This is a genomic window from Phenylobacterium montanum (genome assembly GCF_018135625.1).
Classification (GTDB): domain Bacteria; phylum Pseudomonadota; class Alphaproteobacteria; order Caulobacterales; family Caulobacteraceae; genus Poindextera; species Poindextera montana.
Map to the genome: position 1 here is coordinate 333,945 of NZ_CP073078.1, position 56,222 is coordinate 390,166.

The 56,222-nt window shown below is 67.2% G+C and carries 50 protein-coding genes and 2 tRNA genes (2 of these 52 cut by a window edge); 30 read left to right on the plus strand and 22 right to left on the minus strand.

Going from position 1 to position 56,222, the window contains the following annotated elements:
* On the minus strand, positions 1 to 631 hold the 5' portion of the coding sequence (locus KCG34_RS01635; RefSeq protein ID WP_211938667.1) for a carbohydrate kinase family protein. It extends 317 nt beyond the left edge of the window; the window shows 631 of its 948 coding nt (coding positions 1–631); its start codon is at positions 629 to 631; its stop codon lies beyond the left edge, outside the window.
* A gap of 834 nt (positions 632 to 1,465) precedes the next feature.
* Positions 1,466 to 1,891, minus strand: a complete 426-nt coding sequence (locus tag KCG34_RS01640) for an Lrp/AsnC family transcriptional regulator (protein WP_211938668.1) — start codon at positions 1,889 to 1,891, stop codon at positions 1,466 to 1,468.
* Between the two features lie 122 nt (positions 1,892 to 2,013).
* Between KCG34_RS01640 and KCG34_RS01645 the strand changes: the two genes are divergently transcribed.
* Both KCG34_RS01645 and amaB read left to right on the plus strand, forming a co-directional pair.
* Positions 2,014 to 3,114 carry a saccharopine dehydrogenase family protein gene (locus tag KCG34_RS01645; protein ID WP_211938669.1) on the plus strand — a complete coding sequence of 367 codons (1,101 nt, stop codon included), beginning with the start codon at positions 2,014 to 2,016 and terminating at the stop codon, positions 3,112 to 3,114.
* A 3-nt stretch (positions 3,115 to 3,117) separates the two neighbouring features.
* Complete coding sequence (gene amaB, locus KCG34_RS01650; RefSeq protein WP_211938670.1) at positions 3,118 to 4,656, plus strand: L-piperidine-6-carboxylate dehydrogenase; 1,539 nt, start codon at positions 3,118 to 3,120, stop codon at positions 4,654 to 4,656.
* A gap of 277 nt (positions 4,657 to 4,933) precedes the next feature.
* Here amaB and KCG34_RS01655 read toward each other — a convergent pair whose 3' ends face one another.
* Positions 4,934 to 5,449 carry a hypothetical protein gene (locus KCG34_RS01655; protein WP_211938671.1) on the minus strand — a complete coding sequence of 172 codons (516 nt, stop codon included), beginning with the start codon at positions 5,447 to 5,449 and terminating at the stop codon, positions 4,934 to 4,936.
* Between the two features lie 64 nt (positions 5,450 to 5,513).
* Positions 5,514 to 6,008: a peptide-methionine (R)-S-oxide reductase MsrB gene (gene msrB / locus KCG34_RS01660; protein WP_211938672.1), complete on the minus strand. Its 495-nt coding sequence runs from the start codon at positions 6,006 to 6,008 to the stop codon at positions 5,514 to 5,516.
* Positions 6,009 to 6,139: 131 nt separating this feature from the next.
* Between msrB and KCG34_RS01665 the strand changes: the two genes are divergently transcribed.
* Positions 6,140 to 6,556, plus strand: coding sequence for a DUF805 domain-containing protein (locus tag KCG34_RS01665; protein ID WP_211938673.1), 417 nt, complete (start codon positions 6,140 to 6,142; stop codon positions 6,554 to 6,556).
* A gap of 7 nt (positions 6,557 to 6,563) precedes the next feature.
* Here KCG34_RS01665 and lipB read toward each other — a convergent pair whose 3' ends face one another.
* Positions 6,564 to 7,289, minus strand: coding sequence for a lipoyl(octanoyl) transferase LipB (gene lipB / locus KCG34_RS01670; RefSeq protein WP_211938674.1), 726 nt, complete (start codon positions 7,287 to 7,289; stop codon positions 6,564 to 6,566).
* 46 nt (positions 7,290 to 7,335) lie between these two features.
* On the opposite strand from lipB, the gene KCG34_RS01675 reads away from it, so the two are divergent.
* The gene (locus KCG34_RS01675; protein WP_249138375.1) at positions 7,336 to 7,611 is read left to right on the plus strand and encodes a FliM/FliN family flagellar motor switch protein; all 276 of its coding nucleotides are present in this window, start codon (positions 7,336 to 7,338) and stop codon (positions 7,609 to 7,611) included.
* Here the strand turns inward: KCG34_RS01675 and KCG34_RS01680 are convergent.
* Positions 7,608 to 9,137 carry a carboxylesterase/lipase family protein gene (locus tag KCG34_RS01680; RefSeq protein WP_211938676.1) on the minus strand — a complete coding sequence of 510 codons (1,530 nt, stop codon included), beginning with the start codon at positions 9,135 to 9,137 and terminating at the stop codon, positions 7,608 to 7,610. The two genes, KCG34_RS01675 and KCG34_RS01680, sit on opposite strands and share 4 nt — an antisense overlap.
* A gap of 123 nt (positions 9,138 to 9,260) precedes the next feature.
* Here KCG34_RS01680 and KCG34_RS01685 point away from each other — a divergent pair.
* From KCG34_RS01685 to KCG34_RS01705, 5 genes are all read left to right on the plus strand, one after another.
* Positions 9,261 to 9,345 (plus strand) — tRNA-Leu (locus KCG34_RS01685).
* A 54-nt stretch (positions 9,346 to 9,399) separates the two neighbouring features.
* Complete coding sequence (gene mgtE, locus KCG34_RS01690; protein ID WP_211938677.1) at positions 9,400 to 10,833, plus strand: magnesium transporter; 1,434 nt, start codon at positions 9,400 to 9,402, stop codon at positions 10,831 to 10,833.
* A 79-nt stretch (positions 10,834 to 10,912) separates the two neighbouring features.
* The gene (locus tag KCG34_RS26040) at positions 10,913 to 11,998 is read left to right on the plus strand and encodes a lysozyme (protein WP_249138175.1); all 1,086 of its coding nucleotides are present in this window, start codon (positions 10,913 to 10,915) and stop codon (positions 11,996 to 11,998) included.
* A 45-nt stretch (positions 11,999 to 12,043) separates the two neighbouring features.
* Positions 12,044 to 13,210 (plus strand): isovaleryl-CoA dehydrogenase, encoded by a 1,167-nt coding sequence (locus KCG34_RS01700; protein WP_211938679.1) that lies wholly within the window; start codon positions 12,044 to 12,046, stop codon positions 13,208 to 13,210.
* 108 nt (positions 13,211 to 13,318) lie between these two features.
* Positions 13,319 to 13,627: a DUF3574 domain-containing protein gene (locus tag KCG34_RS01705; protein ID WP_211938680.1), complete on the plus strand. Its 309-nt coding sequence runs from the start codon at positions 13,319 to 13,321 to the stop codon at positions 13,625 to 13,627.
* A 2-nt stretch (positions 13,628 to 13,629) separates the two neighbouring features.
* On the opposite strand, the gene hfsH is transcribed toward KCG34_RS01705, so the two are convergent.
* From hfsH to KCG34_RS01725, 4 genes are read right to left on the minus strand one after another with little or no spacing between them, the layout of a single operon-like run.
* Positions 13,630 to 14,388: an oligosaccharide deacetylase HfsH gene (hfsH, locus tag KCG34_RS01710; protein WP_211938681.1), complete on the minus strand. Its 759-nt coding sequence runs from the start codon at positions 14,386 to 14,388 to the stop codon at positions 13,630 to 13,632.
* Positions 14,388 to 15,320 (minus strand): polysaccharide biosynthesis protein HfsG, encoded by a 933-nt coding sequence (gene hfsG / locus KCG34_RS01715; protein ID WP_211938682.1) that lies wholly within the window; start codon positions 15,318 to 15,320, stop codon positions 14,388 to 14,390. The genes hfsH and hfsG overlap by 1 nt, the downstream gene beginning before the upstream one ends.
* Positions 15,317 to 16,768 (minus strand): polysaccharide biosynthesis protein HfsF, encoded by a 1,452-nt coding sequence (gene hfsF, locus KCG34_RS01720; RefSeq protein WP_211938683.1) that lies wholly within the window; start codon positions 16,766 to 16,768, stop codon positions 15,317 to 15,319. Before hfsF ends, hfsG begins: the two co-directional genes overlap by 4 nt.
* 14 nt (positions 16,769 to 16,782) lie before the next feature.
* Positions 16,783 to 18,318 carry an undecaprenyl-phosphate glucose phosphotransferase gene (locus KCG34_RS01725; RefSeq protein ID WP_211938684.1) on the minus strand — a complete coding sequence of 512 codons (1,536 nt, stop codon included), beginning with the start codon at positions 18,316 to 18,318 and terminating at the stop codon, positions 16,783 to 16,785.
* A 241-nt stretch (positions 18,319 to 18,559) separates the two neighbouring features.
* On the opposite strand from KCG34_RS01725, the gene KCG34_RS01730 reads away from it, so the two are divergent.
* Positions 18,560 to 18,652 (plus strand) — tRNA-Ser (locus tag KCG34_RS01730).
* Positions 18,653 to 18,659: 7 nt separating this feature from the next.
* On the opposite strand, the gene KCG34_RS01735 is transcribed toward KCG34_RS01730, so the two are convergent.
* Positions 18,660 to 19,088, minus strand: coding sequence for a site-specific integrase (locus KCG34_RS01735; RefSeq protein WP_249138176.1), 429 nt, complete (start codon positions 19,086 to 19,088; stop codon positions 18,660 to 18,662).
* A 163-nt stretch (positions 19,089 to 19,251) separates the two neighbouring features.
* Between KCG34_RS01735 and KCG34_RS01740 the strand changes: the two genes are divergently transcribed.
* Positions 19,252 to 19,710: an aldehyde dehydrogenase family protein gene (locus KCG34_RS01740; RefSeq protein WP_211938685.1), complete on the plus strand. Its 459-nt coding sequence runs from the start codon at positions 19,252 to 19,254 to the stop codon at positions 19,708 to 19,710.
* A gap of 251 nt (positions 19,711 to 19,961) precedes the next feature.
* Here the strand turns inward: KCG34_RS01740 and KCG34_RS01745 are convergent, their stop codons facing one another.
* Positions 19,962 to 20,819 (minus strand): helix-turn-helix domain-containing protein, encoded by an 858-nt coding sequence (locus KCG34_RS01745; protein WP_211938686.1) that lies wholly within the window; start codon positions 20,817 to 20,819, stop codon positions 19,962 to 19,964.
* 24 nt (positions 20,820 to 20,843) lie between these two features.
* Positions 20,844 to 20,975, minus strand: coding sequence for a hypothetical protein (locus KCG34_RS25985; protein ID WP_256440743.1), 132 nt, complete (start codon positions 20,973 to 20,975; stop codon positions 20,844 to 20,846).
* 378 nt (positions 20,976 to 21,353) lie between these two features.
* On the opposite strand from KCG34_RS25985, the gene KCG34_RS01750 reads away from it, so the two are divergent.
* Together KCG34_RS01750 and KCG34_RS01755 are read left to right on the plus strand one after the other, a co-directional pair.
* A complete protein-coding gene (locus KCG34_RS01750) occupies positions 21,354 to 21,635 on the plus strand; it encodes a hypothetical protein (protein ID WP_211938687.1) in 282 nt (93 codons plus the stop codon).
* A gap of 28 nt (positions 21,636 to 21,663) precedes the next feature.
* Entirely contained in the window at positions 21,664 to 23,136 is a 1,473-nt protein-coding gene (locus KCG34_RS01755) for an amidase (protein WP_211938688.1), read from the plus strand.
* 300 nt (positions 23,137 to 23,436) lie between these two features.
* Here KCG34_RS01755 and KCG34_RS01760 read toward each other — a convergent pair whose 3' ends face one another.
* The 3 genes from KCG34_RS01760 to KCG34_RS01770 form a co-directional block, all read right to left on the minus strand.
* Positions 23,437 to 23,730 (minus strand): hypothetical protein, encoded by a 294-nt coding sequence (locus KCG34_RS01760; protein WP_211938689.1) that lies wholly within the window; start codon positions 23,728 to 23,730, stop codon positions 23,437 to 23,439.
* A 19-nt stretch (positions 23,731 to 23,749) separates the two neighbouring features.
* Positions 23,750 to 24,070 (minus strand): 2Fe-2S iron-sulfur cluster-binding protein, encoded by a 321-nt coding sequence (locus tag KCG34_RS01765; RefSeq protein WP_211940685.1) that lies wholly within the window; start codon positions 24,068 to 24,070, stop codon positions 23,750 to 23,752.
* A 149-nt stretch (positions 24,071 to 24,219) separates the two neighbouring features.
* Positions 24,220 to 25,395, minus strand: a complete 1,176-nt coding sequence (locus KCG34_RS01770) for an MFS transporter (protein WP_211938690.1) — start codon at positions 25,393 to 25,395, stop codon at positions 24,220 to 24,222.
* Between the two features lie 196 nt (positions 25,396 to 25,591).
* Between KCG34_RS01770 and qhpR the strand changes: the two genes are divergently transcribed.
* The gene (gene qhpR / locus KCG34_RS01775; RefSeq protein ID WP_211938691.1) at positions 25,592 to 26,620 is read left to right on the plus strand and encodes an AraC-like transcriptional regulator QhpR; all 1,029 of its coding nucleotides are present in this window, start codon (positions 25,592 to 25,594) and stop codon (positions 26,618 to 26,620) included.
* Between the two features lie 10 nt (positions 26,621 to 26,630).
* Here qhpR and KCG34_RS01780 read toward each other — a convergent pair whose 3' ends face one another.
* A complete protein-coding gene (locus KCG34_RS01780) occupies positions 26,631 to 27,512 on the minus strand; it encodes a DODA-type extradiol aromatic ring-opening family dioxygenase (RefSeq protein ID WP_211938692.1) in 882 nt (293 codons plus the stop codon).
* A 152-nt stretch (positions 27,513 to 27,664) separates the two neighbouring features.
* Here KCG34_RS01780 and KCG34_RS01785 point away from each other — a divergent pair, with 152 nt between their 5' ends.
* From KCG34_RS01785 to KCG34_RS01795, 3 genes are read left to right on the plus strand one after another with little or no spacing between them, the layout of a single operon-like run.
* Complete coding sequence (locus KCG34_RS01785) at positions 27,665 to 28,927, plus strand: cytochrome P450 (RefSeq protein WP_211938693.1); 1,263 nt, start codon at positions 27,665 to 27,667, stop codon at positions 28,925 to 28,927.
* A gap of 9 nt (positions 28,928 to 28,936) precedes the next feature.
* Positions 28,937 to 30,253 carry a type I glutamate--ammonia ligase gene (locus KCG34_RS01790; RefSeq protein ID WP_211938694.1) on the plus strand — a complete coding sequence of 439 codons (1,317 nt, stop codon included), beginning with the start codon at positions 28,937 to 28,939 and terminating at the stop codon, positions 30,251 to 30,253.
* Positions 30,237 to 31,706: an aldehyde dehydrogenase family protein gene (locus KCG34_RS01795; RefSeq protein ID WP_211938695.1), complete on the plus strand. Its 1,470-nt coding sequence runs from the start codon at positions 30,237 to 30,239 to the stop codon at positions 31,704 to 31,706. The genes KCG34_RS01790 and KCG34_RS01795 overlap by 17 nt, the downstream gene beginning before the upstream one ends.
* A gap of 42 nt (positions 31,707 to 31,748) precedes the next feature.
* Here the strand turns inward: KCG34_RS01795 and KCG34_RS01800 are convergent, their stop codons facing one another.
* The gene (locus KCG34_RS01800; protein WP_211938696.1) at positions 31,749 to 32,543 is read right to left on the minus strand and encodes an acetoacetate decarboxylase family protein; all 795 of its coding nucleotides are present in this window, start codon (positions 32,541 to 32,543) and stop codon (positions 31,749 to 31,751) included.
* A 145-nt stretch (positions 32,544 to 32,688) separates the two neighbouring features.
* Between KCG34_RS01800 and KCG34_RS01805 the strand changes: the two genes are divergently transcribed.
* Together KCG34_RS01805 and KCG34_RS01810 are read left to right on the plus strand one after the other, a co-directional pair.
* The gene (locus KCG34_RS01805; RefSeq protein WP_211938697.1) at positions 32,689 to 33,573 is read left to right on the plus strand and encodes a fumarylacetoacetate hydrolase family protein; all 885 of its coding nucleotides are present in this window, start codon (positions 32,689 to 32,691) and stop codon (positions 33,571 to 33,573) included.
* A gap of 12 nt (positions 33,574 to 33,585) precedes the next feature.
* Entirely contained in the window at positions 33,586 to 34,599 is a 1,014-nt protein-coding gene (locus KCG34_RS01810; RefSeq protein ID WP_211938698.1) for an AraC family transcriptional regulator, read from the plus strand.
* Here the strand turns inward: KCG34_RS01810 and KCG34_RS01815 are convergent.
* A complete protein-coding gene (locus KCG34_RS01815; RefSeq protein ID WP_211938699.1) occupies positions 34,596 to 36,803 on the minus strand; it encodes a TonB-dependent receptor in 2,208 nt (735 codons plus the stop codon). The genes KCG34_RS01810 and KCG34_RS01815 overlap by 4 nt on opposite strands.
* 486 nt (positions 36,804 to 37,289) lie before the next feature.
* On the opposite strand from KCG34_RS01815, the gene KCG34_RS01820 reads away from it, so the two are divergent.
* Entirely contained in the window at positions 37,290 to 37,646 is a 357-nt protein-coding gene (locus KCG34_RS01820) for a YciI family protein (protein WP_211938700.1), read from the plus strand.
* Positions 37,646 to 38,890, plus strand: coding sequence for an RNA polymerase sigma factor (locus KCG34_RS01825; RefSeq protein WP_211938701.1), 1,245 nt, complete (start codon positions 37,646 to 37,648; stop codon positions 38,888 to 38,890). The genes KCG34_RS01820 and KCG34_RS01825 overlap by 1 nt, the downstream gene beginning before the upstream one ends.
* A 256-nt stretch (positions 38,891 to 39,146) precedes the next feature.
* Here KCG34_RS01825 and KCG34_RS01830 read toward each other — a convergent pair whose 3' ends face one another.
* Entirely contained in the window at positions 39,147 to 41,744 is a 2,598-nt protein-coding gene (locus KCG34_RS01830; protein ID WP_211938702.1) for an ATP-binding protein, read from the minus strand.
* Positions 41,745 to 42,063: 319 nt separating this feature from the next.
* Here KCG34_RS01830 and KCG34_RS01835 point away from each other — a divergent pair, with 319 nt between their 5' ends.
* The 6 genes from KCG34_RS01835 to KCG34_RS01860 all read left to right on the plus strand — a co-directional run bounded on the left by KCG34_RS01835 (position 42,064) and on the right by KCG34_RS01860 (position 47,571).
* Positions 42,064 to 43,428, plus strand: coding sequence for an alpha/beta fold hydrolase (locus tag KCG34_RS01835; protein ID WP_249138177.1), 1,365 nt, complete (start codon positions 42,064 to 42,066; stop codon positions 43,426 to 43,428).
* A 29-nt stretch (positions 43,429 to 43,457) separates the two neighbouring features.
* Positions 43,458 to 44,069, plus strand: coding sequence for a hydrolase (locus KCG34_RS01840; RefSeq protein WP_211938703.1), 612 nt, complete (start codon positions 43,458 to 43,460; stop codon positions 44,067 to 44,069).
* A gap of 2 nt (positions 44,070 to 44,071) precedes the next feature.
* Entirely contained in the window at positions 44,072 to 44,884 is an 813-nt protein-coding gene (locus KCG34_RS01845; protein WP_211938704.1) for an alpha/beta hydrolase, read from the plus strand.
* A gap of 58 nt (positions 44,885 to 44,942) precedes the next feature.
* Positions 44,943 to 45,722, plus strand: coding sequence for an alpha/beta fold hydrolase (locus KCG34_RS01850; protein ID WP_211938705.1), 780 nt, complete (start codon positions 44,943 to 44,945; stop codon positions 45,720 to 45,722).
* A gap of 107 nt (positions 45,723 to 45,829) precedes the next feature.
* Complete coding sequence (locus tag KCG34_RS01855) at positions 45,830 to 46,621, plus strand: SDR family NAD(P)-dependent oxidoreductase (protein WP_211938706.1); 792 nt, start codon at positions 45,830 to 45,832, stop codon at positions 46,619 to 46,621.
* A gap of 113 nt (positions 46,622 to 46,734) precedes the next feature.
* Entirely contained in the window at positions 46,735 to 47,571 is an 837-nt protein-coding gene (locus KCG34_RS01860) for an alpha/beta fold hydrolase (protein WP_211938707.1), read from the plus strand.
* A gap of 1,372 nt (positions 47,572 to 48,943) precedes the next feature.
* Here KCG34_RS01860 and KCG34_RS01865 read toward each other — a convergent pair.
* Together KCG34_RS01865 and KCG34_RS01870 are read right to left on the minus strand one after the other, a co-directional pair.
* Complete coding sequence (locus tag KCG34_RS01865; protein WP_249138178.1) at positions 48,944 to 49,351, minus strand: DUF1398 family protein; 408 nt, start codon at positions 49,349 to 49,351, stop codon at positions 48,944 to 48,946.
* Between the two features lie 48 nt (positions 49,352 to 49,399).
* Positions 49,400 to 49,861 carry a MarR family winged helix-turn-helix transcriptional regulator gene (locus KCG34_RS01870; protein WP_211938708.1) on the minus strand — a complete coding sequence of 154 codons (462 nt, stop codon included), beginning with the start codon at positions 49,859 to 49,861 and terminating at the stop codon, positions 49,400 to 49,402.
* A 651-nt stretch (positions 49,862 to 50,512) separates the two neighbouring features.
* On the opposite strand from KCG34_RS01870, the gene KCG34_RS01875 reads away from it, so the two are divergent.
* The 3 genes from KCG34_RS01875 to KCG34_RS01885 all read left to right on the plus strand — a co-directional run.
* Positions 50,513 to 54,097, plus strand: a complete 3,585-nt coding sequence (locus tag KCG34_RS01875) for a PAS domain S-box protein (RefSeq protein ID WP_211938709.1) — start codon at positions 50,513 to 50,515, stop codon at positions 54,095 to 54,097.
* Positions 54,098 to 54,208: 111 nt separating this feature from the next.
* The gene (locus KCG34_RS01880) at positions 54,209 to 55,717 is read left to right on the plus strand and encodes a flavin-containing monooxygenase (RefSeq protein ID WP_211938710.1); all 1,509 of its coding nucleotides are present in this window, start codon (positions 54,209 to 54,211) and stop codon (positions 55,715 to 55,717) included.
* A 299-nt stretch (positions 55,718 to 56,016) separates the two neighbouring features.
* On the plus strand, positions 56,017 to 56,222 hold the 5' portion of the coding sequence (locus tag KCG34_RS01885) for a hypothetical protein (protein ID WP_211938711.1). 64 nt of this gene lie beyond the right edge of the window; 206 of the gene's 270 nt are visible here — the first part of the coding sequence; it begins with the start codon at positions 56,017 to 56,019; its stop codon lies beyond the right edge, outside the window.

Sequence of the window (56,222 nt, forward strand, 5' to 3'; positions counted from 1 at the left end):
CGGCCGCGGCTTCGGCCAGGTCATCCTGGCCGGTCAGCTGGCGGGCCTCGACCGCGCTCGGCATGAACCAGTCGACGTGGGGCAAGAGCAGGGCCAGTTCCTCCATCACCTTGCCGCGGGGCGAGATCAGGTCGCAGGTGACCACAGCCCCGGCCGCCTTGGCCGCCGCGACCAGGCTCGCGCCCGGCCCCCCGTTCAGCTTGGGCCCGCCGACGCCGGCATAGTGGACGAAGCGCGCCTCTTGGGCCGCCTCTGCGACCGCCGGGGTGATCTCAGCCTCCATGCTGGCCCCCAGGGCGTGGAAGTTCGGCCGCCGCCCCTGGCTGTCCACCGCCAGGACGGTGGTCGATGTGGTGCGGCCGGGGAGGGCGGGGAGCAGGGCGGTGTCGACGCCGTACTCCTCCAGCACCATGCGCACCAGCCGCCCGGCCGGATCGTCCCCGACCGCCGAGGCCAGCCTGGTCGCTACGCCCAAGGTCCCTGCGACAAGCGCCGCCCCAGCAGCCGTGCCGGCGGGCGACAGGGCGATCCTATCGACCAGAACGGTGGTCTCCTGCTCAGGCAAGGCGTCGATCGGCCGGGCGGTGACGTCGAGCGTGGTGAGGCCGATGCAGAGCAGGCCGTGGGGCATGGGGCGGGTCCTGGGCGGCTATTAAACCCAGTTAGCGCGATTGCGGAGTGATAGTCAAAGCTATCATTTTCATCGGCGGCCGGGGTTTGCAAGGGTTCTATCGAACCGCATCTGCGCTCTTGGGTGGGCAGGCGACATGAAGGCCCCAAACCGAAGAGACGCGCACGTCGTACTCGGGAGTTTGGTCGAATTGAGCTCGGCTTTTTGTTATTTGATCTGGACGAGCCCCGAATGTCTCGATGCGTGCGGTATTGGCAGTGTTGCAATAGGCGTGCCCGTAAGCGACACCGCCAATTTTTCGGGGCTCGCCAACGCGCCATCCATCTGGATCATCGGAAACTACATTCGCAACTGTTTTATCGAATTGATCGAAATCGCCAGAGCCTCGAATAGAAATTGTACAGAAATCTTTTTCGAATGCGATGCAGCCGAATGTGGGATTAAAGCTACAGTATGACGTGGGGCAATCTTGTATATTGCAATTCGTATAACTTTTTAGCTGCTCTTTTCGAACTACCTCTTCGAAAGGAACATGCCTTGAGAGGCGCGGGATGCAAACATTGGTGAGGAAATATTTTATACGTTGATTGTTGTCTGCATCGCTCCGTTCTGTCGTCGGGGGTTGAGAGCAAGCCACTACGCTAGCCAATAAAATTGCCCAGATGGCTATCGGTAGCCGTCGTCCCTTTGCGAACGTTTTGTCATTGCCGTCGATCACTGTCCTGGCGCCCGGACCTGCGCTTGCACTGGTTGAGTAGTTGCCAGTTTCGCCCTTAAAGCAAGAGCCCGGGGTCTGCTCCGCGCCATCAGTTAGATGCTTGGCTTGTCACCACCTCACCGATCCAACCGCGTCGACAGAATGATCGACGAGGTCGTCCGCTCGACCCCCGGCAGGTCCCCGATCTTGTCGATCACGTCGTCCATTTCGGCCACCGAGGGGGCCACGACCACGGCCAGCATGTCGAAGGCGCCGCTGACCGAGTGCAGGGTGCGGACGGCGGGGAGGGCGCGCAAGGAGGCCTCGACGCTGCGGGCGTCTTTGGGGCCGACGGTGATCATGACGTGGGCGCGCACGGCGCCGCGCTCCATCTCTTCGGACAGGCGCGCGGTATAGCCCAGGATCACGCCCTGGCGCTCCAGCCGCTCGATGCGGCCCTGGACTGTGGTGCGAGATAGACCAAGGCGGCGGCCGATCTCGGCCGTCGGCGCCCGGGCGTTCTCGCGCAGCAGGGAGATCAGCCGTTTGTCGGTGTCGTCCATCGTCGTTTCGCCGAAACGCCCCTGCGATTCGACGGATATCTACGCCATTCGCCAGCGGGTTGGCGACTAGGAATCGACCGGTTTCGCCCCGATCCTCCGCGCTCAGCTTTCGGAGGAACACTATGAAACACATCGCCATCATGGGCGGCGGCAAGATCGGTTCGATGATCGCCGATTTTCTGGCCGGCTGCGGCGACTATTCGGTCGAGGTGTTCGACCGTTCGTCCGAACAGCTGGACAAGCTGGAGACCTCGGCCCCGATCAAGAAGACGGTGCTGGACATCACCGACGCTGCCGCTCTGAAGGCGGCCCTGTCGGGCAAGTTCGCCGTGCTGAGCGCTGCGCCTTATCACCTGACCGTGTTCATCGCCGAGGCCGCCAAGGCCGCCAGCGCCCACTACCTGGACCTGACCGAGGACGTGGCCTCGACCCGCAAGGTCAAGCAACTGGCCCAGGACTCCAAGACCGCCTTCATCCCCCAGTGCGGCCTGGCCCCCGGCTTCATCACCATCGTCGCCTATGACCTGGCCAAGAAGTTCGACAAGCTGCAGGACGTACGCATGCGCGTAGGCGCTCTGCCGAAATTCCCGTCCAATGCCCTGAACTACAACCTGACCTGGAGCACCGACGGGGTCATCAACGAGTATTGCGAGCCCTGCGAAGCCATCGTCAACGGCGACCTGCGCGAAACCTCGCCGCTGGAAGAGCTGGAAGAGTTCGCCCTGGACGGCGTGACCTATGAAGCCTTCAACACCTCGGGCGGCCTCGGCACTCTGTGCGAGACCCTGGCAGGCAAGGTGCGCAACCTGAACTACCGCACCATCCGCTATCCGGGCCACGCGGCGATCATGAAGGCGCTGCTCAACGACCTGGGCCTGCGCCATCGCCGGGACGTGTTCAAGGACATCCTGGAAAACGCCCTGCCGACCACCCTGCAGGACGTGGTGATCGTGTTCGTCACCGTCAGCGGCTGGAAGGACGGCATGCTGGTGCAGCACACCTACGCCAACAAGGTCTATGCCGCCCCGATCGGCGGGCGCATGCGCAGCGCCATCCAGATCACCACGGCCTCGGGCATCTGCACCGTGCTGGACATGCTGGCCCAGGGCGACCTGCCGACCCATGGCTTCATCCGCCAGGAAGACATTCCGCTGGACCGCTTCCTCGCCAACCGGTTCGGGCGCTATTACGCCGAAACCGAATCCCACAACGCCGCGGCCTGAGTCATGACCCAGCAAAATTCCGTACCTGCCTCCGCCGCCTCCGAGACGGCGGGCCTCCTGGCGCGCCTCGGCGTTCCGGCTTCGGTCCTGACCGGCGGCAGCCTGGTGGCCCGCTCGCCGATCACCGGCGAAGAGACCGCCCGGCTGAAGGAGGTCTCCCCGGCCGAGGCCAAGGCCGCCATCGACAAGGCGCATGAGGCCTTTCTCGCCTGGCGCAAGGTTCCCGCGCCCCGCCGCGGCGAGCTGGTCCGCCTGCTGGGCGAGGAGCTGCGCGCCCACAAGGCCGAGCTCGGCCGCCTGGTCACGCTGGAAGCTGGCAAGGTGACCTCCGAGGGTCTGGGCGAAGTGCAGGAGATGATCGACATCTGCGACTACGCCGTCGGCCTGTCGCGCCAGCTGTTCGGCCTGACCATCGCCACCGAGCGGTCCGAGCACCGGATGATGGAGACCTGGCATCCGCTGGGCGTCGTCGGCGTGATCTCGGCCTTCAACTTCCCGGTCGCGGTGTGGTCGTGGAACGCGGCCCTGGCCTTCGTCTGCGGCGACAGCGTGGTCTGGAAGCCGTCGGAAAAGACCCCGCTGACCGCCATCGCGGTGCAGGCCCTGTTCGAAAAGGCCGCCGCCAAGTTCGGCCCGGAAGCCCCGGCCGGCCTCTCGACCCTGCTGATCGGCGGGCGCGAGATCGGCGAGGCCCTGGTCGACCACCCGAAGGTGCCGCTGGTCTCGGCCACCGGCTCGACGGCCATGGGCCGCCAGGTGGGGCCGAAGCTGGCCCAGCGCTTCGCCCGCGCGGTGCTGGAGCTGGGCGGCAACAACGCCGCCATCATCACCCCCTCGGCCGACCTGGACCTGACCCTGCGCGGCGTCGCCTTCGCCGCCATGGGCACCGCCGGCCAGCGCTGCACCACGCTGCGCCGCCTGTTCGTGCACGAGAGCGTCTATGACGCCTTCCTGCCGCGGCTGAAGGCGGCCTATGGCTCGGTCACCGTGGGCGATCCGCGCGCCGAGGGCGTGCTGGTCGGCCCGCTGATCGACCAGGGCGCCTATCTGGCCATGCAGAAGGCCCTGGTCGACGCCAGGGACGCCGGCGGCGTGATCACCGGCGGCGAGCGCGTCTCGGCCGACGCGGCGGACGGCGCCTTCTATGTCCGCCCGGCCCTGGTCGAGATGGGCCGGCAGGCCGACGTGGTCCTGCGCGAGACCTTCGCCCCTATCCTTTATGTGATGAAGTATTCGACCTTCGAAGAGGCGGTGGCGCTGCAGAACGACGCCCCGCAAGGCCTGTCGTCCTCGGTGTTCACCAACGACATGCGCGAGGCCGAGCGGTTCATCTCCGGCGAGGGCTCGGACTGCGGCATCGCCAACGTCAATATCGGCCCCTCGGGCGCCGAGATCGGCGGGGCCTTCGGCGGCGAGAAGGAGACCGGCGGCGGCCGCGAGGCGGGCTCGGACAGCTGGAAGGCCTATATGCGCCGGGCCACCAACACCCTGAACTACGGCAAGACCCTGCCGCTCGCCCAGGGCGTCAAGTTCGACGTCTGACGGATTTCGTCAGTGAGCTGAAAATTGGCCGCCGCGGCATGTTCGCGGCGGCCTTTTTTCTTTGGGTGGGTTGGGATTCACCGGAATCGATCATCCCCTCATCCGCTCATCCCGGCGAATGCCGGGATCCAGATCGTAAGGCTCCAAGCGGGCGGATATTTTCTTGTGACCGCTGATCAAAGGCCGGCGCCATAGGATCTGGGTCCCGGCATTCGCCGGGATGAGCGGTTTAAAATTCAGATCAAGCTAAACTCAACCCACTCTATAGCCATAGCACTCAGCAGGTGAAGACGGCGCTGACCTTGGCGTGGCCCTTGCGGGTGACGCCGGAGAACTCGCCGCCGGCGGGGGTCGCCTGGCCGGTGTTGTGCGGCAGCAGATAGGCCTTGCCGCCGTAGTGGACGCTGAGCGCCGCGTCGTTGAATGGGCCGGGCGGGGCGTTGACGGTCAGGCCCACATAGTCCGGCGCCGGGCCGGCCAGGCCCGGGCCGGCGACCACGCCGAGATTGAGGCTGAAGATATTGCCGGAGGTCTCGCAGCTTCCGCCCTTCAGCACGTGTTCGGCGCCGTTGATGGTCAGCTTCACCACCGCCGGCCCGCTGCAGAAGGTGCGCACGACGCCCGGCGACCCGGCCGGATAGGCGGCGCAGGCGGCCGGGATCTGGGCCAGGGTCGTGCCCGGCGCGTGGCTTTCGGCGCTGGCGGCGCCGGCCTTGGGCTTGGGCGCGCGGCAGCCGCCCAAAAGCGCCAGCAGGGCTGCGGACGCGATCAGGCAGGGACGCAAGGCGGTCATCAAGGGCTCCGAGAACCGTGGACTCGCCCGCACGTTGGCACGCCGCGAAGGCTCCAGCTAGACCCTAGGCTGACGGCAGGCGATCGCCGCGGCCGAGCGGGTCGGGCAGGGCGGCGCCGTCCTCGACGAAGCTCAGCGACACCGAGTTGATGCAGAAGCGCAGGCGAGTCGGCGGCGGGCCATCGGGGAAAACGTGGCCCTGGTGGCTGTCGCAACGGGCGCAGCGGGTCTCGATGCGCACCATGCCGTAACTGTTGTCCTGCACCGAGCGGACATGGGCCTTGTCGATAGGCGCATAGAAGCTCGGCCAGCCGGTGCCGCTGTCGAACTTGGTCTGGGCGCGGAACAGGGGCAGGCCGCACAGGCGGCAGCAATAGACCCCACTCGCCTTGTTGTTCAAAAGCCCGCCGCAGAACGGCGCCTCGGTGCCGTGGTGCAGCAGGACGTCGCGTTCTTCGGGCGTCAGGCCGGCTTCCAGGCGGGCGAGGTCGGCGGCGGGGGGCGGGGTCAGGTCGAAGCCCGACTCCGACCGGGCGGGGGCTGAGGCTGTGTCGGTCATGATCGGCTATATGGGCCTTTCCGGTCGCCGGGGCCAGGGGATCGGCCAGGCTTGCTTGGGCCTTTCGCACGGGGCGGCGCGGCCATAGATTCACGTTGCAGGATTCGCCCTATCCATCCGAGGCTTGCGGCATGAACAGCTGGACCATCGACTGGCGCGACCTCTACCTCTCCGGCCAGGGGCGCCTTGCGCGGACGCCGTTCCTGATCGGCGCCGGCATCCTGGTGGTGCTGATGGTGCTGTACGAGGGCGTGTTCACCGGCCTGTTCCGGCACCTTCTGACCGGCTGGCTGGTCTATCCGGCGGCGATCTGGGCCGGGGCCTGCGTGCTCTCCAAGCGGCTGCACGATCGCGGCAAGTCGGGCTGGTGGGCCGCGCTGATCCTGGTGGCGGTGGGCGTGGCCTGGCCGCATCCGAACGGCTTCTTCGACTTCCTCTTGGTGCTGGTGGTGGTTTGGGCGGTGGTGGAGCTGGCCGTCCTGCCCGGCGAGCAGGGCGCCAACCGCTTCGGCCCCAATCCGATGAAGCCGGTCTCGGCCTACCCGTGAGCCGTGGCTAGACCGGCGGTTCGGCCGGTTCCGTTGCGCCGAACACGCGGTGGAAACTCGCCAGCAGCGCGGCGTCGGCGTCGTCCAGGGTGACCGGGCGGCCGAGGTCCACCAGGCTGGTGACGCCGTGCTCGCTGATGCCGCAGGGAACGATGCCGCCGAAGTGCGACAGGTCCGGCTCGACGTTCAGGCTTATGCCGTGGAACGAGACCCAGCGGCGCAGCTTGACGCCGATGGCGGCGATCTTGTCCTCGCGCACAGGCAGGCCCGGCTCGCGCCGCTCGACCCAGACGCCGACCCGCCCGTCGCGGATCTGGCCCTCGACGTTGAAGGCGGCCAGGGCGCCGATCACCCAGGTCTCCAGCGCGGTGACGAAGGCGCGCACGTCTCGCCCGCGCTCGCGCAGGTCCAGCATGACATAGGCCACCCGCTGGCCTGGGCCGTGATAGGTGTACTGGCCGCCTCGCTCGCTCTTGAACACCGGAAAGCGGTCGGGGGTCAGGAGGTCGGCGGGCTTGGCGGTGACGCCGGCGGTGTAGAGCGGCGGATGCTCCAGGAGCCAGACCAGTTCGCCCGCACGGCCTTCGGCTATGTCGGCGGCCCGCGCCTCCATGGCCGCCACCGCCTCGGGATAGCTGATCTGGCGCGCGGAGACCGCCCAGCCACAGGGAGCCGCGTCAGGTCGTCCCATCAATGGGGTCTCGGCTCCCGAGTTTAACCACCGGTCAAGCATGTGCCTGCAATCTGCGTGTCAGCTTCGCCGATATAGTGGTTCGGCGATTCTTTTCGAAGTCGGGGCGCGCGTGAGCCAGGTCAAATCGGTCAATGTGGAGATATCGGTCGTCCTCGGACGTTCGACCCTGCCGATGGCGCAGCTGTTGCGCATGGGCCGGGGCGCGGTGATCCCGCTGGACGCCAAGACCAATGACGAGGTCTGGATCCTGGCCAACAACCACCCGGTCGCCCGCGGCGAGATCCAGATCAACGACGACAAGATCGCCATCATGATCACCCGCGCCGCCGACGTGTACGACTTCCGCGCCGGCGACGCCTAGCTCCCGCCAGTGGCCAGCTTGGCCCGTTCGGCCTGATCCAGCAGGTCCAGCTTGTCCTTGCGAAAGTGCTGGTCGACCTTCACGGCCTGGCCGAATTCCATCAGCTCGTCGCTGTTCGGCTTATAGGCCGGCCAGGCGGGCGCTCCCTGGCATTGCGGCGCGCCGGCCTTGGCGAAGGCGACCCAGCAAGCGTGCATGATCTTGGCCAGGGTGCGGTCCGGGTCGGTGATCTCGCGCGAATAGACCGGGATCTTGTCCTGGCTGTCGAACACATAGGGGATCTCGGAGGCGTGGTTGGCGCCCGGCAGGTTGGCCCTCTGGGCCACCCGCACATAGGAGAAGTAGTAGAGCCAGGAGCGCGCCCCCTCGGCGTTCTTGGCGGCGATCCAGCGCGCCGGCCCGCCCATGAACTCGTCGGTGAACAGGGCGCTGGCCTGGGCCTCGCCGTCGCCCTGGTCGGCATAGGCCGTGCGGATTGGGGCCGGGAAGTTGGCCATGAAAGCGGCCGGCTGCAGCTGGAAGGCCCGCATCAGCGAGGCTTCGTAGCTGTTGGAGCCGATGATCAGGGGCAGGCGCAGCGCCTCGCCCTTGGCGAAGGCCTGGGCTGGTTGCTGGGGCAGGAGCTTGCCGTCGACCACCGGGCCGCTGCGGATACCGGGCAGGGCGACCAGGGTGGCGGCGGGCAGGGCGCGCAGGTCGGCGGCGCTGGCCGTGGGCGAGGCGCCGGCCTTCTGAGCCAGAGACCGCCCTTCGGCCTCGGCCTCGCTCATGGAGGCCGCGGGGAACCAGCCGCCGCCGGACTCGACGATCGCCTTCTGGAACAGGCCCTTGGCGGAGGGGGCGGTGAGCAGGGCGAGGATATCGATGCCTCCGGCCGACTCGCCGAACACGGTGACGTTCCCGGGATCGCCGCCGAAGGCCGCGACATTGCGAATGACCCATTGCAGGCCCGCCAGCTGGTCCATCAGGCCGTAGTTGGCCATGGCCTCGCCAGGCTTGGCGTCCTTGGCCAGGGCCGGGTGAGCGAAAAAGCCGAGCGGACCCAGGCGGTAGTTCAGCTCGACCAGCACGATCCCGTCGCGAGCGAAGGCGGAACCTTCATAGGACGCCACCGAATTGGCCCCATAGGCGTTGGAGCCGCCGTAGATCCACACCATCACCGGCGCTTTATGGGCGACCTTGGGGGCGTAGACATTCACGGTCAGGCAGTCCTCGCTGACCGGGCCGGCATAGCCGCCGCCGTTGATGCGGCCGTCCAGGCGCACAGGCTGCATACAGGCCGGGCCGAACTGGCCGGCGTCCTTTTCTCCACTCCAGGCTGCGACGGGCTGCGGCGGGCGCCAGCGCAGGTCGCCGACAGGCGGCGCGGCGAAGGGCACGCCCTTGAACACCTGGGCCTCGCCCGAGGCGCGGCCGACGATCACGCCGCTGTCGATTCGCGCCTTGACCGGCTGGTCCTGGGCGGCGGCGCCCGTCATGCCGGCCAGCGAAATTGCGGCGGCCAGGGCGGCCCATGCGCGTCTCATCGTCGCTCTCCAGGCGGGTTTCTCTGCAAAACCACTATGGCCGGGCGAGCTTGGCGCTGTCGAGGCGAAGCTCGCCCTTCACAAACCGCATGGGGTTTGCTAACCCCCGCGCCTCACCACGTCGCGGTCGTGGCGGAATTGGTAGACGCGCAGCGTTGAGGTCGCTGTGGGGCAACCCGTGGAAGTTCGAGTCTTCTCGACCGCACCAGTGAAACAGGAACAGCAGCAGCGCCGAGGCGATAAGACATAAGGGGACGGTTCGATGGCTCGATCGACGAGCGACCCCGAGGTCGCGGAGCTGAACGCCCCTGAAATCGCCGAAGACCTGGAAGACCTGGCCCTCAGCGACGACTATGCGCTGAACCCCGAATTCGTCGAGATGGTGGTGGACGCGGCGGATCGTGGCGACATCGCCCGCCTGCGCGAGCTGATCGCCGCCCTGCACCCGGCCGACATCGCCGACCTGATGGGCTTCCTCTCCTCGGCCTATCGCGAGGTGCTGGCGCCGCTGCTGGACACCGACACCCTGGCGGACGTGCTCTCCGAGCTGGAAGGCGCGGTCCGCGAGGATGTGCTCAGCCAGGTGACGCCCGAGGCCCTGGCGGAAGCCATCGGCGAGATGGAGTCGGACGACGCCGCCGACGTGGTCGACGACCTGGGGGACGAGGTGCGTGGCCAGGTGCTGGCGGCCATGTCCGACGTCGACCGGGCTTCGGTCGAGGCTTCGCTGGCCTATGGCGAAGAGACCGCCGGCCGCCTGATGCAGCGCGAGGTGGTCGCCGCGCCGCAGTTCTGGACCGTGGGCCAGGCCCTGGACCACGTGCGGGGCGCGGGCGAGGACCTGCCGGACCTGTTCTTCGACATCTACGTGGTCGACCCGCTCTACAAGCCCCTGGGCGCCGCCCAGGTCAGCCGTCTGATCAAGAGCCGGCTGGACCAGCCCCTGTCCGAGATCATGGAGCCGGTCACCGAGATCCCGGTCGACATGGACCAGGAAGAGGTCGCCTACATCTTCGACAAGTACCACCTGATCTCGGCCCCGGTGGTCGAGGCGGGTGGACGGCTGGTGGGCCAGATCACGGTCGACGACATCGTCGGCGTCATCCAGGAAGAGAGCCAGGAAGACATGCTGGCCCTGGCCGGCGTGTACGACGCGGAAAAGGGCGCCTCGATCTTCGGCGTCACCCGCTCGCGCTTCTGGTGGCTGCTGGTCAACCTCGGTACGGCGATCCTGGCCTCCAGCGTGATCGGCGTGTTCCAAGGCTCGATCGCCAAGCTGGCGGCCCTGGCGGTGCTGAACCCGATCGCCGCCTCCATGGGCGGCAACGCCGGCACCCAGACCCTGACCGTGGCGGTGCGGGCGCTGGCGACCAAGGAGCTGAACGCCGCCAACCTCCTGGCCACGGTCTGGCGCGAGACGGCGGTCGGCCTCTTGAACGGCGTCGCCTTCGCCTTGGTCATGGGCCTGGTCACCTTGGTCTGGTTTCATGATCCGACCATGGCGGTGGTGGCGGGCCTGGCCATGATCATCAACCTGTTCGCCGCGGCGGTGGCGGGGATCCTCTTGCCGCTGGCCATGGAGAAGATGGGATTCGACCCGGCCGCCGCGACCGTCGTATTCCTGACCACCGTCACCGACTGTGTCGGCTATTTCAGCTTCCTTGGCCTGGCGACCCTGCTGTTGCTCCGCCACTGAACAGCCTTTGCTGTCGGCCCCTATCTTGCCGAGTCCGAAGCGCATGCGCCTTGCCACGTGCCAGATTGGGTCAAGCCGAGTGACGATTGCTCAAAGCCAGGTCTCGCAAGCGGGACTCGCGCTCCTGATGGAGTTCGAGGGCTATCGCCGCCGCGCCGCGCGCCTGGCCGATGGGCGCTGGACCATCGGCTATGGCCACACGCTGAGCGCGCGCGAAGGGGCGGAGGTCAGCGAGGAAGACGCCAAAGCGCTGCTGGTCTATGACCTGCGCGGCGTGGCCGCGGTGCTGGAAGACCTGGTCTTTACGCCGCTGAACCAGAACCAGTTCGACGCTTTGGCCTGCTTCGCCTTCAACATCGGCGTCGAGAATTTTCGTCACTCGGCCGTGCTGAAGCTGGTCAACGAGGGCTATCTGCTGCAGGCGGCCTACGCGCTGGAGCACTGGCGCCGCGCCGAGATCGACGGCGAGGTGCTGGTGGTCGACGGCCTGGTGCGGCGTCGTGCTGCGGAAAAGGCCCTGTTCCTCACCCCGATCGGCGGCTGGACTCCGGCCCCCAGCGCGGTCGTTCCGCCGCAGCTGGATCATGAGCCCGGCCACCACGGCCTGAACAGCCACACGGTCGATCTGCACGCCGACTTGACTGGCGAGATCGCCCGTGTCGAGCGCCTCGGCGCCCCGCCGCCGCTCGATCCGACGCCGATCCTGGCCTCGATCTTCTCGCCCGAGGCGGACGCCGTCGAGCCGTTCCCTGGAACCCCGCAGACGGAACCCAGGCCGCTGGCCGAGACGGTCGCCGCGGCCCTTGCCGAATTGCCGCCGATCGCGCCGGCCCCGGCCTTGCCCCCACCCACGCAGCAGGCGCCGCCGCAGCTGGAGGCGGAGCTCCTCGCAGATAGCCGCCGGCCGCCGGTTAGGGCCCAGTTCGCCGAATTCGACTACGCGGTGGCCGAGATCGAGCGCGGGAGCCATTGGTCCTGGATCGGCCTGGGCCTTCTGGGCGTGGCGGTGTTCGCCGTCTCGCTGTTCTGGGCCCTCAGCGCCAGGGGCCAGGCCGGACCGTTCAGCCCGCAGGTGATCGGAACCCTGATGGCGCTAGCCGGGGTCGCCTGCGTGGTCTGCGCCGTCTATTCGCTGGTCCAGGCCTATCTCGGCCGGGACGACTGAGGCTGCGGCTTTCCGCCTGGGCAGGGCGGTGCTAAGTCCCTGGCCATGATCCCAAATCACGGTCCCAACCTGGATTTCGGCCTCGGCGAGACCGCCGACCAGATCCGCGACGTCACCGCCAAGTTCGCCGCCGACCGCATCGCGCCGCTGGCGGCCGAGATCGACCAGTCCAACAGCTTCCCGCGCGCCCTATGGCCAGAGATGGGCGAGCTCGGCCTGCACGGGATCACCGTGGAGGAGGAGTGGGGCGGCCTCGGGCTCGGCTATCTCGAGCACGTAGTGGCGATGGAAGAAGTCTCGCGCGCCTCCGCCTCGATCGGACTGTCCTACGGCGCGCACTCGAACCTCTGCGTCAACCAGATCCGCCGCTGGGGCACGCCGGAGCAGAAGAGCCGCTATCTGCCGAAGCTGATCAGCGGCGAGCATGTCGGCGCCCTGGCCATGAGCGAGGCCGGCTCGGGCTCGGACGTGATCTCCATGAAGCTGCGCGCCGACAAGCGCGGCGACCGCTATGTCCTGAACGGCACCAAGTTCTGGATCACCAACGCCCCGCACGCCGACACCCTGGTGGTCTACGCCAAGACCGAACCGGACAAGGCCAGCCGCGGGGTCACCGCCTTCCTGATCGAGAAGGGCTTCAAGGGCTTCTCCTGCGCCCAGAAGCTGGACAAGCTCGGCATGCGCGGCTCGGACACGGGCGAGCTGGTGTTCGAGGACGTGGAGGTTCCGGAGGAGAACATCCTGGGGCCGCTCAATGGCGGCGCCGGTGTCTTGATGAGCGGGCTCGACTACGAGCGGGCGGTGCTGTCGGCTGGTCCGCTCGGCATCATGCAGGCCTGCCTGGACGTGGTTCTGCCCTACGTCCGCGAACGCAAGCAGTTCGGCCAGCCGATTGGCGCCTTCCAGCTGATGCAGGGCAAGGTGGCGGACATGTATGTCGCCCTGAGCTCCGCCCGCGCCTATGTCTATTCCGTGGCCCGGGCCTGCGACGCCGGCCAGACCACCCGTTTCGACGCCGCCGGCGCAATCCTCCTGGCCAGCGAGAATGCGGTGAAGGTGGCGCTGGAGGCCATCCAGGCCCTGGGCGGGGCCGGCTACACCAAGGACTATCCGGTCGAGCGCCTGTTGCGCGACGCCAAGCTCTACGACATCGGCGCCGGCACCAACGAGATCCGCCGCTATCTGATCGGCCGTGAACTGGTGGGGGGCTGAGGTTTGCATAGGTGGAGCGCGTTGGCGCTGGCGGCGGGGCTTCTGGCGTCGGGGGCGGCTGCCGCCGCGCCGCATCACGGCGCCTGTCAGGTCGGGCAGGCCCGGAGCATGGCCAGCCTCTATTTCGGCCTGTCGATCAAGGGCGCGCCGGACCTGACCGACGAGCAGTTCGCCGACTTTCTGGATCGGGAGGTCTCGAGCCGCTTCCCCGACGGACTGACCGTGCTGGCCGCCCAGGGCCGTTGGCGGTCCGACAGCGGCAAGATGGTCAAGGAGCCGTCCAAGCTGGTGCAGATCGTGCTGTCCGGCAAACCGGACGACCTGGCCAAGCTGGATGCTGTCCGCGAGGCCTATAAGCGCGAGCACCATCAGGAATCGGTGCTGGAAGTGATCGAGAAGACCTGCGCGGCCTTCTGAGGTCAGCTGAGCCGCTCGGTTCCTTCGGCTACGGTGACGATTTCGACGCCCTTCGCGAGCGCGGCTTCGACCAGCCCGGCCAGGGCCTTGGGCGTGCAGCCCCACTGGGAAGGCCGGTCGGCCACATCGTGGGTGTTCAGGATCAGCCAGGCCTTGCGCGCGGCGGCCAGATCCAGCCAGCGGAGCGCCCGCGCCTCTGCGCCGAGGCCCTCGACGCCGATCGACGGCGCCTGGTTGAGGTCGGCGCCGCTTTCTACCAGTCCCGGGTGCAGCGCCCGCAGCAAGGCGAAGCGGCCGCCGAGCGCCCGTTTCGCGGCCAGCGCAACATCGCCATAGGGATAGGCGAAGGTCCGGGGGGCAGGCGCGCCCCAGGCGGCCAGGGCGTCTGCGTTGCGCTCGGTTTCGGCAAGGACCATGGCCGCCTCGGCCTGGCCGCAATCGACGTGGGAGTAGGTGTGGCAGCCCAGTTCATGGCCGGCCTGCGACAGAGCGACCAGCTCACAGGCGCTGGCATAGCGTCCCATCGGTCCCTGTCCCGAGGCGAGCGCGGCCGACACATAGAACGTGCCGCGGGCGCCGTGTTCGGCCAGGATGCGCGCCCCGAGGTCGGCGGCGCTGGCCGGCGCATCGTCGAAGGTGAAGGAGACCATGGCGCGCGGCAAGTTCGCCCGGGCGGGCCGGCGCTGCATCAGACGGACGACACGGCGGCGCAGCTTGCCCTTCAGCGAGGGGTCGGCGCGGTAGGCTTCGGTCTCAGCCATCACACCGCCTCGGCGTAGAGCGCGGCGCGGTAGAGGCGCATGGCCAGGGCGCGGGAAGCCAGCGGCGCGGCTTCGGTCAGGGCGAAGGCCTTGAGCAGGGGGCGCCACAGGCCGCGCAAGGGCAGCCGCTTCAGCGCGCGGGCCGCCCGGTAGCTGGGATAGGCGCTGACGATCTCGCGGTGGCCAGAGACCACGCGGGCGAAATTGGCGGCGGACTGCTCGTATTTGCGGGCCATCGCCGGCGCCGCGTCGAGCCCCAGATGGGTCGCGGTATTGGCGATGTGCAGGATGGGATGGCGCCGGGTGACCCGCATGGCCCATTCGACATCCTCCCAGCCCCAGCCGGAAAAGCTCTCGTCGAAGGCTTCGCTGTCGAACACGTCCCGCCGCACCAGCAGGTTGGAGGTGAAGACATGCTTCTCCGGCGCCTTGCAGCGCGCCTCGACCGGAGCGCAGTCGCTGGCCAGGGCCATCTGGCGGTGCAGGGCGTGCTCGCGGCGGCGGGGAGCCTGATCCAGGGAGAAGCCGCCGAAGGCCACGGCGGGCGCGTCCTTTTCGATCAGCTCCAGGTAGGTTTGCAGGAACAGGGGGCTGTCCGGCAGCATGTCGCTGTCCAGAAACAGCAGCCAGCGCCCGCGTGCGGCCTGGGCCAGCCGGTTTCTTCCCTTGGCGCGGCCCAGGTTGACGCTTGAGCGGACGAAACGGGCGGGCAGGGACGATCCGCGGACGGCCTGTTCGACCCGATGGGCCAGAACATCGTCGCCCGTCCCGTCATCGAGCAGCACCGCCTCGACGGCATCCGCCCTGTCGCGAACCTGATGCTCCAGGGCGGCGATCAGCGCGCAGGGATCGTCGCGCAGGAACGGGATCAGCACCGTTAGCGTCGGGTTGGCGTTGTTCCAGCGCGCGCTGGCGGTCTGCGTCTCGCTCATGGCGTCGCCATTCTGGCCTGGAGCATCCGGCCGACGCGCATGGCCTGGTCGCGTAGCCCGCCGACATCGAGCGCGAGGGCGAGGCCGCCATAGACGACGGCGCCGAGGGCGGCTTTGGCGATCAGCTCCACGAGGCCGCCGCTTTCCGGAACCAGCCGTACGGCCGCAGCCATGCCGAGCGCCGCGAGGGTCGCCTTGGCGAAGGTCGCCCATGGGACCGGCAGGGGCAACACCATACGTCCGAGCGCGAACGAGGCGACGGCGCCGAGGCCGTAGCTGGCCAGGGTGGCCCACAGGGCGCCCTGGAGGCCGAAGCGGGGCACGAGCAGCAGGTTCAGCGCGAGGTTGGCCATCGCCGGCAGGGCCATGGCCAGCATCAGGAGCGGCGTGCGGCGGGCGAGGGTGAAGGCGGTGTGGAAATAGTAGACGGTGACGCCGGACAGGAAGGCGCTGGCGCCGATCCAGGGCGTCACCTGGGCCGCGCCGTCGCGCAGGGCCGGGCCGACCATCAGTCCGGCCAGGGGGCGGGCCACCAGGGCGAGGCCCACCGCCGCCGGAAGCGTCAGGGCGACCATCAGCGAGGCCTGCTCGTGCGCAACGCTGCGCAGGGCCTTCTCGCCGCCGCGTTCCAACGCCGCAACGGCGGCTGGGCCGCCGGCCATGCCCAGCCAGATGAACATCACGTCCAGGGTGCGGTTCGAGAGGCTGTAGCCGGCGTGATAGATCCCGACGCTGGTCTGGCCCAGGCAGGCGGCGAGGACGAAGCGATCGGTCGAGGCCAGCACCAGGGACAGGATCAGCGACAGCGACACGGGCAGGCCGTAGGCGGCGTAGAGATTGATGCGGGCGCGTTCGAACCGGCCGCCGGGCGCCTGGCGCAGCTCTGCAGGCAGCGCCCAGATCAGGCAGACCGCCGCCGCCGCGCCGAGCCCGACCAGGGGCGCCGCGCCGCCCAGGCCGGCCAGGGCGAGGCCCGCGCCGACCAGGAACCCGCCTGCGGTTTGCGCCATGTCGATCATCGCTGCGCCCGAGACATCCCCGGCTGCGCGCCGGCGTTCCTGGGCCAGCTTGAGCAGGCTGCGGACGAGGATGCTGGCGAGGCCGGCGCCGACCGCAAGCTTCAGCGCCGGCGCCATGGGCCAGGCCCAGAGCACGGGAACTGCGACCAGCGGCAGGCCCAGCGCCAGGAGAGCGTAGGTTCGAAAGAGGGTGGCGAAGTGGTTCGGCAGGCGGCCGCCCTCGGCTTCGGCGGCGTAGAACCGGGCCATGGCCGCCTCCAGCCAGGTGAAGCAGAGCGTGTGGACCAGGCTCATTACGGAAAAAGCCAGGGCGTAGGCGCCATAGTCCGCCGGCGACAGCACACGGGTAAAGACCACGATGGTCAGAAGGCCGACCACGCCCTGGACGATATTGACCGGCAGATAGCCGACGACGCCGCGCCAGAACATCGGATGCAGCCTCCCTAGCGCGCGACTTTGCGGTCGCCCAGAAGGCAGGGCAGGGTCATCAGCATGATGTAGAGATCGAACCAGAACGACTGGCGCTCGATATAGGCGATGTCGAGCTCGACCCGCCGGCGCACCAGTTCGGGGGTGTCGACCGGGCCGCGGGAGCCGTTGATCGCGGCCCAGCCGGTCATGCCCGGCTTCATGCGATGGCGGTGGGCGTAGTGGGCCACCAGGGAGGCCGAGGTCGCTTCGCCGGTCTTCATGCCGGGCGCGTGGGGGCGGGGCCCGACGAGGGACATTTCGCCCGATAGCACGTTGAACAGCTGAGGCAACTCGTCGAGGCTGGTGCGGCGGATGAAGCGGCCGACCCGGGTTATGCGCGGATCGTCCAGGCGCACCTGCTTCACGGCTCGCGAGTCGCGCTGGTCGTGACGCATGGAGCGAAACTTCAGGACCACGAATTCCTCGTTGTTGAAGCCCTGGCGCTTCTGGCGAAAAAACACCGGCCCCGGGCTGTCCAACTTCACCGCAAGGGCGATGACCGCCATCAGCGGCGCAGCGAGGGCCAAGGCCAGCGTCGCAAACATCAGATCCTGGACGCGCTTGGCCATGACCCGCCGGTAGCGTATGCGCACGCCTGACAGCCGGGCCAGGGGCAGGTCCACCAGACGGTCCAGTCGCTGATCCGTCACATCGGGAGCGCTCTGGTCGAGCAGCAGGGTGATGTCGTTGGGCAGGATATCAAGGCGCTCGACCAGGCGCCGCACGCGATCCTGGGCGCTCGCGGTGACCGTGATCACCACCCGGTCGACATAGGGCATGATCCGATGGCCGATCAGGGCCTCGGTGTCGCCCAGCACCGGCACGCCGCCGATGGCCGCCGGGGCGCGGGCGTGGCGATCATCGAAGATGCCGAGGACGGCGATGTCGCCGCCAGCCGCGGCGCGCTCGATCAGCAAACGGGCGTTTTCGGTCGCGCCGACCACCACTACGTTCTGAACCAGATGTCCCAGCCGCCGCCAGCGCCGCACCAGGGCCATCCAGACGCTGTGGGCCGCCGGCAGGACACACAGGGTCAGGCCGGCCTGCAGCAGGACCGCCTGGCGCATGTCGGGCGCGGCATGGACAAGGGCCAGGCAGGCCGTGGCGATGGCGGCGGCGAGCATAACGGTCAGAGCGACCCGGGCCAGATGCTCGCGCCGCTTCTCGCGCTTGCGGAACGCGTAGACGCCGCCGGTCGCCAGCAGGGTCGCAGTCATAAGGGCGAAGGCGATCGAGGTCGCGGCCACGCTGAAGGCGACAGCGCCTGCGGGCGTGGACAGGCTGATCGCAGCCGCCGCCAGAACGGCCAGGATCACTGCGTCGACCGCGCGGAAGACGTAGAATACGGCGAAACCGCGCAGCCGCCTGCGCGTGGAGACCAGCCGTTCGGGGCGCATGGGGCCGCGTCGTTCGATTCGGGGCCGGTCGACGTCGACAACCGGGTCGACGGCCGCCTCGCCCGCATCGTGCTCGATCGGCGGACGCTGGTGCAGGGCGGACGGGATCATTCGAACTCAGGCGATACGTTTCCTGGGATTGCAGGGTGTCAGGCCGGGATGAGGCTTCGGTTAACACCGTTTGCGATTTGCGGTCGCGGGCGACGGCGACAGGAATGCTCAAGCCGTGCGTTGCCCCGGCGAAAGGCTTCCGCTATGGAGACCCCACCTGTCGGACTGATTTGCGGGCCGCCTTCTCGGGCGCCGCAGGAAGATCGGCGGCGGTCGGGAGAAAACCCGAGCAAAAACAGATGGTGACGTGGCCGAGTGGCTGAAGGCGGCGGTTTGCTAAACCGTTGTACGGTGTAAAGCCGTACCGAGGGTTCGAATCCCTCCGTCACCGCCAGTTTTTCTCAATGAAATGAGGAGCTTACTGGTTTTCCCGCCGCCGGGGACAATTCGGGGACAATTCCACGCATCACGTCGTTGAGCTTCTCCCGCTCGGTGCCCTTGTCGGCCCCCTCGATCCACCGCGCGTAGGTGTTCAAGGTGGTCGTGACCTTGGCGTGGCCGAGCTGCTTGGCGATGTAGGCGACGTTCACGCCACCCATCAGGGCGAGGGAGGCGAACGTGTGCCTGGCCTGATATGCGTCACGCTGCCTCAGCCCCAGCGCACGGAGGGACGGGTTCCAGTAGCGCCGCCGCTGGACCTGCTCATCAGCCCAGGCGACGCCCGTGTTCGGGTTCTGGAAGATCTCGGCGTCGTCGCCCTTCATGAAGCTGTGCTGCTTCTGAGCCTTCAGCGCCACCAGGGCGGGGTCGGACAGCTCGATGTGCCGCACCTTGTTGGTCTTGGTGTCTTTCTCTTCCCAGTCGACGCGCGCTCGCTCGACACGGATCCCGGTCGCACCAGCGGGTAGAAACCCGCCTTGGTCGGGACTGGAAACTCTTCGATCCCGCCGCGTGGGTTTTTGCGTTTGATGGTCGGTTCATTCCGGCGACGGAATGTGGCACCGCTTTCGAACGTGGCTGCGTCACGTCGAACGGTGCCTGGCGGAAGGCGGACGGATCCTGACGGGTGGCGCGCCGGTGCTCCGCTTGGGCACGTTCTTCGCCCCAACTGTCGTCGTAGGGCTGCCGGCGAACTCAGTGCTGAATAGCGAGGAGACCTTCGGGCCCCTGGCCGGCCTGATCCCCTTCGATGATGAGAGCGAAGCGATACGTATCGCGAACGACACCCGATCCGGACTGGCGGCCTACTTCTACACGCGTGACGCTTCACGGATTTTCCGGATCAGTGAAGCTCTTCACTACGGCATGGTCGGGGCGAATACGGGGGCGGTCTCGTCGGAAACCGCGCCGTTCGGGGGTGTAAAGGAGAGCGGCATCGGATGCGAGGGTTCAAGGCATGGCTTGGACGATTATTTGAACCTCAAACTAACCGCAATTGCCGTTCCCATGTGAGATATTGGCGCCGAAGCTAACCACGCGACGATCGGGCGTCAGGCCACTCGACCCTGTTATGGCAGTATTTGAATCTTCCAAGATAGCTTTACAGATTTATTGAAGGCGTCCTGGCGCTGGCGGTGATCGCCAGCGCCCAGAATTATTGCTGATTCTCAGGCACGCGAACGAGAATGCCGTCGAAGTCGTTAGTAATTTTGATCTGGCATGGCAGCCGTGAACCTGGCCCGGGCTTCATTGGGAGAGCGGGTTTATACTGAGGGAAGACCACCCCGCCTCAAAGAGGCAGAGCCCATCTGACAATCTCCTCCCGCCCGCATCTGGCGCGGGGAGATGCCATAGCGCGTACGAAAGGCGCGGCTGAAGCTGGTCAGGTCGTTGAAGCCCCAACGGAACGCGATCGTAGTCACCGTGTCGCGGGCCGGCGCGCCGTTCAGCAGTTCGATGCGGCAGCGCTCCAGACGGCGATCTCGCAGCCACCCTCGGAAGGTGCCGCCCGAGGCCTGGAACAGCCGGTGCAGGGTCCGCACCGGCACGCCGGCGGCGCAGGCGACCTGTCCCGGCGTCAGATCCGGATCGTCCAACCGCCGCAGGCCCGCCTGCTTGATCGCGTCCAGCGCCTCGGCCTGGCGGGCTGAGAGCAAGTAGCCCACCGGACTTTCCTCGGCCTGGCCCATATGGACGATGGCGTCGACTAGACTGTTTTGCAGCAGCCCGGCCTCTTCCGCGCTCAGGCGGTCGTGGTTGCGGGTCGCGGCGCTGACTAGGGCGCTGATGCAGGCAGCGAGGCCGCTGTCGCCGGCAAACGAACGACCGAGGTCCAGCGGCCGGCCGCAGGCGCGGGCGGCGAGTTGCTGGGCCGGCAGGAACAGGGCGACCGTGACGCCGCCGCCGCGCCCGTGGATGAACTCGACGCTGGGCGCAGGCTCCAGGAACGCCATGTCGCCGGGCGTCAGCGTGGCAGACAGGGTTTCGCTGCGGATCTCCAGCTCGCCCCGCAGCATCAGGTAGAACAGATAGCCGGAACCCAAGACCGGCTCTGTGGTGGTGTGGGTGATCCGGGAGGCATTGGTGCTGAGCAGCGCGCCGGACAGTCGGCCGATTGCCACCGGCTCGATGCTGGCTTCGAGCCGCTACGGCTCGTCGGTCATGACCTCGGCCGTCGAGTCGATGTTGAACGAGGCGCAAAAGCCCTGCAGCGCGCGGCGATAGGCGTTGAGGCGTTCGCGCGGCGGCAGGCTGCCAGTCGAGACGAGCGAATTCACCTGCTACCGTCCATGGCCGACACCGACTTCCGACGTCCTTGAACCTAAAGTGTGCGCAGGCGAGCCGCCTTGGTCAAGGGCGCCCAGTTCGTGGCGCTGGGCGCCAAGTCCCCCTGGCGGTGGGCTCCGAGACTGTCGCCCTACGGAGCATCTAGGGTCGCGACCATTCCCGCAGGCCGAAACACCAAACCAGGGGCGCGGGCGCAGCGACATGGGGGATCACATGGGCTCGACGATCGGATGGCATTCGGCCTTGCTGGCGGGCGGAGCCTTGGGCCTCGCCTGCCAGGTGAGTGCGGCCAGCGCACAGGCGGCGACGCAGGCCGGCAGCCTCAGTGAAATCGTGGTCACAGCAACCAAGCGCGCACATATGTGTGGATGCAGGACGAGTACAAGAGCGTCAACGAAGGGCGCTACACCAATCAGGATGCCGGCTCGATCAGCTACGACCCGGCCTTGCCAGCGAATCCGGCCACCAACGTCGTCAAGCTGCGCGCCGGGGTGGACTGGTCCGGGACCAATGTCTCGGTGTTCGCCGACAACCTGTTCAACGCCCAACCGCGGCTGAACGTGCAGCACGATGTGCTGGGATCGCCCCAATACTACGCGGTCACGCTCAGGCCGCTGACCGCCGGCGTCACTTTAACGCGCCGGTTCTAGTTCACGGCGCGAACAAGGAGTGGATGCAATGCCTGGACAAGGCTCGGTCGGCGACACCACGATGCCGTTCATGACGGCCGGCGGGATGCTGGATCTGCTGAGGCGGCGGCGCATTGGTGCGGTGGAGCTGCTGAAACTGCACCTCGAGCAGATCGAAAAGGCCAATTCGGCGATCAACGCCGTGGTCGCCCCGGATGCCGAGCGGGCTTTGGCGGTCGCTGCGGCGGCGGACGCGATGCGGGTTGACGAGCAGGCCTGCCCGCCATTGCTGGGCCTGCCGATGACGGTGAAGGACGTCTTCGAAACCGAGGGTCTGCGCACCACCTGCGGCATGGTGGCGCTGAAGGACCATGTCCCTACGCAGGACGCCGAGGCCGTGCGGCGGCTGAAGGACGCCGGAGCCATCGTCTTCGGCAAGACCAATGTCCCCGAGGCGGCGAGCGACCACCAGACAAGCAACGCCGTCTATGGCCTGACCCGCAATCCGCACGATCGGGAGCGCACCCCCGGCGGCTCGTCCGGGGGCGCCGCCGCGGCCCTGGCTGCGGGCCTGACGCCCTTAGAGCTGGGCAGTGACATCGGCGGATCGATCCGTATCCCGGCTCATTTCTGCGGGGTGTATGGACACAAGGCCAGCTTCGGCGTGATCCCCATGCGCGGCCACATCCCCCCGGGACCCGGGATGCTCGCGCCTGGGGACCTCGGTGTCGCCGGACCCATGGCCCGCAGCGCCGGGGATCTGGAACTCATGTTCGATATCCTAGCCGCGCCGGATGTCTGGGACCGCGCGGCTTTGTCTCTGAGCTTGCCGCCGAGCCGGCGCGAGCGGTTGGCCGACTTCCGGATCGCCGTCTGGACTAACGGACCGTATGCCGCCGACACCGTGACCCGTACGGTCCTGGCGGGCCTGACCGAATCCCTCACGCGAGCCGGCGCTAGTGTCAGCGAGCCGCCGGCTCCGGTAGATCCGGCGCACAGCTTCGATGTCTATCTGCGCACCCTGTTCGCCATCGTGTCCGGCGGCGCGCCGCTGGAAGCCCTGATCGGGCATGCGCAAGCGAATCTGCCGGCCGACGTGGCGTCCTATGTCCAGATCCTGACCGAGAGCGCCCGGCTGCAGTTCGCCGCGTGGGAGGGGCTGCGCGAGGCGCGCCATCGGATCAGGCGAGCATGGGGGGAGTTTTTCAACAATGTCGACGCAGTGATCTGCCCGGTCGCGCCGACGCCGGCCTTCCGTCATGATCTGGCCGGGGAGGGGTTCGGCTACCAGTTGCGCCGACGCCGCCAGGTGGACGGCCAGGATCTGCCGTACTTGTCGCAGCTCATGTGGCCGAGCCTTGCCACGGTCGCCAACCTGCCGGCCACCGCCGTCCCCGTCGCGCGCTCGCCGGAGGGCCTGCCAGTCGGCGTGCAGATCATCGGTCCCTATCTGGAGGACCGCACCACCTTAAGGCTGGCCGCCCTGATCGAACAGGAGCTGTCCGCCGTTCGACCCGCCTAGGATGATCCCTCGGCCCGCGTCCCGATCGCGCTATATTGCGTCACTCCGGGCCAATCCTTGAGGGGTGTTCCATGACCGACGAACGCAAGCTCGGACAGGTCGCCAACCTTCCGTCTCGCTGTTAGCCGCTGGGCAATTCATCAAATATGACGCCTGTCCCGGAGGGCAGTGTTCGAGGTCATCAAGTCAGCGATTGGTGATGCGCCTGGCCGGACGTTCGATTTGGAAGAAAGGCGCATGCGTTGATCTCCGCCAATGATCCCGCCGCGCGCCTGCTGCGTCCCGTCGAACGGGTTGACGTTAAAGATCATGCCTGGCCGCGCTCGCGGGCAGGTCGCCGCCAGAGACCGTGCCGTTCGGCCGACCAGGGGGCACTGGCTGATAGGCGTATCCTCCGGTTTCGCGCTGAATGCTCTCCAGCTTGAAGGTCGCATGATAGAAGCTGGTCGGCTTCCACTCGAGGCCCACACGATAGTCGAACTCGTCCAGCCGCCCCAGCTTGTCGCAATAGGGGCCGTGGTCGGTGTAGTAGCTGCAGATCAGTATTTGGCGTCGCCGCGCTAAAGGCCTTGTGCGCCGCGCCCGTGCGCTCATCCATTGCTGACCCGGCGGGTCAGTGCTGGCGCAGCGGCAGGCGGATGACAAGCCCGTCCAGGGCGTCATTGACCTTGATCTGGCATGACAGACGCGAATCCGGCCCAACGCCTTGGGCGAACTCGAGCATGGACGCTTCCATCGCGCCTATGTCCGGAAGGCGATCACGCCATTCGTGGTCGACATAGACATGGCAGGTCGCGCAAGCGCAGGCGCCGCCACAATCGGCGTCGACGCCACTGACGGCTGAACCCACGGCGGCCTCCATGACCGAGCGCCCTGGTGTCGCTTCGATCGACTGTTCGGTCCCGTCCGGCTGGATGAATCTGATTTTGGCCATACGAGGTCCCCAGGGTTTGTCGGTGGCGGCACGTGAGCGTTTTCTGCGCCGAGCCGACGACATCGCGGCTTCAATACGCCGCATGCCGAAGCGCCCGCCGCTCCTAGCGTGCTCGCATTTTGAGCATTGGGCTGGCTTGTCGATTCCGGTCAGGCAAGCACAGCGTCGCGGGCTGCGATCATGCGCCGGTGTGCGGTCAGGGGGCCTGCGAGCAGGGCCAGGCTGAGCGCAAAAAAGCCGATGCAGGCCATCTCGACCTGCAGGAAGCCGCCGCCCTGGATGAGGCGGCCGGACAGGATCGGGCCAAGACCCAAGCCGATCATCTGCATGGCGATGGCCGGCCCCATCACCCGGCCGTGCAGGTCCAGATCGCCGACAGCGCTCAGGATGAAGGGCAGGACGAAGTTCCAAAGGAAGTTGAAGCCGCAGACGGCGACCAGGAACAGCAGGGCGCCGGGCTGGCCGGTCAGGAGGGCGATGAAGAGGGCGCCGCCGGCGACTCCGACCGCGATCATCAGCGCCCTTCGCCCCATCCCCGCCAGCGCCACCGACAAGAGGGCGCCGGCCACGGCGATCAGTTGCGACAGGAACAGGTCGTCGGCGACGGTCTGGTCGGCCAGCCGCGCCGCGCCGCCGATCAGGGCCAGGTTCGCCCAGGCGATGCCCTGGGCGATGTTGTAAGCCAGCACCCCGGCCAGGCCGACGACGATAACCCGCGCGCCGAGCTGGACCGCGGTGGGGCTGATCTCCTCGCGGTGCTGGGAGGAGCGAGGAACATAGGGGACCGTGACCAGGCCGATCGCCGTGACCGCGGCGAAGAACAGGAACACCGGCTGGAAGCCGAACCGCGCGAGCAGGCTGGGCAAGGCCCAAAGGCCCACGGCGCCATAGCTCAGCAGCGCGACCAGATAGAAGGCGATGTTGCGGTCGGGGCGCACCGTCAGGCCGACGAAGGTGAAGCTGAGCGAGATTACCGCGCCATGGCCGACGCCTGCGACGAACCTTGCCGCCGGCAACAGGGCGCCATTTGTGGCGAACGCCGAGGCCAGGTCGCCCACGACGCCGATGATGAGCGCGCTCGCCAGCAGCCGGCGCCAGTCGATGCGCTCGCCGATCGCCGCGGTCAGGATCGTGGCCAGGGCCACGCCCATCATTTCGATGCCGACCATGTCGTTCGCACGGGCCTCGGACATGTGCAGCGAAGAAACGAAACCTTGCACTATGCCGGGCTGGACGATGAACGAGATCACCCCGAGCGTGCCCAGGAACACCGCGCTGGCCACCGCGCTGCGGCTGTTGACGTCGAAGGGCGCGCGTTCGCTCATGCCAGTTCTCCCCGCCGCCTAGAGCTACATCGTCCGGACGAGGTCCATTTGACAGTTTCGGCCAAGTGGATGCCGCAATCGGATCCGGGTGCAGGAAAATATCAAATCAACGCAAAATTATGACAAGCCGGGGCGCTGGATCGGTCCTAGCGTTCCTAATCTAGATCAAGCCTTAGGGCCGGATAGGGAAGAAGCGATGCGTGAAGCGACCGTGCGAACCTCGGCCTTGCGCGCCTGGGTCTGCGAGGCGGAGCAGCGCGGCGCAGGGTTCGGCCCCGCCGACCTGGCGCCTTTCGGCAACCGCGGCGTCGACCTTCCCACGGACGGCGAGATTTCGCTCAGGCGCTTTGTCGAGATCACCGAGGCGGTCACCCGGGCCTGCGGCGACGCCTTCCTCGGCTGGTCGTTGGGGCTCGGCTTCGACATCGCCGGCCTGGGCGAGACCGGAGAGGCGGTCGCATCCTCCCAGCGCCTCCGCGGCGCGTTACAGCGGCTAGCCGACTATTTCTCGATCCTGCAGGACGCGGGAGATGTCCGCTTCGAGGTCGCCGCCGAGAGCGTGATCCTCAGCTATCGCATCCTCGACCCCGACATTTGGCCGCGAACCCAGGACGCCCTGTTCACCCTCGGCATTTTCGCCAAGATCATCCGCAGCGCCGTGGGCGCCGACTGGTCCAGCGCCGAGATCACGCTCGAGGCGGACACGCCCGAACTGCGCCGTGACGCCGCCAGGGTGATGGGCGCGCGCTGCCTGTTCAATGGCGAAACCAACCAGATTCGCCTTCCGGCCAGCCTGCTGGATCGCCCGCTGAATCTGGCCGCCGGCCAGCGCGCGCCGAACCACGCGCGGCTCAGCCGCCTGGTGGCCAGCCGTCGTCGGCGCATCTCCACCAGCGTGCGGGTCAAGTGGCAGATCTTCCAGGACTTGAACGAGGTCGGCTTCAGCCAGGAGAGCGTCTCACGCACGCTCGGCATGTCCAGCCGGACCCTGCGCCGCAAACTGGCCGAGGAGGGTCGCTCGTTCCAGTCCCTGCTCGACGAGTGCCGCATGCGCCTGGCGGCCTTCGAATTCCTGGTCCGGCCCGACGTCTCCATCGCCCAGACCGCCCTCAGGCTCGGCTATTCCGAACACAGCACTTTCACGCGCGCTTTCCTGCGCTGGAGCGGCATGCCGCCGCAAAGCTATATCCGCTGTTCCCGCGCAGCCTTCGGCCCGTCGGCCTGAGGCGAGAAGCTCAGGCCGCCGCCGTCCAGCCGCCCTCGGGCCGGTCGAACCAGACGTGGACCTGGCTGGTGCCGGTGGCGTTTTCGTAGTCGCTGAAGCGGCGCCCGCGCCCCTTGCAGTCGCGGCCGCCGACCGCGCCAACCATCATCAGATAGTGGCCGAACCGCCCCTCCGGCCCGAAGGCCATGAAGGCGTCCATGGTGTCGATCACCCGCGCGTGGTCGCCAGCCTCGAACCAGCCGATACGTTCCAGGTCGGCGGCGCGCGCCTCGGGCGTGCGTATGTGGATCGGGTCGGACGCCTCGTGCTTGGGCAGCTCGCTCAGCGGCCAGAACCGGTGGCTCATCGAGCCGCTGGCCAGCAGCACCACGCGCCGGCCGCTCCGGGCGATCGCCGCGCCGACCCCGGCGCCTACGCGCAGGAAATCGGCGGTCTCGCCGGTCTGGCAGACGCCGATGGACAGCCAGGCCTCGCCGCCGTCCAGATAGTGGTTCACGTTCACCGTGGCGTATTCGATCGGCAGGCTTGGATCGTCGATCGCCGTGCAGCGGGTCCCGTGCCGGGTGACCTCCTCGGCGATCAGGCCGGCCAGTTCGGGATCGCCCTTCATGTCATAGGGCACTTGGCTCATCCCGCGCGGCAGTTCGCCCGAGGTGTATTTGCCGGCCCGCCGTTCATGGGCGGTGACCACGAACTCGACCGTGGTGAACCAGTGGGTGTCGAACACGATCACCGCATCGGGCTTCAGGACGTCGAAGATCTCGCGCTTGAGCCGGTGGAACCCAGGCACCAGGCTGATCTCCTTGCCCTCGTTGAGTTCCAGGCGCGTCTCCAGCGGAAGCATCACCGTGGGGACGTGGGAAACCAGGCCGCAGCCGACAATTTCGCCCATGATCGCGCTCCCGCCGTCGATGACGCCTGGTCGATAACCCAGCCAATCAGCCCCCGGTAGCCGGGCGGGCCAGACTGTCCGGTTTTGCTAAGACGCCGCCCGGACGCTGACTTACCGCTTGGGCAGCTACGGTTGATTGGGGCGCAGCGGCCATGACCTATCCATTTTCGTACTCGACCGACTTGCGCCCGGACCTGTCGTCCCAGGACCTGTTCAACGAGGGCGCGCCCTTCGCCGCCTTCGCGCGGATGCGGGCCGAAGAGCCGCTGGCCTGGACGCCCGAGCAGAACGGGCGGGGGTTCTGGTCGCTGACCCGGCACGAGGACATCCTGACCTTGAACCGCAAGCCGGAGCTTTTGAGCTCGGCCCGGGGCATCCGCATGGAAGACCAGACCCCGGAGGAGTTCGAGGCCCGCAAGACCTTCCAGGAGACCGACCCGCCGGTCCACACGGCCTTCCGTTCGGTGGTCAACCACGCCTTCTCGCGCAAGGCGGTCGCGGCCTATGAGGGCCGGATCAGCGAGCTGGTGGGCGAAATCCTGGACTCCGCCCTGACCGAGGGCGAGTTCGATGGCGTCGAGATGATCGCCCGGCGCCTGCCCATGCTGATGCTGGCCCAGATCATGGGCGTGCCGCGGGAGGACGCCCAGTTCCTGGTCGAGCGCGGCGATGCGCTGATCTCCAACGCCGATCCCGACTACACCGACTTCGTCGTCGACAAGGTGGACACCGACGCCTACCGCCTGCTGCCGTTCCGTTCGCCGGCGGCGATCGAGCTGTTCGACTACGCCAACGACCTCCTGGACCGCATGGACCGGGGCGAGAGCCTGGGCGTGCTGAGCCTGGTGCACCAGGCGATGGCCGAGACCAACCTGGTCAGCCGCGACGAGTTCCGCAACTTCTTCTGCCTGCTGGTCGCTGCCGGCAACGACACCACCCGCTACAGCATCGCCGCCGCGCTGCACGCCCTGGCCAACGACCCGGCCTTGCTGGCCCAGATCCAGTCGCCGGATTTCCAGGACTGGGACGCCGCCGCGCTGGAGATGATCCGCTGGGCCTCGCCGACCAGCTATTTCCGTCGCACGGCCACTGCGGACTTCGACCTGCACGGCAAGACGGTGCGCAGGGGCGACAAGGTCATTCTGTGGTTCCTTTCCGCCAATCGCGACGGCGAGGGCGTCTCCGACCCGGACCGGATCGATCTGACTCGTTCTCCCAACCCGAACCTCGCTTTCGGCCAGGGCGGCCCGCATGTGTGCCTGGGCATGTGGCTGGCGCGGCTTGAAGTACGGATCGTGCTGCAGCAGATGGCCCGGCGCGTGCGCGCGGTCGAACAGACCAGCCGCCACGCCTATCTGCGTTCGAATTTCATCCATGGAATCAAGAAACTGCCGCTACGGATGGCGGCTCGCTAGGATATGGCCTTGACCACGTCACCCATCGCCGGCGCCGCACAGCCATCCATGCCCGAGCGCGTGCGGGTCCTGTTCGCCGACCAGCTGAACATCGCTCGCGGCAAATATGTGCCGCTCTCCGAAGCCCGCAAAGGCGTCGCCCGGTTCTGCGCCGGCGTCTATGCCGTGACCTATTCCCGGGGCCTGGTCGATGCGCCCGGCGGCACCCTGTTGGAGGGCTTGCCGGACTTCGAGGCCGTGTTCGACCCGAAGGCCTTGCGACCCGGCTGGGAGCCCAACACCCAGATCGCCATCGCCGACCTGCAGATGCATGGCCAGCCCTTCGCCCTCTGCGGCCGCTCGGCCCTGAAGCGGGCGATCGGGCGCTGGGAGACCCTGGGATATCGGCCGATGGTCGGCATCGAGCTGGAGGCCTATGTGTTCCAGCGCGGCGCCCAGGGCGGCTGGGTTCCCTACGACACCCCCGGCGCGGTGGTCTACGGCACCGGCCCGTTCTGCGATCCCGCCGGCCTGATGAATGAGATCTGGGCCGCGGCGGCGAGCGCGGGGCTGGCGATCGAATCCATGAACGCCGAGTTCGATACCCCACAGTTCGAGCTGACCCTGCAGTTCGCCGATGCGCTGAAGGCTTGTGACGACATCTTTCTGTTCCGCCAGATGGCGCGCGAGGTGTTGTTCAGCCGCGGCTATCTCCTCAGCTTCATGCCCAAGCCCATCCCCGGCAAGAGCGGCAACGGCCTGCACGTCAATCTCAGCCTCACCGACCGGGAGGGCCGCAACGCCTTCTCCCGTGACCATGCGGCGGAGGCCAACAGACTCATGAGAGGCTGCATCGCCGGGCTGTTGGAGCATCACCGGGGGCTGGCCGCGCTCCTGGCCCCGACCGCCAACAGCTACGCGCGACTGAAACCGGAGAGCCTCTCGGGCTATTGGGCCAACTGGGGGCTCGACCATCGCAGCGTCTCGGTCCGGGTTTCGGCCGAGACGAGCGCCGGCGCGCGGATCGAGCACCGCCTCGCCGACGGCGCCGCCAGTCCCTACATCGCTGTGGCCGCCGCTCTGGAGGCCGCCTATGACGGCGTGGCTCGGGGCCTTGAGCCGCCGGCGCCGGAGACCTGCGACGGGCTGAAGAACGTCGGCACCGACCGGCATGCGCCCGACAGCCTGGCAGACGCCCTGGACGCCCTGGCCGGCGACAAGGGCCTGGGCGAGGCGCTCGGCCGCACCCTGGTCGACAACTTCATCGCCATCAAGCGCTCGGAACTCGACGAGCTCGACGGTAAATCGGCTGAAGAGGTGTTCGACTACTATGCTCCATTCCTCTGAGCGGTTCGACGTCGGCGGGGTCGGTGTTTCGCCGGACCACTACATCGGCGGGCGGCGGGTAGCCTCGCCGCGCACCTTCGAGGCGCGCTCTCCGCTCGACTGGTCGATCAAGCTGGCCGATGTGGCGCGCGGGGACGAGGCGACCGCTGACACCGCGGTGTCCGCCGCCACAGCCGCTTTTCCGGCGTGGGCTGCGTTGTCGCCGGCCGAGCGCTCCGCCTACCTGCACCGCCTGGCCGATCTGATCGACGCCAACATCGAGAACCTGGCCGCCGTCGAGTGCCTCGACATGGCCATGCTGCTGGAAAGCCTGCGCGCGCGCGTGATCGCTCGCGGCGCGCTGAACTTCCGCAACTACGCCGACCTGGCCGCTGCCCACGAGGAGCGGGTCTGGTCCTCGCGCGGCACGCTGAACCGCGTGATCCGCAGCGGCGCCGGCCCCACGGTGATCATCACGCCGTGGAACGCGCCGTTCATGCTCTCGACCTGGAAGTGCGCGCCCGCACTGGCGGTCGGCAATACGGTGATCCTGAAGCCCGCCGAATGGTCGCCCCTGTCCGCCTCGGTGCTGGCCGATCTGATCGACCAGGCCGGCTTTCCGCCGGGCGTATTCAACATCGTCCAGGGAATCGGCGAAGAGGTGGGCGCGGCCCTGGTCGCCGATCCGCGCGTGCGCCGGATATCCTTCACCGGCTCGCCGCAGGCCGCCCGGGCGATCGGCGCCGCCGCGGCCCGCAATATCGTCCCTTTCACCGCCGAACTGGGGGGCAAGGGCGCCTTCATCGTCTGCGCGGACGCCGATCTAGACGCGGCGGCCAAGAAGGCTTCGGGCCAGTACGACGACTCCGGCCAGGTGTGCCTGGCGGGCACGCGGCTGCTGGTCGAGGCCAGCGTCAGGGACGCCTTCCTCCAACGCTTTCACCGTTTCGTCGACCAGCACCGCCTGGGAGACAGCCGCGATCCCGCGACCACCATCTCGCCGATGATCCACCCCGATCATCTGGCGCGGGTCGACGGCTTCGTGCAGCGCGCGCGGGCCAATGGCGACCGCATCGTCCGCGGCGGCCGGGCCCTCGAGGCCGGCGGCCTCTGGTACGAGCCGACCCTGATCGAGCCGAAAAGCAATGCTTCCGAAGTGGTGCAGAAGGAGATCTTCGGCCCGGTCCTGACCCTGCAGACCTTTGCGGACGAGGCTGAGGCGATCGCCCTGGCCAACAGCACCGAATACGGTCTTTCCGGCGTGGTCTATACCTCGGACGCCGCCCGCGCCGCCCGCATCGGCCGCGGGGTGCGCGCCGGCACGGTCTGGGTCAACACCTTCCTGGTCCGCGACCTTACCGCCCCGTTCGGCGGCGTCGGCGTCAGCGGCATCGGCCGCGAAGGGGGCGACTACGCCCTGGATTTTCAGGCGGACCTGAAGACCCTGCAGATCCTGGAAGGCTCGGTTCGTTGAACCCGTAACGACGCGGCCCGCACGGTCCGGGCCGCGTCGCTCTTACGTCAGATTGTTGCGCGCCAGAGTGGTCCCGGCTCGCCAGGACACCCCGACCTCGTGCCAGTAGGCGCCGATCTTCTCGATTGGGCGGATATCCATCAGTTCCTCGACCGGCGAGTCGAACAGCTCCAGGTCGAAATCGCCTTGGAAGCAGCGGCCCATCTGGCCGTCATAGCCGGACATGGTGACCACCTCCGACAGGCTGTCGGTCCCGTTAGTCTCGATCGCCGGCAGCCAACGGTTGTGCACCATGGGCAGGCCGTTGACGAAGCCCGGCCGCTCCGCCGGGGCGGTGAGGGTGAAGCAGGCCTGGGCCAGGCGGCGGTCCATGGCGGAGAGGGTAGCGCCAAAGGTTCCGCCAGGCTCCAGCCGCGGCCCGGCCTTGCCGAGGGTGACCGGCCGACTCATATGGATCGAGCCCAGCTTCTTGGGATAGCCCTGGTGCTGGCCGCGCAGCATCGCAAAGTCCTTGTCGACCCAGATGTAGACGCAGCGGGAATAGGTCCTGCCCTGGAACTTGCAGCGGACGACGAAGAACATCTCCTTGTACTGGCCGCGTACGGGGTCGAGGATCTCGGAGAAGTCGTCGGAGCAGCTCTGCCAATCGGCCCAGATGGCCGCGACGGCGCCCGGATCCTCGTCCGCCAGGGTCATGCCTTCCGGCAACAGGGCCGCGACGGCGGCCGGATCGGTGCGGTATTCGAAGGTCAGGAGTTCGCCGGAATAGTGCCAGGGGGGTGGCGGGACGATCGAGGCGCGCCCGGTCGGGGTGCGGGGATAGAAGAGGCCTTTCATCGCGTCATCCTGGTCCTTTGACCGTCAAGCGTCGGATCGGACCGGCACTCTAGCGGCCCTTGGGTCCCCGACCTTGGCCGGAACGGCCAAACCAGCGGCGGCGAGGGCTGGTAGGCTCGCCCTAATCTGTCCAAGGAGGCGCGGGATGGTCCAGGAATATCGGCGTATTCTCTTGAACGGCTATCCGCTGATCGTAACCCCCGACGGCGACGAGCTGGTCGCCCGGGACGGCCGCCGCGTCGCCGTGGCCGAGGCGATCCACCTGCCGCCCTGCGAGCCGCGCAAGATCATCTGCGTGCACCTGAACTATCACAGCCGGGTCAAAGAGTTCATGACCAAGCTGCCGGCCGCGCCAACCTATTTCCACAAGCCGGTGACCGCCCTGAACAGCCACGGCGGCGACATCGTGCGACCGGAGCGCTGCCGGTACCTAAACTACGAGGGCGAGATCGCCATCGTCATCGGCCGGGCTTGCCGCAACATCAGCCCCGCTGAAGCCGCCGGCTACATCGCCGGTTACGCGGTGGCCAACGACTACGGCCTGCACGATTTCCGCGACACCGATTCCGGCTCGATGCTGCGGGTGAAGGGCTCCGACACCCTGTGCCCGATCGGCCCCGGCCTGGTTCAGGGCTGGGACTTCCGCAACAAGAAGATCCGCACCTACGTCAACGGCAAGCTGGTCCAAGACGGCGACACCGCCGACATGGAATGGGACATGCACTATCTGGTCGCCGACATCGCCCGCACCATCACCCTGGAGCCGGGCGATGTCCTTTTGTCAGGCACGCCGGCGGGCAGCCGCCCCGTGCAGCCGGGCGACCTGGTGGAGGTTGAGGTCGAGGGCCTGGGCCGGCTCGGCAACCGCATTGTCGCCGGCCCGGTCGCTGTCCGCGAGGATTGCGGCGCCCAGCCCAGCGCTTCTGAGGAGGTGTTGTCCACCGCCATGGGCGGGGACTGGGAATTCCGCGGCGTTCGCGCGCCGCGCGGGCCCGGCTCCCAGTTTTACGAGTCGACCGTCAAGGCCTAGTCTCTTCGCCGCATGGCGACCGATCCTCCGCGCATCTCCACCCAGATCCTGGTGCACGTGGTCGATCAGATCCGGGCGCGCGGCGTCGATCCGGGCGATCTGCTACGCAGCCATGGCGTCTCGGCCGCGGCGCTGGACGACATCGAGCTGATGGCGCCCCTGGCGACCTATGTCGCCCTGTTCGAAAAGGCCGCCGCGGCCGTCGGCGACCCGCATTTCGGCCTGAAGGCGGCCCAGGCCACCGACGCCGGCGCCCTGGGCGCGCTCAGCTTCATGTTCATGAGCGCGCCCACCCTGCGCGAGGCCCTGGCGGGCTTCACCCGCTTCCTGGACGTGCTGCAGGAAGGGACCCTGCTGGAGGTGAGGCCGCAGGGGACCCAGCTCACCATCGCCTACCAGATCCGGGACAGCCGCATCACCGCCCGCCGCCAGGACGCCGAATATTCGATCGGCTCGACCTATCACCTGATCAAGGAGTACGCCCGCCGCTTCACCCCGATCGAGGTCTATTTCGAGCACGAGCGCGTAGGGGCCTATCAGGTCTATGCCGACTATTTCGGCTGCGACGTCTTCTTCGGCCAGCCGCTCAACGCCATTGTCTTCAATGCCGAAATCCTGGACGCGCGCTCGCCCCGGCTCAGCACCCGGCTCTATCCGATCGTCACCGCGCACCTGCAGGCCGCGATGAGCGAGCGAGGAACGCCGAGCCGTCTCTCCGAGCGGGTCAGCCGCCTGCTGACCGACGCCCGCATCGCCCGGTCGGTGACCGCTGAGGAGATCGCCGGCGAGCTGCAGCTGTCGGTCCACGCCATGGGCCGGCGGTTGGCGGTCGAGGGGATGTCGTTTCGCAAACTCTTGCTGGATCGACGGATGGAGGCGGCTTGCCGCCTGCTGCAGGAAGGCGCGGCGCCGATCGGCGAGGTCTCGCTTCGCCTGGGTTATGGCGAAAACGCCAGCTTCACTCGCGCTTTCCGCCGCAAGTTCGGTCTGACGCCCGACCAGTTCCGCCGTGGGGAGCGCCCCTAGAACCGATAGGTCAAGCTGCCGCCGAAGGTGCGCGGCCTGGCGTAGGTCTGGTTGACGATCCCCAGGAGCCCCGACAAGTCGAGATTGTAGACCCGATAGCGGACGTCGCTGACATTGTTGATGAACAAGGCGCCCTCGATATGGCCGCCGGCAGGCGCATAGCTGAGGCGGAGATTGCCGATGGTGCGGGCCGGCTCGTAGTCGACAGGGGCGTTCCAGGCCTCCAGGAACTGGCGCGAGTCGTATTTCCAGTCCGTGCCGATCGCTGCATCGCCCGGCCCAAGCGGGAACTGGTAGCGGGCCGAAACGCCGACCGAAGTCTTCGGCGCCTGCGGCATTTCCGGATTGATCACGGCGCCTACCGGCGTGACCACATGCGAAATTTTGGTGTCGAGCACGGTCAGGAAGGCCGACATGTAGAGGCCGGGCAGGGGGCGGGTGTTGACTTCCAGCTCGAAGCCCTTGTCCGAGGCGTCGTAGTTGTGCACCACCTGCGACAGCCCGACATTGGTGAAAGCCTGATAGCCATCATAGACGTAGTCGAACACCGACGCGTTCAGGTGGGTGGTGCGGTCGAACAAGGTCAGCTTGAAGCCGCCCTCGTAGTTGGTCAGCACCTCCTGGCGGAAGGGGATGGCCGCGACCGCCGCCTCGGCGAATGGCCCGCCGGACAGGGTGCTGAAGCCCCCGGCCTTGGTGCCGCGGTTGGCGCTCAGATAGACCAGGACGTTGCGGTTCGGCTTGTAGTCCAGCTCCAGCTTGCCCGACCAGTTGCTGAACTCCTCGAACCGTTTGTCAGCGAGCTGCGGGTAGGTGGTGGCGTAGTTGAAGTCTTCGACGCCATTGGTGACGTCGGTATATTCCAGGTGCTTGTGGTCGTAGGAATAGCGCAGGCCGGTGATCAGGCTGAACTGATCGTTCAGCGCATATTCGGTCTGGCCGAACAGAGCCGCCGAGTCGGTGATCAGCGTGCCGCCATAGTTGTTCTTGAAGCCCAGTATCTGGGTGGCGTCGATCTGGTAGGCGTTGTCGCTGTGAATGTTCAGGCCGTACAGGCCGACGATCCAGTGCATCCGGGGTGTCTCGCCCGCAAGGCGCAGCTCTTCCGATGCCTGGTAGAAGTGCTGGTGGGTGTCGTAGGCGAACACCGGGTTGGGCGAGCTGTCAGAATCCTCGCCATAGCCCTTGGTCAGGTGCTGGTAGTCGGTGATCGAGGTCAGGGTCGCGAAGTCGAACCTGTGCTCGTAGCGGGCGGTGACGCCGACATAGGTCCGGTCGAAATAGGGCGTGCGGTTCTCGCTCTGCACGAACGGGCTGCCCGAGGCGTTGCGATAGCCGAACGGATCGCAGCCGTTGCAGCTGTCGAAGGGGTTCTGTCCGGGGCCGACGAAGACGCCCAGGCCCTGGGCGTTGGGCGCCGCCGCGGCCCAGCTGTAGAGGCCGGCGTCACGCTCGTGGTCATTGCGCAGCACCTGGGCCTTCAGCACAAGGGTGTCGCGTGGCGAGAGGGTGATGTCGAACTGCTGGCGCAGGGCGAACGAGGCCGAGTTGCCGATTTTGGGGCCCATCGTGTTCTTGATGTAGCCGTCGGCGTTGTTGGTGGTGAAGGACAGGCGGGCGCGGATGCTGTCGGTCAGCGGGCCGCTGATCGCGCCCTCGGTGGCGAACTGGTCGTAGCTGCCGACGGTCGCCGTGACATAGCCGGAGAGGCTGTTGGTCGGTCGCGCCGACATGAACTGGACAAGGCCGCCAGTGGCGTTGCGCCCGAACAGGGTGCCCTGCGGGCCACGCAGCACCTCGATCCGGTCGAGGTCGAAATTCATGCCGCTGATGGCGCCCAGCGAGGAGACGTAGACCTCGTCCTCATAGAAGGCGATCGGCGCTTCTTGCGCATCCGTAAAGTCGTTCTGCGACACGCCACGGATGTTGAAGACGGTGACGGTCGGGCTGTACTGGTTCACCTCCAGGTTCGGAACCAGGTTGGACAGGGCGGTGACGTCCTGGCGACCGACGGCGGCGAGCGTGTCCTTGCCGAGGGCCGTGATGGCGGCGCCGACGGACTGGATGTTCTGTGAGCGCTTCTGCGCGGTGACGATCACCTCGCCCAACGTGGCTGGCACAGCGGCGGCCGCCGGAGCCGGATCGGCGGCCTGCGCCGTGCTGACGGCCCCCAGCGACACGAGGCCCATCGACGCGCCCGCCATCAGAATTATCTTGGCCCTAGACCCCATGACTACCTTGATTCCTTAAGGCTCGCCCGTCAGCCATGATCCCCTCGGCGGGATTTCGAGCCGGACTCCCGCCGTCATGCTGGCGAGAATTGGTCGCAGTTCTGCGGCCCGCTTGTCATTTCCGGTCAAGCTGCCCCGCGCCATCTGGTGGCCTTGGCTATGCCATGTGAGCGTCAGGCGCCGCCTACGTCTTGGGCGCTATGCTTGCAGGAGCAGATACTGACGATCGATCCGGTGAGAATCGCCGATCAGACGCTGTTTCGCCAGAAGCGGCCCTCCCGACCAGGCAGGCTACACCAGCGCCAGTTCTACAAAGCCGACATTGCAATCGGCTGAGGAGAGGAGGGGGCGATCCTTTCTTTTTTCGCGCATCCTCGCCCATGCTGTCGAAAAGGGCCGCCGTCACCCGACATAGTGTTGCGAGCCGCCCTGGCCGCGATGCCAAGCAAGGTTGATCCGATGCGCTATCTGTTGATGCTCTACGCCGACGAAAAGGCAGGCCTAGCCATTCCGCCAGACGCGATGGCCGGCTTCATGAGTCAGATGTACGCCTATCGCGAAGCCCTGGCCAAGGCCGGCGCCTTCATCGAGACCGCGCCGCTGATGCCCACCACCGAGGCCTGCGTGGTCAAGGTGGTCGACGGCGGGATCAGTGTGCAAGACGGGCCCTATGCCGAGACCCGCGAACAGCTCGGCGGCTATTACATCATCGAGGCGCCCGACATGGATGCGGCGCGCAAATGGGCGGCGCGCTGCCCCGCGGCCACCTGGGGCTCGATCGAGGTGCGCCAGATCCGCGAGTTGCCGCCGCGCTGATGGCCCGGGCTCCGCAAGCGGCGGCCGAGGCGGCGGCGCGCAACAGCTATGGCCGCCTCCTGGCCTATCTGGCGGCGCGCAGCGGCGATCTCGTTGCGGCGGAGGACGCCCTGGGCGACGCCTTCGCCGCAGCCCTGGCGCAGTGGCCGGACCGCGGGGCGCCGGACAATCCTGACGCCTGGCTGCTGGCGGTGGCCCGCCGCCGGCTGGCGGACCAGCATCGCGCGCGAGGAATGGCGGCCGCCGCCGAGCCGCATCTCGTGCTGATGCGCGAGGAGATCGAGGCCGCCGCAGCCGAGCCGGCCGTGCCCGACCGGCGGCTGGCGCTGATGTTCGCCTGCGCTGGGCCGGAGGTCGATCCGTCCGTGCGCGCGCCCCTGATGCTGCAGGCGGTCCTGGGCCTGACGGCGGCGGAGATCGGCTCGGCCTTCCTTGTTCCGCCGGGAACGATGGGCCAACGCCTGTCGCGGTCCAAGGCGCGGCTGCGCGAGGCGGGGCGGCCGTTCACCTCGCCACCACTGGAGGCCTGGCCCGAACGGCTCGGCGATGTGCTGCAGGCGATCTACGCCGCTTTCGCCAAGGGCTGGCGTGAACTGGGCGAGCCCGAGGGCGAGGCCCTGGCGACGGAAGCTGTGTGGCTCGGCCGGCTGCTGACCGCTCTCATGCCCGGCGAGGGGGAGGCCGAGGGCCTTCTGGCCCTGATGCTTTACGCTGAGGCCCGCCGTCCGGCGCGCCGCTGCCCAGCCGGCGACTATGCGCCGCTGGAGGCGCAGGACGTGGCGCGGTGGGACCAGGCCATGCTCGCCGAGGCCGAAGCGGTGCTGTCCCGCGCCTCGGCTCGGCCGGGCGCTTCCGGCCGCTTCCAGATCGAGGCGGCGATCCAGTCAGCCCACATCGCCCGGCGGCTCTCGGGGCTCGACACATGGCCGGACATCTTGGCGCTCTACGACCTGCTGCGACGCCTAGCCCCATCGCCGGTGGTCGAGCTGAATCGGGCCTTGGTGCTGGCGCGCATCGAGGGGCCGGAGGTCGGGCTCGCCGCTCTTCGCTGTTTGAACGATGACCGCCGCATCGCCGACTACCAGCCTTACTGGGCGGCCCTCGGCCGCCTGTCTGCCGAGACCGGGCAAGTCGCCCAGGCCATCGAAGCTCTGATCCTGGCCTGTGGCTTGTCGGACGATCCTGCCGAGAGGCGGTACCTGGAGGGAGAAATCGCGCAGGCTAAGGCGGCGGGGATGCAGTAGGATTGTGTGTCGGGCGGCTCCGGCGGTGCGCCGCAGGAGCCGAGCCATTGATTCACAGTCGCATGCCTGACTGCGGGCTCGCCGCCGCCGTCCACTTGGTCTGTTTGGGCTCGCCAATACCGGTCAAAGCGCACCTGGGCTTCATGGCACAGTTTGCTTCCGCAAAGCTGACACTGCGAGGTCAAACGGGGAGGGCGAATTGGGGCCGCACCAAACGCGTCGCAGAGACGGCGAACTGATTATGGCTACAGTACCATCAGACGGCGGCCGTCGAGATTCGCTGCTGCCAACCGACCGCGCCTTGGCTTTGCGCCAATCCAAATGCACGCGAAAGCAGGGCCTCAGCCTCTCGCGTCGCATTGGGTCCCCCTTGCGTTCGCAAGACCGCGGCCTTCACCCGATAACATTCTGGAGCGCACCAGAAGGCGTCGGCGCCTCGGAACCAGTCGATCGCGTCGTCGATCGTCGCCAGCGCCTTCTCCGGCAGTCCGGCCGCGGCCTCCGCCTGGGCCAACTCGGCTAGAAACAGCGGCGCCCGGTAGCTCGCCATCCGCCGACGCGGCGGGGCCAGAGACGCCTGCAGACGCGGCAATCCCGCCGACAGATCGCCCGATCGGACCTGGATGATCGCCCTGAGAATCTCGCCGCGGATCATCCAGACTTCGAAGCCCACGTTCGCCCCCATCTGGCCCAGGCGCGTGCTGGCGCGTTCGGCGTCCGCGAGGTCGCCACGCAGGATCGCCAGGGTGATCGCCGTGTCGAGTGCGAAGCCGAGGGAACCGGCATGGTCAACGCTCACGGCTTCTGCCACCGCCGCCTCGGCCGCCAGCCGCGCGCCCGTCTCATCCCCCTCGATCCAGGCGATCATGGCTAGGAAGCCCTGGGCGAGCACGAGCTGATCGAACTGAAAACGGGTTGCCGAAGCGCGCTGACCTGGGACGCCATAGGCGTCTCGCGCGCGCTCGAGGGCGATGCGGGCTTCTGCGTGGCGGCCCAGAAGATGCAGGACGCTGCCGTAAATCCGCTCGCCCACCAACCGTTCGGCCGCGGCGGCCGCGCCATCTGCGGCGTCCCGAAGCTGAGCGGCGTGAACCAGGGCCAGCTCGAGTTCGCCTTCGTTCAGCTCGCTGGAGGCCAAGGCCCAAAGGCCTCGGATGGCGTAGTCATGGTTGCCCAGGCTTTGCGCGATATCGATGGTGGCGGCGATGTTGGACCGTGTGACCTGATCGGTCCCGTGCGTGAAGCTGTGTGCAATCCCATAGGCGTGCTGGATTTTCATCTCGGAGGCGTCGGGCGCGGCGCCTTGCGGTCCGGACGTCATGGCCCTGCGGCACCACGACAGGCACTCCCTCACCAGGCCCATGTGGAGCCAGATGGCCGAGAGTTCGGCCGTCAGTTTGCGCGCCAGGCTGCGATCGCCCGCTTCCGAGAAGGCCCATTCCAGGACGGCGCGCGCGTCCTCGAGCCGGGATGCGTGGAGGGCCAGCCAGGCGTCGCTGCCCAGCCTCGCCCACTCGTCGGCCGCGCCCAAAAAGGAGGCCAGCGTCGCCTCTGCGTAGTTTCGGGCCGCCCGAGCCCAATGGCCGGAAACCTGGAGTTTCTCGATCGCATAGACCTTGGTCGATTCCAGAAGCCGATATCGGACACTGCGTCCGCCGCTTTCCACGGCGATCAGTGACTTTCCGCTCAGGGCGCCGACCAGGCTGCGGACCTTGTCCGGGGGTGTGGCGGGATCGTCCGCGACGGCGCAAGCCAGGGCCAGGTCGAAGCCGCCCGCGACAACAGACAGGCTGTTGAGCACCCGCTGTTCCGGTGGGCTCAGGAGGTCGTAGCTCCAATCGTGCGCGGCGCGCAGAGTCTGGTGCCGCGATTGCGCGGTCCTCCTTCCCCCGGTGAGCAAGGCAAGGCGATCATCCAGGCCTTCCGCCACACCCCGCACGCCCAGGGCCGCAACGGTCGTTGCGGCCAGCTCGATGGCAAGCGGCAGCCCGTCGAGACGGCGACAGATTTCGACCACATAGGTGCAGTCCTCTGGACTCAGACGATAGCCGCCCACCGCCGCATCCACCCGATCGACGAACAACTCGACAGCGCTGTACCTGAGGGCCGCGGAAGGTGTCATCTCGGTGGAGGCGGGGGTCGCCAGTGGCGGCAGGCGGTGCAGCCACTCGCCCTCGGCGCGGAGCGCCTCGCGGCTGGTCGCCAGGACGCAGATCCCGGAGGTCGCGCGAAGCATGGCTTCGGCGACCGTCGCTGCGGCCTCGGCCAGACGCTCGCAATTGTCGAGGACGATCAGCAGCCGCTTCCCCGCGAGCGGCTTGGCCAACGCGCCGGGCGAAAGCTCCGACAGGACGGGCAGGCCGAGCGCGATGGCCAGGGCGCCCGGCGCGGTCTCGGGGTCCTCCAAAGTCGCGAGGTCGACGAAGCGCACACCGTCGGCGAATTCATCGGCCAGCCGGCCTGCGACCTCCAGCGCCACGCTCGTCTTGCCGATGCCGCCTGGCCCCACGATGGTGACAAAACGGCGCTCCAGGATCTGGGCGGCGACGCCATCGACGACTGTGGCGCGGCCGATCAGCCGTTCGAGCCGCGAGGGGAGGTGGGGGTGAGCCTGAGGCGCGGACGCCGGCTCCGGCTCGGCGGACCAGGTCACGGGCGACACGAAGATGTAGCCCCGGCCGGCCACGGTGTGGATGTGATCGAGCCCGTCGGCGCTCAAGGCCTTGCGCAGCGAGGACATGTGGACCCGGACGCTGGCTTCGTCCACGAAGATGCCCGGCCATAGGCGCTGCTGGATCTCGTCCTTGGTGACCAGTTCTCCTGGCCGTGAGGCGAGCAGCAGCAGGATATCCATGGCGCGGCTGCCGATGCGGAGGCGGCGGCCCTCACAGGTCAGGGCGCGGCGGCGGGTCGAGAGTTCGAAGGCGCCGAAGCTTAAGATCGGTAAGTCCGACATCGAGGCTGGGCTTCATCCAGGGGTGAGCGGCCCGCGCGCCGCTTGCCTGAGATTGCATCGCACGAGCGGCCGCCAGCAAGGGTTCTAGCCGCTCGCGTACGTCCCTTTGCGAATCTTTACATCAGCTAGCGCGCACCCCGCCGGTTATTGGCGCAGCCTGTCGTCGTGGCCCGCGGCGCCCTTGTCCCCTCCCGCCCCAGGCCGACGGAGACCGCGCATGACCTTCACAAGCTCGTTTCGCCGGCTGATGCTGGCTGGCGCCGCGGCAGCCACGCTGCTTACGCCCTCGGCAGGCCGGGCCGCCGGTTTCGATTTTCCTGCAGGCTTTCGCATCCAGGAGGTCCCCGCCAATGGAACGACCCTCCACGTGCGGGTCGGCGGGAAGGGGCCGGCGGTCGTGCTGCTGCATGGCTATGGCGACACCGGCGACATGTGGGCGCCCCTGGCGGCGGATCTGGCGCGCGACCATACGGTGATCGTTCCGGACCTTCGCGGGCTCGGCCTCTCGGCGCAGGCTGCGGACGGGTTTGAGAAGGCGAACGAGGCGGAAGACGTCATCGGCGTGATGGACGCGCTGCATGCGCCCCGCGCCGACGTGGTGGCGCATGACATCGGCAACATGGTCGCCTACGCGCTGGCCGCGCGGCATTCGGATCGGGTGACGAACCTGGTGCTGATGGACGCGCCGGTGCCGGGTGTCGGGCCCTGGGACGATATTCTCAAGAACCCGCTGCTTTGGCATTTCCGCTTTGGCGGGCCGGACATGGAGCGTCTCGTTGCAGGGCGCGAGCGGATCTATCTGGACCGCTTCTGGAACGAATTCTCCGCCGACCCGGCCCATTTCCCCGAGGCCTCGCGCATCCACTACGCCGAGCTCTACGCGGCGCCGGGCCGCATGCATGCGGGTTTCCGCCAGTTCGCCGCTTTCGACCAGGACGCGGCCGACAACCGCGCGTGGCTTGCGACGCACGGCAAGCTGCCGATGCCGGTGCTGGCGATCGGCGGTGAGAAATCGTTCGGCCCGATGATGGCGGTGGTCGCCCAGGCCGGCGCCGTCAATGTCAAGGAGCGGGTCATTCCCGGCGCGGGGCATTGGCTCATGGAGGAGCAGCCCGCGGCCACCGTCGCGGCGATCCACGACTTTCTCGACGGCCGCCCGGCGCCCGCCGGCGCGGGGCGCCTCGGGCAAACCGCGCTCTCCTTCGATCAGACCCAGGCCTTGCCAATGTCCGGCGCGGGCGCAGGGACTTCAGGGATCAGCGGCATTCGAACGGTGCTGCTCTACGGCGATCCCGCCAAGCCGGGTCCCTATGCGCTCGAGATTCATGTGCCGCCGAACACGGTGATCGCGCCGCACACCCATCGCGATGACCGCTTCGCCACGGTGATCTCGGGCGCCTGGTATTTCGGCTACGGCGCAAGCTCGAAGGACGCGCCGATCAAGCCGCTATCGGCCGGCGGCCTCTACACCGAACCCGGTGGCGCGCCGCACTTCGCATTCACCCGTGACGAACCGGCGGTCGTGCGCCTGACCGGCGTCGGCCCCAGCGACACGACCTTCGTCACCACCGCCTCTCGCTGACTACCCACCTCCAGCCAAGGACTCCAGCCATGACCTCGTTTTCCACGGTCCGCGACCCGCGGACCGACCATCTCCTGACGCCCCAGAACGCGGCCCTTGTGATCATCGACTATCAGCCGGTGCAGGTGAGCTCGATCCAATCGATGGAAAAGCGAACCCTGGTCGCCAACATCACCGCCGTCGCCAGGATCGCAAAGCTATACGGGCTGCCGACGGTCATCGCGACAGTGAACGTCGGGACCGGACGTAACCAGCCCACGATCCACCAGATCGCCGAGGTGTTCCCAGAGGTCACCCCGATCGATCGCACATCGATCAACGCCTGGGAGGATGAGGACTTCGTCGCCGCGGTCCGCGCGACCGGTCGCAAGAAACTGATCATGGCCGCGCTGTGGACCGAGGTCTGCCTGGTGCATCCCGCGCTCGACGCGCTGGCCGAAGGCTTCGAGGTCTATCCCGTGGTGGACGCCGTCGGCGGCACCTCGCTGCACGCCCACCAAGCCGGGCTGCTGCGCCTCTTTCAGGCCGGCGCCCAGCCCACGAGCTGGGTGCAGCTGATCTGCGAGCTGCAACGGGACTGGAACCGGGTCGAGACCGTTCCCGGCTTCTCGGAGATCCTGTTCGCCGTCGAAGGCCATTGATCATGGACAGCGAGACCTCCGAAGAGACGGTCGCCCGGGTCAATGCGGCCGCCAAGCAGCCTGTGATGTTCATCCATGGCCTTTGGCTGACGTCGCGATCCTGGGACGCCTGGGCGGAGGTCTTCGAGAGCGCCGGCTATGTGGCGATGAAACCGCCGTGGCCGTCCGACGAAGCCGGAGAGCCAAGGGCGGAGACCATCGGCCGCGTCGCGCAGCACTACGCGCGGCTCGCCGGCGCGCTTTGCAGCCGTCCCGCGATCGTCGGACACTCGTTCGGCGGCCTGATCGCCCAGATCTTGGCGGGACGGGGTCTGTCCGCGGCGACGGTGGCGATTGCGCCGGCCCCCTTTCGGGGCGTGACCCCGCTGCCGATCTCGGCCCTGCGCTCAGCATGGCCTGTGCTGCGGAGCCCTGCCAATGCGGGCCGGCGGACGGCCCTTACGGCGGCGCAGTTCCGCTATGCCTTTGCGAATGCGGTCAGCCCATCGGAGAGCCAGGCGCTGTTCGAAGCCCAGGCCGCACCGGCGCCGGGTCGTCCGATCTTCCAGGCGGCGGCCGCGAACCTCAATCCCTGGACGGAGGCGCGGGTCGACACCCGCGCGTCGCACCGGGGACCACTCCTGATCGTCGCCGGAGAGCAGGACCATACAGTTCCCCCCGCCGTTGTTCGCGCCGCCTTCCAGCGTCAGAGGTCCAATCAGGATGCGGTCTCGGAATACCTGCAGATTCCGGGACGTGGGCACTCCCTGACCATCGACACGGGCTGGCGGGAAGTCGCCGAAGCCGCCCTGGCCTTCATCCAGCGCTTCGTCTAGCCGCGCGCTTCGCCGTCTTCGATCCCGGCGCCTCACTTCCACCAAGGAAAGGTTCGCAATGCCCATCCTCAAGACCGCCGCGGTCGCGGCCCTCGCCAGCCTCAGCCTGGGCCTTGCGGCCCGCGCTGCGCCGGACCCCGGCAAGCCCACGATCGTGCTGGTGCACGGCGCCTTCGCCGATGCGTCGAGCTGGAACGGTGTCGTCGCCAAGCTCGCCAAGGACGGATATCCGGTGGTCGCGCTCGCCAATCCCCTGCGCAGCGTGAAGGGCGATGCGGCCTATGTCGGCGCCGCGCTCGCGGCGATCGCGGGCCCCGTCGTGCTGGTGGGTCACTCCTATGGCGGCGCGGTGATCTCGGCCGCCGCCGTGGGCCAGCCGAACGTGAAGGCCCTGGTCTATGTGGCCGCCTTCGAGCCGGCGCCGGGCGAGACCAGCCTGGGCCTGAGCGGAAAGTTCCCGGGTTCGACCCTGGGGGAGGCGCTGGCGCCGCCGGTGACGCTGCCGGGAGGCGGCGTTGATCTCTACATTCAGCAGGAAAAGTTCGGCCCGCAGTTCGCCGCCGATGTTCCGGCCGACCAGACCGCGGTGATGGCGGCGACCCAGCGCCCGATCGCCCAGGGCGCCCTCGTCGAGCCCCAAGTGGGCGCGGCTTGGCGGACGATCCCGTCCTGGTCGATCTACGGTGACGCGGACCGCAACATCCCGGCCGCCGCCATGGCCTTCATGTCCGACCGTGCGAAGGCGAAACGCGCCGTCGTGATCAAGGGCGCTTCCCACGTCGTGATGGTTTCGCATCCTGGAGAGGTTGCGACCCTGATCGAGGAGGCTGCGCGCTAGGCCTCACGCATTGAGGTTTTGGTGGTTCAGAGTGACCCCGGGGTCTGGATGCCGCGCCGATGCGGTCAGCCGGGGGCGCGGTCTGCAAACGACGAGGAGTCGCGGTCATGGATCTGAGACTGAATGGGCGTTTGGCCCTCGTAACCGGCAGCACGGCGGGGATCGGCCTTGCTATCGCCGAGGCCTTGGCCCGCGAAGGGGCGCGCGTCATCGTCAACGGCCGCAAGCAGGAGGCCGTCGACGCCGTTACTCAGAAACTCCGCGCGCAAACGGGAGCGGAGGTCCAAGGCTTCGCAGGAGACCTGACTACGGTCGCAGCCGCCGAGGCGCTGTCCGAGCGCTTTCCGAGCGTTGAAATCCTGGTCAACAACCTCGGCATCTTCGAACCGAAAGCATTTGAGGACATACCGGACGCTGATTGGATGCGCTTCTTCGAAGCCAATGTGCTGAGCGGGGTGCGTCTGGCGCGTCTGTACCTGCCGGCGATGCGCCAGGCCGACTTTGGCCGCATCATCTTCATATCCAGCGAGAGTGCGCTGCAGATCCCGGTGGAGATGATCCACTATGGCGTGACGAAGACGGCGCAGATCGCCGTGGCGCGTGGCCTGGCGGAGGCCGTGGCGGGGACAGGGATCACGGTCAACAGCGTCCTGCCCGGCCCGACCCGCTCGCGAGGCGTCGGGGATTTTGTCGAGTCCCTGGCCGCCGCGAAGGGCGAGACCGTCTCGGACTTCGAGGTCGAGTTCTTCCAACGGGTTCGCCCGACGTCGCTGATCAAACGCTTCGCCACGCCGGAAGAGGTCGCTTCCTTGGTCGCCTATGTCGCTAGCCCGCTCGCATCGGCCACCACCGGCGCGGCGTTACGCGTCGATGGGGGTGTGGTCAAAAGCGCTTTCTAGCAAGGTGAAGTAGCTGCTTCCCCGTCAGCTGCCTGGCCGCGGGACAGGTTTCCGCTGCGAAGTCCAAGCACGGCAAATCCCATCAATCGACAGCGCGCACAGGAGAACACGGCATGTCTTATGTGAAGACCAAGGATGGGACGGAGATTTTCTACAAGGATTGGGGGCCGAGGAGCGCCCAGCCGATCCACTTCCACCACGGCTGGCCGCTGAGCTCCGATGACTGGGACGCCCAGATGTTGTTCTTCCTGAGCAAGGGCTTCCGGGTGATCGCCCACGATCGCCGCGGGCACGGCCGCTCGTCCCAGACGAGCGAAGGCCACGACATGGACCACTACGCCGCGGACGCCTTGGCGGTGGCGGAGCACCTTGACCTTAAGAACGCAGTCCATATTGGCCACTCCACAGGTGGCGGTGAGGTGGCGCGCTATGTCGCCAAGTTTGGCCAGCAGCAAAATCGGGTCGCCAAGGCGGTGCTGATTAGCGCCGTGCCGCCGCTGATGACGAAGACAGCCAGCAATCCAGGCGGCACGCCCATAGAGGTGTTCGACAGCTTCCGCGCAGCGCTCGCCGCCAATCGCTCGCAGTTCTTCCTCGACGTGGCCTCAGGCCCCTTCTACGGCTTCAACCGGCCGGGCGCGAAGGTTTCGCAGGGGATCATCCAGAACTGGTGGCGGCAGGGCATGATGGGCGGCGCCAACGCACACTACCTGGGTATCAAGGCCTTCTCGGAAACCGACCAGACCGAGGACCTAGGGGCGATCACCGTGCCGACTCTCGTGATGCAGGGCGATGACGATCAGGTCGTCCCCTACAAGGACGCCGCTGAACTGCAGGTGAAACTGCTCAAGAACGCCAAGAAGATCATCTACCCGGGCTTCCCGCACGGCATGTGCACGACCCAGGCCGACAAGATTAATGCCGACCTGCTGGCGTTCATTAAGAGTTGAGGCTCGCCGCCGACCACCTCTCCGCTCGGCGGGGAGGTGGTCACGGTGATGGACTTGTCAGGGCGTCACCGTTTCGCTGAGTGCGTTCCCAGAACCAGAGACTGAGCGCCGAGGTCAGCTGTTGTCTTAGCCACCGTCAGGCCACCATGGGCCATGGTCGTTCGCAGTCCGTCGGCGTGATCGCGCCTTGGGGTGAGCGCGGAGGTGCGATTCCACTGTTATGGACTCGGAAGACCCGGTCACGGGCAGTTTCAATGCGAGCCTCGCACGATAGCTGATCGGGGCGGGGATAGCGCCAAGCCACTGTCTCGCGAGCTAAGGCACGGTGCTCTGCCGTATCCCGTTGGACAAAGACGACGATGGCATATGGATCGGGGGAGACACTACTAACCGGGTCACCGGGAATGTGCTTTTCTGAGACGCCGAACGGTGGCCGTCGCGCGGTCCCACATGCCTGACAGCGATTACGCCAGGCCTACACATGACATTCGCTTGGCCGAGCAGGACCTCGCCAGAAGCGGTCATTCGAGCGGATCGCCTATTGCAGCGCCAGATCCTCTGAAGCGGACATCGGGATTGGGGATTTTTACTCATCTCTGCCCTTGGGAAAGGCCGCTTCCGGCGCCGGCGCCGGCGCCTGGTTGCCTGGCGGCCGTCATTTTATGGCTCTCCGGTGCGCCCCCTCGTGGCTCAGCGCAAGTATGTAGCGAGAAGCTGTGAACATTTTTGACCCAGCCCTACTGACGTCACGGTGACGACGGTATGTGGTCCCCGCTCATTGGTTGGCCCCTCTGAGCGCCCACTCGGCTGCCAGGACGATGTTCTGGCAGCCCCCTTGGGGCGCTGCTCGCCAAAAGGCGAGATCCCGGAGAGGCTGCCAAAGTCGAGCTTGTTTCCATATTGCCGACATTACGAGGCCAAGGGGGGAGGGAGAGCGTTGACTGAGTCCAGTAAGCTAAACCCCAGTGGAATATCGAGGGGGCCGAAAGTCACTCGGCCTGCGATCTCGCCTGGGCCACCTGGACCAATAGAGGGACGTTCACCACCGCGGCGGGCGCCGAGCCGAAAACCTGGCTCGAGTCGGCGGTGTTCGTCTGGCGTGATGGAGCATGGAAGATCCGCTTCTTTCACTCCACACCGGTCGCAGGTCCAACCTAACGCCAAACCCGACGGGCGGTCGCCAATCGGAGACATTCGCTTGAAGCCTCGCGGACAGGGCTAAGCGCGAGAATCGCTGACCAGCTCAAGTTCGATCAGGTCATCGTCAATGGAATAGAAGCGGCGGGCGGTTTCATAGTCCCGGTGCTTGAATGGCGACAGCCCGGCAGCGACCACCCGCGTTCCGGGTCCTTCAGGTCGTCGACGCTTCTTCTTAGCTGGGCGTGGGGAAGTGTTCGGCGTGGGTCTCGCCGGTCCGGGCGAAATAGAGGGCGCGCCGCCCCAGGAACGAGACCAGATAGCCCGCGCAACCGGCGGCCTTGGCCTTTGCGCTGAAGCCTTTGTAGGTATAGCCGGGCGCCAGGGTCTGGGCCTCGTGAATGGCGCCCTTGAGCGCCTCGGTGTCGAAGGACTCGCCCACGGTCAGTCCGTCGCCATGGGCCGCCAATTCAAGACTTTCGCCACTGGGCAGGTAGTAGGTCGCCGTCGACCGGCGATAGTCGACCGTGTAGCTCTCGAATCCGCCGTGCGTCAGCGCTTCGACGATCTCGGGGAAGGTCATGGTGTCGGCCTCGGCCCCATCGAGGCATGTCTGTGCGAGCGTCTTTTGTTGCGCGTTCACGGCGCGATCCTTTCGTCGTGAAGATTGGGGTGAGGGGTCGGCCGGCTCTCAGGCGAGCGGGATCGTCTTCAAGCCGCGTTGTTCGATGATGGCTTTCAAGACTCGTTCGAGGCTCGCCCGTTCCTGAGCGCTCAGATGATCAAAGAACTCACGATCATTCTCGTCCGCCAGGGCGGATAGTTTCGGGACCAGGTCCCGGCCCGGCGGGGAGAGGCGCAGGCTATGCGCGCGGCGGTCGTCCTGATTTTCCTCGCGGGCGATCAGGCCCTTGGCGATCAATCTGTCGGCCAGCTTGCTGATGGCGCCGCGCGTCAAGCCCATCTGATCCGCCAGACGGCTCGGTGAAATGTCGTCCTCGTCATAGAGCGTCCTCATCACGGTCCACTCCGCGACAGTTACGTCCTCGGCCTCCAGCCTGCGGGCGAAGGCGTGTGACACGTGGTTGGAGACGTATCGCAGCCAGTATCCCAGATGGGATGTCAGGGGGGAGGCGAGCGAATCGAAGGGCATGGGATCCTCTTGTTGACAAGGAAACTAGATTGGTGTGGTTTCCTTGTCAACTACACAGTCCGAGCCATCATTGCCGCGTCGGAATGTCCTGCTTCGGCGTCTGGCGCCTTCAGCCGTCGCGTTCGAGCTTAGGACAGCTTATGGAACCGAGCGGTCTTTAGCCGGTGTCGATGAGGGGCTTGCCAGGGGGGGGCACGAGCTAATCGCCCGACGGGAAGGCGCTCTTCCGTTCTTCTGCCCGAAAGCAGAGACTTTTTGCACTCTGACTGCCAGCGCCGCCAGCCTTTTTCTGCGCAGTGAGGGGTGATCCGACGTGCGGCCTTGGCCGAGCGGGGAAATCCCGCCAAGTCGCCGCCGCCTTGTCAGCGGAGGCGTATTGACGCAGGCCGGCGCTATTAAAGGTAGCATGCGCCGAAAGGTCGGCGCCCGTCTTGCAACTTTAGCAAGAATTCTATTCACATAGAATGGCGGGATTCTCAAATATTGGAGAACTGCGCTACCGTATAGAAGAGACCCTGGCGCTGTTGAACTTCTATTGACTGTGCTCGCGCCAATTCCCGTGCATAGATAGTCTTGGCATTGTTCGCCGGGGCCGCGATGAGCATGGGGCGGGACGCGCTGGACAGGAACGAAACTGATCGCCTTGAAGCTTTGCACAGGCTTCAGGTTCTGGACACCGGCAGCGAGCCGCTGTTCGATGATCTTGCCCGGCTTGCGGCCCTGGAGTTTCGGACCCCGGCGGCCGCCATCTCGCTGGTCGACCGGGAGAGGGCGTGGGCCAAGGCCGCCCATGGGCTGGCGATGAGCCAGGCGCCGCGAGACCAATCCTTCTGCGACCGGGTGGTCCGCGGCGGCGAGGTGTTGGTGATCGCCGACGCCTCCACGGACGACCGCTTCCGCGACAACCCCTTCGTGCGCGGCGAGCCGGGACTGAGGTTCTATGCCGGCGCGCCGCTGGTCCTGGACGACGGCAGCCACGTGGGCACCCTGTGCGTCATCGACTTCGAACCACGGCAGGATTTCACGCCGGAGGCCGTGGAACGGCTCCGCGCCATGGCGGCCACTGTTTCCAGGGCGCTGACCATGAGGGTCGAGGCGATCGAGCGCGAGCGACAGGCGCGCCTTGCAGACGACCGTTTGCGCCTGCTGGGCCTGACAGCCGACATAGCCGGGGTCGGCACCTGGTCGTGGGATGCAGACAGCGACCGCATCGCATGGTCCGAGGAAACCTACAGCATCCACGGCCGCGACCCCGGCCAACCGCCGCCGGACCTGGAAGGCGTGCTGGCGGTCTATCACCCGGAAGATGCGCCCGCCCTGCGCGCCGCGATCCAGCGCTCTATGCGTGAGGGCGTCGGCTACAGTTTCCAGGGTCGCCTGGTGCGTCCGGACGGCGCCGTCCGGCACATCATCACCAAGGCCCAGCCGCGGTTGGACGCCGCCGGCCGCACCGTCGCCCTCTATGGCACCCTGCAGGACGTCACCGAACTCAAGCTGGCGGATTCCGCCCTGCGCGACAGCGAGGCGCGCCTGCGCTTTCTGACCGAGCACATGTCGGACCTGGTCATGCGCTATGACCTGGAGTTCCGCCGCCTGTTCGTCTCGGCCAGCTGCCGCCGCTATGGCTACGAGCCGGAGGACCTGGTCGGCGAACCGGGCTGGTCGCTGAACCACCCGGACGATTCGCCTCGGATGCGCAGGCTGATCGAGGACCTCTTGGCCGGCCGGCTGCGGGACGAGGACGCCCATATCGAGATCCGCCTGAGGACCAAGGCCGGCGAGTGGGTCTGGGTGGACGCGGCGCCCAACCTGGTCCGCGACGCCCAGGGCGAACTGGCCGAGTTCGTCTGGGTCATGCGCGACATCAGCGCCAGGAAGGCGGCCGAAGCGGCCCTGGCGGAGAGCGAGGCCCGCTATCGCATGCTGGCCGAACGGGCCAGCGACATCATCATCCAATACGACGCGGACGGCGTGATCCGCTTCGCATCGCCGGCGGTCAGCCAGCTGGGCTATACGTCCGAGCAGATGGTCGGGACCCATGTCAGCGCCTATGGGCATCCCGAGGACGAGGTGCGCATGGCTGTGGTGCGGGCGGGCCTCAAGGCCGGTCGACCGTTCGCACCGGGCCTGCGCACCGAGCGGCGGGTGCTATGCGCCGACGGCAGCCTGGTCTGGTACGAGGGCAGTCCTTCGACCATTTTCGACGAGCAGGGGCGCATCGTCGGGGCGGTCACGGCGCTGCGCAACGTCAACGCCCGTCGCGAGATGGAGGACGAGCTGCGCCGCCGGCAGGCCGAAGCCGAATCCGCCGAGCGATCGGCGCGCCTGGCGGCTCAGATCGCCGGCATAGGCTATTGGCGGTTCGACCTGGTGAGCCGCGAAAGGATATGGTCGCCCGAGGTGTTCCAGGTCCATGGCGTATCCATGGATTCCGCGCCGCTATACGGCGCTGAGGCCCTGGCGCTCTACCACCCGGAAGACCAGGAGAAGCTTTCCAGCGCCTGGGCGTCGACCATCGAGACCGGCGAGCCGCTGGACTTCACCGGTCGGCTGTTCAGGGCCGACGACGGGCGAATGATCTATCTGCAGACCCGGGCCGAGGCGGTGCGCGAAGCGGACGGTCGGATCGTCGCCCTGTTCGGCGTGGTGCGCGATGTCACCGATGAGGTCGAAGCGCGCCTGCGGATCGAAGAGAGCGAGGCGCGCTATCGGACCCTGGCCGAGCACGCTACCGACATCATCTTCCAGTACGACCACGAAAGCCGCATCCAGTACGTTTCCCCCTCCATCCGGCAGCTCGGCTACGAGCCTGAGCACATGCTTGGGCGGATGATCGGGGACTATTGCCACCCGGACGACTCCGAACGGACCCGCGAGGACCGCCAGCGGCGGCTGCGGGGGGAGGAGATCCCGGAGGATCGCCTGAGCTTCCGCGTGCTGACGGCCGATGGCGGCTGGGTCTGGATGGAAAGCAGCCCGTCTCCAGTCCTGGACGAGGCCGGCCAGATCACGGCCGTGGTGACGGTCATGCGCGACGTCACCGTCCGCCGGGCCATGGAAGAGGAACTGCGGCGCAAGCACGCCGAGGCCGAGGCGGCCGCGGTGGCCAAGTCGGAGTTCCTGGCCAATATGAGCCACGAGATCCGCACGCCCCTGACGGCGGTCTCGGGCTTTGCGGGCCTGCTCTCGGCCATGGACGGCCTGCCGGATCGCGCCAGGACCTTCGTCGATCGGATCATCGCCGGCAGTCAGGCGCTGCTGGCGATCGTCAACGACATCCTGGATTTCTCCCGGATGGAGGCTGGCCAGATCGAGCTGAATCCGCAGCCTTTCGATCCGGACGACTTCGTGCGCCAGACGGTGGAGCTGGTGCGCAACGAGGCTGCGCGAAAGGGGCTTTCGCTCGATCTGGGCACGGCCGGCGCCCTGCCGGCGCAGGTGCTGGCGGACAGCGGGCGCATCGGCCAGGTGCTGCTGAACCTGCTCAACAACGCGGTCAAGTTCACGGATCGGGGCGGCGTCCGCATCACCCTGAGCCATCAGGGCGGGGTTGAGCCGAGCCTGCGGCTGGAAGTCGCCGACACCGGCGTCGGCATCTCGCCGGAGCATTCCCGCCGCCTGTTCGAGCGCTTCAGCCAGGTCGACGGCTCCAACACCCGGCAGTATGGCGGGGCGGGTCTGGGCCTGGCCATCTCCAAGGGACTGGTCGAGCTGATGGGCGGGCGGATCGGCGTCGACAGCGAGCCGGGCAGGGGCTCGGTGTTCTGGTTCGACATTCCGGCGCCGCCCGTCGAGGCGACCGCAAGCGCGCCCGCGGCAGCGGAAGAGCCGGTCGGCGTAGGCGCGGCGCGCGTGCTGGTGGTCGATGACGTACAGGTCAATCGCGAGCTGGTCTCGGCGATCCTGGCCCCGTTCGGCCTGCAGCTGACCGAGGCCGCCAACGGGGCCGAGGCGGTGGAGGCGGCGCGCAGCCAGCCCTTCGACCTGATCGTCATGGACCTGCAGATGCCGGTGATGGACGGGTTCGCCGCGACCCGGGCCATCCGGGCCGATTCGCCGCTCAACCGCGACACGCCGATCCTGGCCCTCAGCGCCAACGTCTTGCCGACCCATGTCGAGGCCTGCCGCGCCGCAGGCATGGACGACCACGTGGCCAAGCCGATCAACCCGGCCGCGCTGCTGACGAAGATCGCCTTCTGGACCGATGGGCAGGGGCGGGCCGTCCCGACGCAGTGAAACGCCGCGGGGCGAAGGGTTGCAAGAGCGGCCAAAATTTGCGCTAATGCGTCAAGTTATCAATGATCACTAAGCCGGAGCCGCCTCCGGACGTAGCGGAAGGAAGCAGGGATGGAGCACGTCGATGTGCTGGTCGTCGGCGCGGGGATCTCGGGGATCGGGGCGGGCTACTACCTGCAGAACCGCTGCCCGGGCCGCAGCTACGCCATCTTCGAAGGGCGCGAGGCGATGGGCGGCACCTGGGACCTGTTCCGCTATCCCGGCATCCGCTCGGACAGCGACATGTACACCCTGGGCTTTTCGTTCCGTCCCTGGAAGGAGGCCAAGGCGATCGCCGACGGGCCCTCGATCCTGAAATACCTGAAGGAGACGGCCGAGGCCTACGGCATCGACCGCCACATCCGCTACCAGCACAAGGTCAAGCGCGCCTCCTGGAGCAGCGAACAGCAGGCCTGGACGGTCGAGTTCGAGCGCGGCCCGGGCGCCGAGCCGGACCGGATCACCTGCAATTTCCTGCACATGTGCGCGGGCTACTACAACTACGCCCAGGGCTATCGCCCGGAGTTTCCGGGCGAGGCCGAGTTCCAGGGCCGCATCGTGCATCCGCAGCACTGGCCCAAGGACCTGGACTATGCCGGCAAACGGGTGGTGGTGATCGGCTCGGGCGCCACGGCGGTGACCCTGGTGCCGGCCATGACCGACAAGGCGGCGCACGTGACCATGCTGCAGCGCTCGCCGACCTATGTGGTCTCGCGGCCGGGCGAAGACGCCATGGCCAACAAGCTGCGCAAGATCCTGCCGGCCAAGCTGGCCTATGACATCATCCGTTGGCGGAACGTCTTGCTGCAGATGTATTTTTTCAACGCCACCCGCAAGCACCCGGACCAGGCCAAACAGCGCCTCTTGGGCCTGGTGCGCCAGGAACTGGGGCCGGACTACGACGTCGAGACCCACTTCACCCCGCGCTACAATCCCTGGGACCAGCGCCTGTGCCTGGTTCCCGACTCCGACCTGTTCGCGGCGCTGAAGAGTGGTTCCGCCTCGGTGGTCACCGACCATATCGAGACCTTCACCAAGGACGGCATTCGCCTGAAGTCGGGCCAGACCCTGCCGGCCGACGTGATCGTCACCGCCACGGGCCTCGACATGCAGTTGATGAGCGGGCTTGAGGTCGTGGTCGACGGGGCGCCGGTCGATCTGACCGACACCTTCTCCTACAAGGGCATGATGTACAGCGGCGTGCCGAACCTGGCCTCGACCTTCGGCTACACCAACGCCTCGTGGACGCTGAAGGCGGACCTGACCGCCGAATATGTCTGCCGCCTGCTGAACCACATGGCCAGCACCGGCGCCGGCGAATGCCGGCCGGTGAACGACGACCCGAACCTTGAGGCCGCCCCCTGGCTCGACTTCAGCTCGGGCTACATCACCCGTGGCATGAAGAAGTTCCCCAAGCAGGGCGTCCAGGCGCCCTGGCGGGTCTACCAGAACTACGCCCTCGACCTGATGGCCTTCCGCTATGGCAAGCTGGAAGACGGGGTGATGCGGTTCTCGGGGAAGCCGAGCCGGGCCGCCACGGCGCTTGTGCATCAGCCCGTCGTGGAGCCGGTGAGAGCCTGACGTTGCGCACCGCGGAGGGGTGGGAGGAGCGGGGGATGTGTATCGGGTCCCCTTAACCCCTGTAGTCTCCGGTCTAAAGCGCGACGCGGTTCATTGAGAAACGTGGCCCGCCCTCAGTTGTCCCCAACATGAAATGATGGGGAAATTCAGACGGATAGCGCTTGCACGGACTCGCCAGTTACGGCAGCTTAGCTAAGATCAAATGCGGAGTGAGATCGCGCGCGGCCTCAAGCAGCGCAAACAACCATCGTTCGCATCGAAGGTGTGGTTGCCGAGAAGCGATCAATACGCAAAGCGAGATGGCGACGCTGGAAATGAATGTCCAACCGACAAGCGTGGATTTCGCCGCAGTTCCCCTTCCTGCTTACGTGATGGCGGTAATATTCACGACCGTCTATATTGGCGGCCTTAGGCAGATTTCATCTCTTTATAGAAGGGGTGGTGGGGTTGTTATTCGTCGATTTATATTTGGAGTCGGAGTTTTTGTGTTTATTGTCGGCGGCGG

Bases quoted from the DNA above. Each gene is read 5' to 3' on its own strand.
- KCG34_RS01640 (WP_211938668.1), bottom strand. From the start codon at position 1,891: ATGGACGACACCGACAAACGGCTGATCTCCCTGCTGCGCGAGAACGCC.
- KCG34_RS01645 (WP_211938669.1), top strand. From the start codon at position 2,014: ATGAAACACATCGCCATCATGGGCGGCGGCAAGATCGGTTCGATGATC.
- amaB (WP_211938670.1), top strand. From the start codon at position 3,118: ATGACCCAGCAAAATTCCGTACCTGCCTCCGCCGCCTCCGAGACGGCG.
- KCG34_RS01655 (WP_211938671.1), bottom strand. From the start codon at position 5,449: ATGACCGCCTTGCGTCCCTGCCTGATCGCGTCCGCAGCCCTGCTGGCG.
- msrB (WP_211938672.1), bottom strand. From the start codon at position 6,008: ATGACCGACACAGCCTCAGCCCCCGCCCGGTCGGAGTCGGGCTTCGAC.
- KCG34_RS01665 (WP_211938673.1), top strand. From the start codon at position 6,140: ATGAACAGCTGGACCATCGACTGGCGCGACCTCTACCTCTCCGGCCAG.
- lipB (WP_211938674.1), bottom strand. From the start codon at position 7,289: ATGCTTGACCGGTGGTTAAACTCGGGAGCCGAGACCCCATTGATGGGA.
- KCG34_RS01680 (WP_211938676.1), bottom strand. From the start codon at position 9,137: ATGAGACGCGCATGGGCCGCCCTGGCCGCCGCAATTTCGCTGGCCGGC.
- mgtE (WP_211938677.1), top strand. From the start codon at position 9,400: ATGGCTCGATCGACGAGCGACCCCGAGGTCGCGGAGCTGAACGCCCCT.
- KCG34_RS01700 (WP_211938679.1), top strand. From the start codon at position 12,044: ATGATCCCAAATCACGGTCCCAACCTGGATTTCGGCCTCGGCGAGACC.
- KCG34_RS01705 (WP_211938680.1), top strand. From the start codon at position 13,319: ATGGCCAGCCTCTATTTCGGCCTGTCGATCAAGGGCGCGCCGGACCTG.
- hfsH (WP_211938681.1), bottom strand. From the start codon at position 14,388: ATGGCTGAGACCGAAGCCTACCGCGCCGACCCCTCGCTGAAGGGCAAG.
- hfsG (WP_211938682.1), bottom strand. From the start codon at position 15,320: ATGAGCGAGACGCAGACCGCCAGCGCGCGCTGGAACAACGCCAACCCG.
- hfsF (WP_211938683.1), bottom strand. From the start codon at position 16,768: ATGTTCTGGCGCGGCGTCGTCGGCTATCTGCCGGTCAATATCGTCCAG.
- KCG34_RS01725 (WP_211938684.1), bottom strand. From the start codon at position 18,318: ATGATCCCGTCCGCCCTGCACCAGCGTCCGCCGATCGAGCACGATGCG.
- KCG34_RS01740 (WP_211938685.1), top strand. From the start codon at position 19,252: ATGTGGCACCGCTTTCGAACGTGGCTGCGTCACGTCGAACGGTGCCTG.
- KCG34_RS01750 (WP_211938687.1), top strand. From the start codon at position 21,354: ATGCAGGACGAGTACAAGAGCGTCAACGAAGGGCGCTACACCAATCAG.
- KCG34_RS01755 (WP_211938688.1), top strand. From the start codon at position 21,664: ATGCCTGGACAAGGCTCGGTCGGCGACACCACGATGCCGTTCATGACG.
- KCG34_RS01760 (WP_211938689.1), bottom strand. From the start codon at position 23,730: ATGAGCGCACGGGCGCGGCGCACAAGGCCTTTAGCGCGGCGACGCCAA.
- KCG34_RS01765 (WP_211940685.1), bottom strand. From the start codon at position 24,070: ATGGCCAAAATCAGATTCATCCAGCCGGACGGGACCGAACAGTCGATC.
- KCG34_RS01770 (WP_211938690.1), bottom strand. From the start codon at position 25,395: ATGAGCGAACGCGCGCCCTTCGACGTCAACAGCCGCAGCGCGGTGGCC.
- qhpR (WP_211938691.1), top strand. From the start codon at position 25,592: ATGCGTGAAGCGACCGTGCGAACCTCGGCCTTGCGCGCCTGGGTCTGC.
- KCG34_RS01780 (WP_211938692.1), bottom strand. From the start codon at position 27,512: ATGGGCGAAATTGTCGGCTGCGGCCTGGTTTCCCACGTCCCCACGGTG.
- KCG34_RS01785 (WP_211938693.1), top strand. From the start codon at position 27,665: ATGACCTATCCATTTTCGTACTCGACCGACTTGCGCCCGGACCTGTCG.
- KCG34_RS01795 (WP_211938695.1), top strand. From the start codon at position 30,237: ATGCTCCATTCCTCTGAGCGGTTCGACGTCGGCGGGGTCGGTGTTTCG.
- KCG34_RS01800 (WP_211938696.1), bottom strand. From the start codon at position 32,543: ATGAAAGGCCTCTTCTATCCCCGCACCCCGACCGGGCGCGCCTCGATC.
- KCG34_RS01805 (WP_211938697.1), top strand. From the start codon at position 32,689: ATGGTCCAGGAATATCGGCGTATTCTCTTGAACGGCTATCCGCTGATC.
- KCG34_RS01810 (WP_211938698.1), top strand. From the start codon at position 33,586: ATGGCGACCGATCCTCCGCGCATCTCCACCCAGATCCTGGTGCACGTG.
- KCG34_RS01815 (WP_211938699.1), bottom strand. From the start codon at position 36,803: ATGGCGGGCGCGTCGATGGGCCTCGTGTCGCTGGGGGCCGTCAGCACG.
- KCG34_RS01820 (WP_211938700.1), top strand. From the start codon at position 37,290: ATGCGCTATCTGTTGATGCTCTACGCCGACGAAAAGGCAGGCCTAGCC.
- KCG34_RS01825 (WP_211938701.1), top strand. From the start codon at position 37,646: ATGGCCCGGGCTCCGCAAGCGGCGGCCGAGGCGGCGGCGCGCAACAGC.
- KCG34_RS01830 (WP_211938702.1), bottom strand. From the start codon at position 41,744: ATGGATATCCTGCTGCTGCTCGCCTCACGGCCAGGAGAACTGGTCACC.
- KCG34_RS01835 (WP_249138177.1), top strand. From the start codon at position 42,064: ATGACCTTCACAAGCTCGTTTCGCCGGCTGATGCTGGCTGGCGCCGCG.
- KCG34_RS01840 (WP_211938703.1), top strand. From the start codon at position 43,458: ATGACCTCGTTTTCCACGGTCCGCGACCCGCGGACCGACCATCTCCTG.
- KCG34_RS01845 (WP_211938704.1), top strand. From the start codon at position 44,072: ATGGACAGCGAGACCTCCGAAGAGACGGTCGCCCGGGTCAATGCGGCC.
- KCG34_RS01850 (WP_211938705.1), top strand. From the start codon at position 44,943: ATGCCCATCCTCAAGACCGCCGCGGTCGCGGCCCTCGCCAGCCTCAGC.
- KCG34_RS01855 (WP_211938706.1), top strand. From the start codon at position 45,830: ATGGATCTGAGACTGAATGGGCGTTTGGCCCTCGTAACCGGCAGCACG.
- KCG34_RS01860 (WP_211938707.1), top strand. From the start codon at position 46,735: ATGTCTTATGTGAAGACCAAGGATGGGACGGAGATTTTCTACAAGGAT.
- KCG34_RS01870 (WP_211938708.1), bottom strand. From the start codon at position 49,861: ATGCCCTTCGATTCGCTCGCCTCCCCCCTGACATCCCATCTGGGATAC.
- KCG34_RS01880 (WP_211938710.1), top strand. From the start codon at position 54,209: ATGGAGCACGTCGATGTGCTGGTCGTCGGCGCGGGGATCTCGGGGATC.